The sequence below is a fragment of the Mediterraneibacter sp. 210702-DFI.3.120 genome, assembly GCF_020561005.1.
GTDB classification, from domain to species: Bacteria; Bacillota; Clostridia; order Lachnospirales; family Lachnospiraceae; genus Mediterraneibacter; species Mediterraneibacter faecis.
Map to the genome: position 1 here is coordinate 1 of NZ_JAJCNG010000006.1, position 57,671 is coordinate 57,671.

General features: G+C 42.3%; 51 protein-coding genes and 1 pseudogene (1 of these 52 running past the window's edge). 43 read left to right on the forward strand and 9 right to left on the reverse strand.

Translation table 11 applies throughout. The annotated features are described in order from the left end of the window. Nucleotides 1–188, forward strand: a pseudogene (locus LI162_RS04630) (Rpn family recombination-promoting nuclease/putative transposase); the annotation flags it as partial. Nucleotides 189–566: 378 nt separating this feature from the next. On the opposite strand, the gene LI162_RS04635 reads toward LI162_RS04630, so the two are convergent. Further along, nucleotides 567–2,216 carry a flavodoxin family protein gene (locus LI162_RS04635; protein WP_226875785.1) on the reverse strand — a complete coding sequence of 550 codons (1,650 nt, stop codon included), beginning with the start codon at nt 2,214–2,216 and terminating at the stop codon, nt 567–569. 319 nt (nt 2,217–2,535) lie between these two features. On the opposite strand from LI162_RS04635, the gene LI162_RS04640 reads away from it, so the two are divergent. From LI162_RS04640 to glmS, 3 genes are all read left to right on the forward strand, one after another. Beyond that, nucleotides 2,536–2,889 (forward strand): hypothetical protein, encoded by a 354-nt coding sequence (locus LI162_RS04640; protein WP_227155871.1) that lies wholly within the window; start codon nt 2,536–2,538, stop codon nt 2,887–2,889. After that, a complete protein-coding gene (locus LI162_RS04645) occupies nt 2,886–3,602 on the forward strand; it encodes a tRNA 2-thiocytidine biosynthesis TtcA family protein (RefSeq protein WP_227155873.1) in 717 nt (238 codons plus the stop codon). Before LI162_RS04640 ends, LI162_RS04645 begins: the two co-directional genes overlap by 4 nt. 195 nt (nt 3,603–3,797) lie before the next feature. Further along, on the forward strand, nt 3,798–5,666 hold the full coding sequence (gene glmS, locus LI162_RS04650; RefSeq protein ID WP_227155874.1) for a glutamine--fructose-6-phosphate transaminase (isomerizing): 1,869 nt from the start codon (nt 3,798–3,800) through the stop codon (nt 5,664–5,666). Between the two features lie 116 nt (nt 5,667–5,782). Here the strand turns inward: glmS and LI162_RS04655 are convergent, their stop codons facing one another. The 3 genes from LI162_RS04655 to glgX form a co-directional block, all read right to left on the reverse strand. Next, a complete protein-coding gene (locus LI162_RS04655) occupies nt 5,783–7,519 on the reverse strand; it encodes a [FeFe] hydrogenase, group A (protein WP_226875787.1) in 1,737 nt (578 codons plus the stop codon). Further along, entirely contained in the window at nt 7,513–9,345 is a 1,833-nt protein-coding gene (locus LI162_RS04660) for an NAD(P)-binding protein (RefSeq protein WP_196021562.1), read from the reverse strand. Before LI162_RS04660 ends, LI162_RS04655 begins: the two co-directional genes overlap by 7 nt. A gap of 241 nt (nt 9,346–9,586) precedes the next feature. Beyond that, nucleotides 9,587–11,674: a glycogen debranching protein GlgX gene (gene glgX / locus LI162_RS04665; protein ID WP_155204768.1), complete on the reverse strand. Its 2,088-nt coding sequence runs from the start codon at nt 11,672–11,674 to the stop codon at nt 9,587–9,589. 174 nt (nt 11,675–11,848) lie between these two features. Here glgX and LI162_RS04670 point away from each other — a divergent pair, with 174 nt between their 5' ends. From LI162_RS04670 to LI162_RS04680, 3 genes are all read left to right on the forward strand, one after another. Then, the gene (locus LI162_RS04670) at nt 11,849–12,679 is read left to right on the forward strand and encodes an Mrp/NBP35 family ATP-binding protein (protein ID WP_117499222.1); all 831 of its coding nucleotides are present in this window, start codon (nt 11,849–11,851) and stop codon (nt 12,677–12,679) included. Nucleotides 12,680–12,832: 153 nt separating this feature from the next. Then, nucleotides 12,833–13,843 carry an alpha/beta hydrolase gene (locus LI162_RS04675; RefSeq protein WP_020436199.1) on the forward strand — a complete coding sequence of 337 codons (1,011 nt, stop codon included), beginning with the start codon at nt 12,833–12,835 and terminating at the stop codon, nt 13,841–13,843. After that, nucleotides 13,840–14,613, forward strand: a complete 774-nt coding sequence (locus LI162_RS04680) for a histidine phosphatase family protein (RefSeq protein ID WP_020436198.1) — start codon at nt 13,840–13,842, stop codon at nt 14,611–14,613. Before LI162_RS04675 ends, LI162_RS04680 begins: the two co-directional genes overlap by 4 nt. A gap of 42 nt (nt 14,614–14,655) precedes the next feature. On the opposite strand, the gene LI162_RS04685 is transcribed toward LI162_RS04680, so the two are convergent. Beyond that, a complete protein-coding gene (locus tag LI162_RS04685; protein WP_020436197.1) occupies nt 14,656–15,141 on the reverse strand; it encodes a hypothetical protein in 486 nt (161 codons plus the stop codon). Between the two features lie 413 nt (nt 15,142–15,554). On the opposite strand from LI162_RS04685, the gene pflB reads away from it, so the two are divergent. Then, nucleotides 15,555–17,807: a formate C-acetyltransferase gene (pflB, locus tag LI162_RS04690; RefSeq protein ID WP_020436195.1), complete on the forward strand. Its 2,253-nt coding sequence runs from the start codon at nt 15,555–15,557 to the stop codon at nt 17,805–17,807. 179 nt (nt 17,808–17,986) lie between these two features. Then, nucleotides 17,987–18,733, forward strand: coding sequence for a pyruvate formate-lyase-activating protein (gene pflA / locus LI162_RS04695; protein ID WP_020436194.1), 747 nt, complete (start codon nt 17,987–17,989; stop codon nt 18,731–18,733). Nucleotides 18,734–18,810: 77 nt separating this feature from the next. Here pflA and LI162_RS04700 read toward each other — a convergent pair whose 3' ends face one another. Further along, on the reverse strand, nt 18,811–20,133 hold the full coding sequence (locus tag LI162_RS04700) for an MATE family efflux transporter (RefSeq protein WP_155204765.1): 1,323 nt from the start codon (nt 20,131–20,133) through the stop codon (nt 18,811–18,813). Between the two features lie 182 nt (nt 20,134–20,315). On the opposite strand from LI162_RS04700, the gene LI162_RS04705 reads away from it, so the two are divergent. Then, nucleotides 20,316–21,530 (forward strand): DUF4317 domain-containing protein, encoded by a 1,215-nt coding sequence (locus LI162_RS04705; protein WP_155204763.1) that lies wholly within the window; start codon nt 20,316–20,318, stop codon nt 21,528–21,530. A 141-nt stretch (nt 21,531–21,671) separates the two neighbouring features. On the opposite strand, the gene LI162_RS04710 is transcribed toward LI162_RS04705, so the two are convergent. Then, on the reverse strand, nt 21,672–21,842 hold the full coding sequence (locus tag LI162_RS04710; protein WP_015528732.1) for a hypothetical protein: 171 nt from the start codon (nt 21,840–21,842) through the stop codon (nt 21,672–21,674). A gap of 251 nt (nt 21,843–22,093) precedes the next feature. Here LI162_RS04710 and LI162_RS04715 point away from each other — a divergent pair, with 251 nt between their 5' ends. The 10 genes from LI162_RS04715 to thiI all read left to right on the forward strand — a co-directional run bounded on the left by LI162_RS04715 (nt 22,094) and on the right by thiI (nt 31,405). Further along, nucleotides 22,094–23,323: a dicarboxylate/amino acid:cation symporter gene (locus LI162_RS04715; protein WP_055144921.1), complete on the forward strand. Its 1,230-nt coding sequence runs from the start codon at nt 22,094–22,096 to the stop codon at nt 23,321–23,323. 171 nt (nt 23,324–23,494) lie between these two features. Beyond that, nucleotides 23,495–23,998, forward strand: a complete 504-nt coding sequence (gene moaC, locus LI162_RS04720; protein WP_020436189.1) for a cyclic pyranopterin monophosphate synthase MoaC — start codon at nt 23,495–23,497, stop codon at nt 23,996–23,998. A gap of 1 nt (nt 23,999) precedes the next feature. Continuing rightward, nucleotides 24,000–24,524, forward strand: coding sequence for a MogA/MoaB family molybdenum cofactor biosynthesis protein (locus tag LI162_RS04725; RefSeq protein ID WP_325065468.1), 525 nt, complete (start codon nt 24,000–24,002; stop codon nt 24,522–24,524). Nucleotides 24,525–24,565: 41 nt separating this feature from the next. Further along, complete coding sequence (gene moaA, locus LI162_RS04730) at nt 24,566–25,555, forward strand: GTP 3',8-cyclase MoaA (protein ID WP_155204761.1); 990 nt, start codon at nt 24,566–24,568, stop codon at nt 25,553–25,555. A 246-nt stretch (nt 25,556–25,801) separates the two neighbouring features. Then, complete coding sequence (locus LI162_RS04735) at nt 25,802–26,242, forward strand: MOSC domain-containing protein (RefSeq protein ID WP_015528737.1); 441 nt, start codon at nt 25,802–25,804, stop codon at nt 26,240–26,242. A gap of 64 nt (nt 26,243–26,306) precedes the next feature. Further along, entirely contained in the window at nt 26,307–27,227 is a 921-nt protein-coding gene (locus LI162_RS04740; RefSeq protein WP_155204759.1) for a glycoside hydrolase family 25 protein, read from the forward strand. Beyond that, nucleotides 27,228–28,184: a 50S ribosomal protein L11 methyltransferase gene (prmA, locus tag LI162_RS04745; protein ID WP_055163995.1), complete on the forward strand. Its 957-nt coding sequence runs from the start codon at nt 27,228–27,230 to the stop codon at nt 28,182–28,184. It abuts the gene before it with no gap. 11 nt (nt 28,185–28,195) lie between these two features. Beyond that, the gene (locus LI162_RS04750; RefSeq protein ID WP_015528740.1) at nt 28,196–28,963 is read left to right on the forward strand and encodes a 16S rRNA (uracil(1498)-N(3))-methyltransferase; all 768 of its coding nucleotides are present in this window, start codon (nt 28,196–28,198) and stop codon (nt 28,961–28,963) included. 64 nt (nt 28,964–29,027) lie between these two features. Continuing rightward, the gene (locus LI162_RS04755; protein WP_055164001.1) at nt 29,028–30,185 is read left to right on the forward strand and encodes a cysteine desulfurase family protein; all 1,158 of its coding nucleotides are present in this window, start codon (nt 29,028–29,030) and stop codon (nt 30,183–30,185) included. Between the two features lie 29 nt (nt 30,186–30,214). Beyond that, nucleotides 30,215–31,405, forward strand: coding sequence for a tRNA uracil 4-sulfurtransferase ThiI (thiI, locus tag LI162_RS04760; protein WP_015528742.1), 1,191 nt, complete (start codon nt 30,215–30,217; stop codon nt 31,403–31,405). Between the two features lie 104 nt (nt 31,406–31,509). Here thiI and LI162_RS04765 read toward each other — a convergent pair whose 3' ends face one another. Beyond that, nucleotides 31,510–31,743, reverse strand: a complete 234-nt coding sequence (locus LI162_RS04765) for an HPr family phosphocarrier protein (RefSeq protein WP_054752513.1) — start codon at nt 31,741–31,743, stop codon at nt 31,510–31,512. Nucleotides 31,744–31,863: 120 nt separating this feature from the next. Here LI162_RS04765 and mtaB point away from each other — a divergent pair, with 120 nt between their 5' ends. From mtaB to LI162_RS04805, 8 genes are all read left to right on the forward strand, one after another. Next, nucleotides 31,864–33,216, forward strand: a complete 1,353-nt coding sequence (gene mtaB / locus LI162_RS04770; protein WP_015528744.1) for a tRNA (N(6)-L-threonylcarbamoyladenosine(37)-C(2))-methylthiotransferase MtaB — start codon at nt 31,864–31,866, stop codon at nt 33,214–33,216. A gap of 134 nt (nt 33,217–33,350) precedes the next feature. Continuing rightward, on the forward strand, nt 33,351–33,614 hold the full coding sequence (locus LI162_RS04775) for an IreB family regulatory phosphoprotein (RefSeq protein ID WP_015528745.1): 264 nt from the start codon (nt 33,351–33,353) through the stop codon (nt 33,612–33,614). A gap of 7 nt (nt 33,615–33,621) precedes the next feature. Continuing rightward, a complete protein-coding gene (gene ruvX / locus LI162_RS04780; protein WP_015528746.1) occupies nt 33,622–34,059 on the forward strand; it encodes a Holliday junction resolvase RuvX in 438 nt (145 codons plus the stop codon). 11 nt (nt 34,060–34,070) lie between these two features. Continuing rightward, on the forward strand, nt 34,071–34,331 hold the full coding sequence (locus LI162_RS04785; RefSeq protein ID WP_015528747.1) for a DUF1292 domain-containing protein: 261 nt from the start codon (nt 34,071–34,073) through the stop codon (nt 34,329–34,331). 119 nt (nt 34,332–34,450) lie between these two features. Next, complete coding sequence (locus tag LI162_RS04790) at nt 34,451–34,912, forward strand: Fur family transcriptional regulator (protein WP_055156421.1); 462 nt, start codon at nt 34,451–34,453, stop codon at nt 34,910–34,912. A 16-nt stretch (nt 34,913–34,928) separates the two neighbouring features. Next, nucleotides 34,929–36,599: a ribonuclease J gene (locus LI162_RS04795; protein ID WP_020436179.1), complete on the forward strand. Its 1,671-nt coding sequence runs from the start codon at nt 34,929–34,931 to the stop codon at nt 36,597–36,599. Between the two features lie 3 nt (nt 36,600–36,602). Next, complete coding sequence (locus LI162_RS04800; protein ID WP_015528749.1) at nt 36,603–37,256, forward strand: O-methyltransferase; 654 nt, start codon at nt 36,603–36,605, stop codon at nt 37,254–37,256. Next, on the forward strand, nt 37,253–38,497 hold the full coding sequence (locus LI162_RS04805; RefSeq protein WP_015528750.1) for a peptidase U32 family protein: 1,245 nt from the start codon (nt 37,253–37,255) through the stop codon (nt 38,495–38,497). Before LI162_RS04800 ends, LI162_RS04805 begins: the two co-directional genes overlap by 4 nt. A 16-nt stretch (nt 38,498–38,513) precedes the next feature. Here the strand turns inward: LI162_RS04805 and sigK are convergent, their stop codons facing one another. After that, nucleotides 38,514–39,131 (reverse strand): RNA polymerase sporulation sigma factor SigK, encoded by a 618-nt coding sequence (gene sigK, locus LI162_RS04810; RefSeq protein WP_054752519.1) that lies wholly within the window; start codon nt 39,129–39,131, stop codon nt 38,514–38,516. A gap of 242 nt (nt 39,132–39,373) precedes the next feature. On the opposite strand from sigK, the gene LI162_RS04815 reads away from it, so the two are divergent. The 15 genes from LI162_RS04815 to LI162_RS04885 form a co-directional block, all read left to right on the forward strand. Then, a complete protein-coding gene (locus LI162_RS04815; RefSeq protein ID WP_227155876.1) occupies nt 39,374–40,942 on the forward strand; it encodes a YifB family Mg chelatase-like AAA ATPase in 1,569 nt (522 codons plus the stop codon). Then, complete coding sequence (dprA, locus tag LI162_RS04820; protein ID WP_227155903.1) at nt 40,942–42,054, forward strand: DNA-processing protein DprA; 1,113 nt, start codon at nt 40,942–40,944, stop codon at nt 42,052–42,054. Before LI162_RS04815 ends, dprA begins: the two co-directional genes overlap by 1 nt. Before the next feature lie 13 nt (nt 42,055–42,067). Continuing rightward, nucleotides 42,068–44,143 (forward strand): type I DNA topoisomerase, encoded by a 2,076-nt coding sequence (topA, locus tag LI162_RS04825; RefSeq protein WP_196021706.1) that lies wholly within the window; start codon nt 42,068–42,070, stop codon nt 44,141–44,143. A gap of 161 nt (nt 44,144–44,304) precedes the next feature. Continuing rightward, nucleotides 44,305–45,084: a GTP-sensing pleiotropic transcriptional regulator CodY gene (gene codY, locus LI162_RS04830; protein ID WP_015528754.1), complete on the forward strand. Its 780-nt coding sequence runs from the start codon at nt 44,305–44,307 to the stop codon at nt 45,082–45,084. Between the two features lie 18 nt (nt 45,085–45,102). Beyond that, entirely contained in the window at nt 45,103–45,414 is a 312-nt protein-coding gene (locus LI162_RS04835) for a hypothetical protein (RefSeq protein WP_015528755.1), read from the forward strand. Nucleotides 45,415–45,582: 168 nt separating this feature from the next. Then, nucleotides 45,583–45,867, forward strand: coding sequence for a co-chaperone GroES (locus tag LI162_RS04840; protein WP_015528756.1), 285 nt, complete (start codon nt 45,583–45,585; stop codon nt 45,865–45,867). 33 nt (nt 45,868–45,900) lie between these two features. After that, nucleotides 45,901–47,526 (forward strand): chaperonin GroEL, encoded by a 1,626-nt coding sequence (gene groL, locus LI162_RS04845; protein ID WP_015528757.1) that lies wholly within the window; start codon nt 45,901–45,903, stop codon nt 47,524–47,526. A 369-nt stretch (nt 47,527–47,895) separates the two neighbouring features. Next, nucleotides 47,896–49,350, forward strand: a complete 1,455-nt coding sequence (gene guaB / locus LI162_RS04850; RefSeq protein WP_155204755.1) for an IMP dehydrogenase — start codon at nt 47,896–47,898, stop codon at nt 49,348–49,350. A gap of 303 nt (nt 49,351–49,653) precedes the next feature. Further along, entirely contained in the window at nt 49,654–50,337 is a 684-nt protein-coding gene (locus tag LI162_RS04855) for a peptidoglycan recognition protein family protein (RefSeq protein ID WP_227155878.1), read from the forward strand. A gap of 88 nt (nt 50,338–50,425) precedes the next feature. Continuing rightward, nucleotides 50,426–50,944 carry a YqeG family HAD IIIA-type phosphatase gene (locus LI162_RS04860; RefSeq protein WP_055144888.1) on the forward strand — a complete coding sequence of 173 codons (519 nt, stop codon included), beginning with the start codon at nt 50,426–50,428 and terminating at the stop codon, nt 50,942–50,944. A gap of 77 nt (nt 50,945–51,021) precedes the next feature. Beyond that, a complete protein-coding gene (gene efp, locus LI162_RS04865) occupies nt 51,022–51,579 on the forward strand; it encodes an elongation factor P (RefSeq protein ID WP_015528761.1) in 558 nt (185 codons plus the stop codon). Between the two features lie 314 nt (nt 51,580–51,893). Then, nucleotides 51,894–52,868, forward strand: coding sequence for a DUF5688 family protein (locus LI162_RS04870; RefSeq protein ID WP_227155880.1), 975 nt, complete (start codon nt 51,894–51,896; stop codon nt 52,866–52,868). Continuing rightward, a complete protein-coding gene (locus LI162_RS04875; protein ID WP_227155882.1) occupies nt 52,865–55,276 on the forward strand; it encodes a SpaA isopeptide-forming pilin-related protein in 2,412 nt (803 codons plus the stop codon). Before LI162_RS04870 ends, LI162_RS04875 begins: the two co-directional genes overlap by 4 nt. A gap of 32 nt (nt 55,277–55,308) precedes the next feature. Next, nucleotides 55,309–57,174, forward strand: a complete 1,866-nt coding sequence (locus LI162_RS04880; RefSeq protein ID WP_226900899.1) for an isopeptide-forming domain-containing fimbrial protein — start codon at nt 55,309–55,311, stop codon at nt 57,172–57,174. After that, on the forward strand, nt 57,155–57,671 hold the 5' portion of the coding sequence (locus LI162_RS04885) for a class C sortase (RefSeq protein WP_227155884.1). 539 nt of this gene lie beyond the right edge of the window; the window shows 517 of its 1,056 coding nt (coding positions 1–517); it begins with the start codon at nt 57,155–57,157; the stop codon falls past the right edge of the window. Before LI162_RS04880 ends, LI162_RS04885 begins: the two co-directional genes overlap by 20 nt.

Consider the following 57,671-nt stretch of genomic DNA (forward strand, 5'->3'; position numbering starts at 1 on the left):
TCAGAGATTACAATATAGGAATGTTAACCGCAGAAAGACGAGGAATTGAAGCTGGCCGAGAAGAAGGAGAAAACAGAATCAACCAGTTAAATATTGAATTGTCAAAGCGTGGGCGTACAGAAGATATATTGAAAGCGGCAGTTGACAAGGAATATCAGGAAAAGCTGTTGAAAGAGTTTGAGTTATAAATATTAATGGAGCAAAGCATACTGAGGCAGAGCAGTATTGTAATAGTGCCAGGAATATAAATAGTGCAAGAGATATCAATAATATGTAACGGAAGTGCAGGAGAGATATGATCACAGGAGAATATAGTAACCGTTTACAAATTAATTGCCAAGGGAACAATAGAAGAGAATATTGTAAAATTGCAGGAAAAGAAAATGGCTCTTGCTGACCAGATTATTAGCGGAGAAGAAATGGGAAGTGGAAGTTTCAGTAAGGAAGAATTGTTGAAAGAGTTGTATATTTAAACATGGAGATGTTATCTTAGAATTGTCAAAGATTGGGCGTACAGAAGACATATTGAAAGCGGTAGTAAAGAATCATAAGAGGCAAGAGAATTATTATTTTCTCTTGCCTCTTGCCATCCGTGCAGGATACCATTTTTCAAACCATGCTGTGAAAAGCCCCATCAATATAGGAATCAGATTATTCACAAGAATAAGTACATTTCCAAACCCGGCTTTCTTAAATAGAAAGGTCCAGATTGCTGTCAGTACATATAGTGTGCCCCATGCCGCGGCAAGAATATAATTTGTCTTCATAAAGAGAGGGTTCTGATGCGCATTTTCACCCCCATAATTATATTTTACATATGCAGCGCATAAAGGTTCTTTTGTCAGGCATGAAAGCAGCCAGAAGAGTCCAAATACAAGATATCCGATGTTTGTTGGAAGAACTCCGTTTCCGGTTATATTTGCCGCTGCAGAAAGTATAGCAACAGCTGCCATAGAGAGCTGATCCCAGATGACAAATTTATGTTTTCTCATAATAAACGGTACTGTTGCGACCACAAGTAGCGTTATCATAGCTCCGACTTTCGGATGAATAGAAACAGCGATCCAGAACGTAATCCATGGTATCAGCATTGTCGTCATGGAAGGCTTTTTCTGTTCAATTGTATTTTGAGGCGTTTTCTCTGTTTTTTTGACCACAGATGCGCTTCCGAAGATTTTATCCCAATCAATCATCAAGGAAAAGTCGCCGGATACCGTATACATCTGTTTCCCCAATGCTTCTGCGCCACCGATTTCTCCACGGGAAATAGCTGACCATACAGTAAAAGGCGTATCTATGCGAGTAGTTGGAGAAAGACGTCCATCAGTAAATACTTCGCTTCCTGTCTTGCTAAGCTGAATCTGGTAGGTGTGATCCAAATCGGTAAAGTGAATCTCAAGCACGCGGTCTTTTCCATCGTAGACATCTTTATTATAAAGAGCGGCCATTTGCCGGGTAAATATAAGATCATCCGGTTCTTTTTCTCCGGTTGTTTTACTGATGCCCCAGCTGGCATCTGCCATTTTTTCAAACACATCTCTGGAATATAAAAGCGTGTGGAGTATTGCATCTGTTTCTTCAGAGATTGTTCCGGTCATTGCATATTCTGAGCCGGCACATTTTACAGTGGAAAGATATTCATCTGTTCTTGCAGACAATTCTTTTACACGGAATAATTCTCCCTGACCACAAAAGATGGTCGTATAATTTCCTTTGCCGAGAAAATGATCAAACATCCGCAATACACTGTCATAGTTTCCAACAGCAGAATAAAAGCCACAGGTGGAAATCAGAACATGTCTTTTACCTTCCATATCATATCTGGAGTCATGACTTCCGCTTCCGTATCCGTTCTGTTTTGAACTCATAAAAGGAAGGCTCATAGGAAGCTGACGGTCGATCAAATTCTTTAAGATACCTGGGACATTAAAATAGTACAGTGGAAAAGACCACAGAATAAGATCAGCATCAATCAGTTTTTCAATAACCTTTTGCATATCATCCTTGATACAGCATATGCCAGGCGTTTTCTGCCAGCACGCAAAGCATCCTTTACACGCAGCTATATTCATTGAAGCTACATGGAGTTCATCGATGGAGATGCTTTCTTCATCATCCGTACATCCATTTTTAAATCCTTCAATAAAACTGTATGCAAGCTTTAATGAATTACTTCTTTTACCTTTAGGACTCCCATTGATCAGAAGTATCTTCATGCTTTCATCCCTCCACATTCATACATAAGATGTTGGGGTCAAAAGGTATTTTGACCCCTATGATACACGGATTGCTTCGCATTTCATGCTCTCGCAATCCTAAAACACCTCAAATCCGCTCATTTTTCTACGAAAAATGGCTACTTTTCGGTGTTTTGCGGGTCAATAAGTCATGCTTTTTCATGCAAGCAAGAAACGCATGACCTTTTGACCCTTGTATCATACATAATAATAAAGTATAAGAGGTGCTTACAAAATCCGCAACCTGAATTTCGCAAAATTGTTGTAAAGTATTATGGAAAAGTGATATTATGATCTAATGAGGAAACAGCAGGAAAAATTAAGTGAGGAGCATTTATGGGATATGATCCTCAGTTATCAAAACATAACGTTTAAAACATATTCCGGTTTGTCGTTCACCTATGAAGTGCGAAAAGGAAGAAATGGTGAATATGCAAAAGAACTTTGGATTGACCGCAGGGAAAAAAGTAAAAGTCTGGCCTGGAGTTCGGTGAGGCTGGCATTTCATAATATAAAGCAGACAGGAGAAATAGTTGAAAGGCCAAAGGCTCTTGGAGATATCAGGGGCGTCACCTACATTTATGGAATGTTTTATCGATTTGGACTGATTGATGTACCGGATAAAGTGAAAGAAAAAATGAAGGAAGTATGAAACAACAGAAATTATTAAGTCTGATCCGTCAGGCGATACAAGATTACAACATGATAGAAGACGGAGACAGGATCGCGGTAGGTGTTTCCGGCGGCAAGGATTCCCTGACTCTGCTTTATGCGATGAAGCTGCTGCAGGGATTTTACCCGAAGAGGTTCGAATTATCTGCGATTACCTGCAATGTAGGATTTGAAGGGATGGATTTTACGGGCGTAGCAGAGTTTTGTAAGCACCTGGAGATTCCTTATGAGCAGGTTGATACAGAGATTGCCCGGATCGTATTTCAGGAGAATAAGGATATAAGACCGTGTTCTTTGTGTGCAAAGCTTCGGAAGGGTGCGATGTATCAACGGCTGGGAGAGCTTGGAATCAATAAGATGGCATATGCACATAATAAGGATGATTTTATAGAGACAGCATTGATGTCATTGATCTATGAAGGCCGGTTCTATGCGTTTCCACCGGTGACAAAATTGCCGGAAGCGGGAGTGACGGTGATCCGTCCGATGATGTATGTTCCGGAGCGAGGTGTAGCGCACTTTGTTGCAGACCAGGGAATCCGTGTGGTTAAGAATACGTGCCCGGTAGATGGTTCAACAAAAAGAGCGTATGCAAAACAGTTGATGGAGCAGATCAACAGGGAGACGCCAGGGGCGAAGGACAGGATCATGCATGCAATCGTGAACGGAAGGTTCCCTGACTGGCCACTGTAGTGACGGGAAAGTGATTAAGAAAATGCATTTTTTACTTCCCTATTTCGCCTATCTGTGTTACACTAACGAATGAGTTATTTAACTTTTTTGTAACAATTACGAAAGTGATAGGCTCATTGAAAAGGGAAAACAACATGGAAATGTATATAACTATTTGTAGAGAGGGATGCAGATAGTTAATAGGAGGAATTATTTATGTGTGGAATCGTAGGATTTACAGGAAATCATCAGGCAGCTCCGATTCTGTTGGACGGATTGTCTAAGCTGGAATACAGAGGATATGATTCAGCAGGTCTTGCAGTGCGTGACGGAGAGCATCTTGCACAGGTTGTTAAGGCGAAGGGACGTCTGAGTAATCTTTCAGAGAAGACAGACAGTGGTAAGGCACTCAAGGGAACTTGCGGTATCGGTCATACACGCTGGGCGACTCATGGGGAGCCAAGTCAGATCAATGCACATCCGCATGTATCCGGAAACTGTGAGAGAAGTGGATCCGGTACAGTTGAGTCTGAGGTTGTCGGAGTACATAACGGTATTATCGAAAACTATACCGAGTTGAAAGAGAAGCTGTTAAAGCATGGTTATACATTCTACAGTGATACAGATACAGAAGTAGTGATCAAACTGGTTGACTACTATTATAAGAAATATAATTTAGGACCGATTGATGCGATTGCCAAGACTATGGTTCGTGTACGTGGTTCTTATGCACTTGAGCTGATGTTCAAGGATTATCCGGGAGAGATCTGGGTTGCCAGAAAAGACAGCCCGATGATCATCGGTATTGCAGATGGCGAGACTTATGTTGCGTCTGATGTACCGGCAATCCTGAAATACACAAGAAATGTATACTATATCGGAAACCTTGAGTTTGCAAAGCTTGTTCCGGGAGAGGCTCATTTCTATGATCTTAATGGTGACGAGATCGAGAAAGAGACAACAGAGATCAAATGGGATGCAGAGGCAGCAGAGAAGGCCGGTTTCGAGCATTTCATGATGAAAGAGATCTATGAGCAGCCGAAAGCAATCCGTGATACTCTGAATTCTGTTGTGAAAGACGGAGTGATCGACTTTACGGATATTGATATTACAGAGGAAGAGATTAAGAAATACAGCCAGATTTACATTGTTGCGTGCGGTTCTGCATGGCATGTAGGAGTTGAGGCTCAGTATGTGATCGAGGAGATGGCTCAGATTCCGGTTCGAGTAGAGCTTGCATCTGAGTTCCGTTACCGTGAGATGCCGCTTGTGAAGGATGGTCTGGTTATCGTGATCAGCCAGTCCGGAGAGACCGCAGATACATTGGCAGCTATGCGTATGGCGAAAGATAAAGGACTTGCTACACTTGCAGTTGTAAATGTAATCGGAAGCAGTATTGCCCGTGAGGCAGATAAGGTGTTCTATACACTGGCAGGACCGGAGATTTCGGTTGCTACAACAAAGGGATACAGCGCACAGCTTGTAGCTCTTGATTGTATTGCAGTTCAGTTCGCGAAGGTGAAAGGGCTGATCACAGACGAGCGGTACAGCTATTACATTTCCGAGCTTCAGACAATTCCGGAGAAGATTGAGAAGATTCTTCAGGATAAGGAGAGAATCCAGTGGTTTGCAGCTAAATATGCGAATGCACATGATGTCTTCTTTGTAGGCCGTGGAGTGGACTATGCAGTGTGTCTGGAAGGAAGTCTGAAACTGAAAGAGATTTCTTATATTCATTCTGAGGCTTATGCGGCAGGTGAGTTAAAGCATGGAACAATCAGTCTGATCGAGGACAATATTCTCGTAATCGGAGTTCTGACACAGAGCAAGCTGTATGAGAAGACAGTCAGCAATATGATGGAATGTAAGAGCCGTGGCGCATATCTGATGGGTGTGACAAACTATGGAAATTATGAGATGGAAGACAAGGTAGACTTTACAGTCTATGTTCCGAAAGTGGATGAGCACTTTATGGGAAGCCTCGCAGTGATTCCGCTGCAGTTACTTGGATATTATGTAAGTGTTGCAAAGGGACTTGATGTAGATAAGCCGAGAAACCTTGCAAAGAGTGTAACAGTAGAATAAGAATATGATGAATCAGGCAGGTCGGGAAAATGAATCCGTCCTGCCTGATTTTGGCAAGAGCCAGAAACAGCACCGCATCTTCCCACTGTTCTGGCTCTTGTTTTATATAGGAATTATTATCTAGGCATATCCCACTTTGTATGATCTGTATGAAGCAGCATATGTGATTTGTGTGACAATGGTTTCTCAAGGAAATCGTTGTACAATTTCATAACATCCTGGTTCTCATGGGAGAAACGGATCTTTGCGTTCTTGTCAAGGAAGTAGAGGTTTGCACCGCGTGTGTGTGCAAGTTCTTCGCCGTCGTGGATCGGCTGGCCGCCTCCACCGACGCATCCGCCCGGACAGGCCATAACTTCCACAAAGTCGTAGTGTACTTCACCGTGTTCAATTGCTTCAAGCAGTTTGCGTACATTTCCAAGACCACTGACAACAGCAGCGCGGATCGTAGCATCACCGATCTGGACTTCAGCTTCTACAACACCCGTCTCAAAGGATGGACTGCGGACGATCTTAAATGCATCCGGATCCGGGTTACGTCCTGTTACAAGATAGTGTGCGGAACGAAGTGCAGCTTCCATAACACCGCCGGTAGCACCGAAGATAACACCGGCACCGGACCACTCTTTCATAAGCGGATCACATTCGCGGTCTTTCAGGATTTTTGGATCAATATGCGCAGCACGGATCATTCTTGTCAGTTCTCTTGTAGTGAGAACTGTGTCAATGTCATGTCCGGCATACTCGCCGTAGAAAAGTTCCATGTTGCGTTCACCTTTTTTCGCTACGCAAGGCATGACAGATACGGTGTAAATGTCTTCCGGAGCGACACCGATGGACTGTGCAAAATAAGTCTTCATAACAGCACCGAACATCTGCTGTGGTGACTTGGCTGTGGACAGCTGTGGCACCAGATGTGGGTACTGTGATTTGATGAAACGGATCCAGCCAGGGCAGCAGGAAGTGAACATCGGACGCAGCTTTAATTCTCCTTTGGTGAAGCGCTGCAGGAATTCATTTCCTTCTTCCATGATCGTAAGGTCAGCAGAGAAAGAAGTATCGAAGACGTAGTCTACGCCGATCTTTTTCAAGGCGTCCATGATCTTTCCGATTGTTGCTTCTTCTCTGGACAGGCCGAGAGCTTCTCCCCATGCGGCACGGACTGCCGGAGCAACCTGTGCAACCACCACTTTCTTCTTGTCAGCAATCGCACTCCATACATCCTCTGTATCATCACGTTCACGAAGTGCGCCGACAGGACAATGAGTGATACACTGTCCGCAGAGAGAACAGGAGACTTCATTGATCTTTTTATTTCCGTTTACATTGATCGTTGTTCTTGAACCTGTACTTGTAACATCCCAGATGTTCAGCCCCTGGATCTTGTCACAAATCTGGATACAGCGCATACATTTGATACATTTGCGTGAATCACGGATGAGTGGGAATGTCTTGTCCCAAGGTGTATCTTCAAAGCGTTCTTTGAACGGAAGATCGATCAGGTTCAGATCATTTGCAACCTGCTGAAGTGTACAGTTCCCGCTTCTGACACAGGTTGCACATTTGCAGTCATGCTGGGAAAGGATAAGCTGTACAGTCTGTCTTCTTGCAATGCGTACCTTCGGGCTGTTCGTGTAAATCACCATGCCTTCGGTTACAACGTTATTACAGGATGTGACCAGACGATCTTTCCCTTCAATTTCAACAACACAGACACGGCATGCCGCAATCTCGTTGATATCTTTTAAATAACATAATTTCGGAATCGGAGTTCCAAGTTTTGCCGCAGCTTCCATGATAGTAGTTCCGGAAGGTACGGATATTTTCTGATTATCAATTGTAATATTTACCATTTTTCTTTCCGCCCTCCTTTGAAAATACCATAACCGAAATGATCGCAGCGCAGGCATCTGTGGGATTCCTGTTTTGCTTCGGCTTCTGTCATACAGTTTTCAACGCCTTCAAAGTCACAGACACGGCTACATGCTTCGCGTTCTGTCAGTTCAACTCTTCCGCAAGGTTCGCGGTCGCTTAAGCGAGGTTCCGGAATCTCAACATCACAGCTGATGATATGGTGGAAACCAAGATATTCATCGATATTGGCAGCAACAACCTTTGCAGCGGCAATTGCCTTGATTACGGAAGCAGGACCGGATGCACAGTCTCCACCGGCGAATACGCCAGGGATATTGTCGAAACCGCCATAACGCTCTGTCATGATCTTACCGCGGGAAACCGGAACACCGGCTTCTGCGAAATGTTCGGATTCGATATCCTGACCGATTGCAACGATGAGTGTCTGGCAAGGGATAAGGAAATCTTCTTCACCTGTCGGACAGACACTTGCACGACCGTCCTTGATCTTGCTGATCATCTGTGGTGTGACGTATATACCTGAAACGTGTCCGTTCTCATCAGTCTCGATTCTGGATGGTGCTTTCAGTGTGAGTACTTCAATTCCCTCTGCAACTGCACCTTCGATCTCAGCCGGAAGAGCAGTCATATCTGCAGTACGGCGTCTGTAAACGATACTTACTTTTTTAGCACCGAGACGTTTTGCTGTGCGGACGGCGTCCATGGAAACGTTACCGCCACCGATGACAGCAACTTCCTGTCCGGTAAGATCAGGGCTCTTGTTTTCTCCAACATCACGAAGGAAGGACACAGCAGAAATCACGCCTTCTGCATGTTCGCCTTCGATACCAAGCTTCTTATCAGTGCTTGCACCGATGGAAATAAGAACAGCATCATATTCCTGGCGGAGACTCTGAATTGTGATATCTTTACCAATACGTTTTCCAAATTCTACCTGAACTCCTGTCTCAAGGATTGCCTGAATGTCTTCGTCAAGACGATCTTTCGGAAGTCTGTAGTTCGGGATTCCATAGCGGAGCATTCCGCCGAGTTTTGGAAGCATCTCGAATACGGTTGTCTGATGTCCCATCAACTGCAGGTAGTAAGCAGCGCTGAGTCCACCAGGTCCACCGCCTACGACAGCGATACGCTTTCCGGTGGAAGGTGCGCATTCCGGTGGTGGAACCTTGCCTGCATAATCAGCGGCCATTCGTTTCAGTCCACGGATATTGATGGCATCATCTACGATATTTCTACGGCAGCGAGCCTCACAAGGATGCTCACAAATAAAACCGCAGGTTGTCGGGAACGGATTATCCTTACGGATCAGACGGATTGCGTCAGCGTAACGGCCCTCTCCGGTCAGTGCGATATATCCAGGAATATCAACATGTGCAGGACAGAGAGAAACGCAAGGTACAGGCTGTGTATAGTGGCAGGTACAGCGTCCCTGACGGACATGTTCTTCATAATCTTCGCGACAGTCTCTTAAGCTCTTATGTACCATGGCACCGGCTTCATATCCGATCGGACAGTCAGATCCTTCGCGGATGGATTCAGACAATGTGTCAATCAGATCAAGTGTCTCCATTGTAGCAGTACCGTTCATAACATCTGTCAGAAGGTTCTTCAACTGCCACAGCCCAACGCGGCACGGGGTACATTTTCCACAGGATTGTGTCTGACACATCTCGATAAATGCACGAGTCATGTCAACCGGACATAATCCCGGAGGGCTGGATTCAATTCTGCGTTCCAGATCTTTGTACAGCTCTTCAACAACGAGCTGGCCTTTGTCTGGACCTGGGATTTCAAGTCTACTCATTTTAAACCTCTCCTTTTACCATAACGTTCATTACTGACTGATTTTAAAATAGGAAATGTATTTGAAAAAACCTATCTTCAAACCAGTAAAGTTTTGTTTAGTAATATTCTATAAATAAATCTCAAAATTATCAAGAAAAGTTTAAAAAATGACAAGCCTGTTATTTGTTATACAAACAACAAGCTTGTCAAAATAAACAAAAATATTCTAAAAAATATTGAGAAACAGCTAAAAAATTAATTCATATAGCGGTAGCAACGAAAATAATAACAGAGCGTTCACCTAAAAATATTTTAGATTCTACCGTAGGCATTGAATTTTTGTGAAAAAACTGACATTTAGGATCGCCGGTGTTGACCGCAACTTTCCATTTGTAATGTTCAGGAAGTTCCGGCAGAGTGAGTGTAACCGGAAACCATCCGGAATTTACAGCCAGATAAACAAGGTCTTCTTTTTGGGTTGCTTCATTATAGCCTGCGAATCGTACACAGACAACATGGCTGTCACCGGAGAAATTTGTCTCATCCGGAGTGAGCCCATGCGTGCTCATTGCCGGAACACCAAGATAGCTTGGCTCGAGATCCTTACGGATGACAGGGTGATTTTTGCGGAACTGGATCATATATTGAAAGAAATCGAACAGATCCTTATTTTTTTTGAGGAGACTCCAGTCCAGCCAGGAGATCAGGTTATCCTGGCAATAAGGGTTATTATTTCCATAACGTGTGTCTGCGAATTCATCACCGGAGAGGAACATTGGAGTTCCGCGGCTGCAAAGCAGAATGGCACAGGCATTTTTCATCAGTCGTTTACGAAGTGCCAGAATGGCAGGATCATCTGTTTCGCCTTCTACGCCACAGTTCCAGCTGTTATTGTCGTCAGCTCCGTCAGTGTTCCCCCAACCGTTGGCTTCATTATGCTTCTGGTTATAACTGTACAGATCATAAAGCGTGAATCCATCATGACAGGTGAGAAAGTTGATGGAAGCATTTCCACCTCGGTAAGCAGGATCGTACAGATCAGGAGAACCTGTGATTCTTGCTGCAGCAGTCTGGGCAAGGAAGTCATCTCCTTTTAAAAAGCGGCGCATATCATCACGGTAGCGCCCATTCCATTCAGCCCAGCGCTTCCAGGAAGGGAAAGAACCGACCTGATAAAGTCCGCCGGCATCCCATGCTTCAGCGATCAGTTTTACATTTCCAAGGATCGAGTCGAATGCAAGGCTTCGCAGAAGCGGTGGTTGGCTTAGAGGGGTTCCGTCATCATTTCGCCCAAGAATGGAAGCAAGATCAAAACGGAATCCGTCTACACGGTATTCGATGACCCAGTAACGCAGACATTCCAAAATCATGTCTCGTACAACAGGGTGATTGCAGTTTAATGTATTTCCACATCCGCTGAAATTATAATAATGTCCGTCCGGAGTCAGCATATAGTAAATGTTATTGTCAAAGCCTTTGAAAGAAAAGCACGGACCGAATTCATTTCCCTCAGCAGTGTGGTTGAAGACGACATCGAGGATTACTTCTATACCATTGTCATGGAGATCTTTGATCAGTGTCTTGAGTTCTAGTCCTTCGCGGTTATATTCCATAGAAGAACAGTAGCTTGTATTTGGTGCAAAGAAACTGACTGGATTATATCCCCAGAAATCAATAAGTTCATTTTCATCAATCAATCGTACATCACGCATCTCATCAAATTCGAAGATTGGCATTAGTTCAACAGCATTGACTCCAAGTTCTTTCAAATAAGAAATCTTTTCGCGCAGGCCTTCGAATGTACCGTGGTGCTTAACACCGGAACTTTCATCCATGGTAAATCCGCGGACGTGTAGCTCGTAGATGATCAAGTCTTCCATAGGAATAGAATGGTGACGCTGGTCACCCCAGTCAAAGTTGGATTGTACCACACGGGCACGATAACCATGCTGGGCGTTATTTACATGCCCCCACTGGCTCTGTCCGGTGACGGCGCGCGCATAAGGATCCAGCAGGATTTTGTTTTTATCAAAACGGAGTCCTTTCTTTTCATCATAAGGACCATCCAATCGATAGGCGTACTCAAATTCTTCGATATCCAGATCAAAGACGATCATAGAATAGCAGAATCCGATCCTGTAACTTTCCGGAAATGGAATCACGGCGTAAGGTTCTTCGGCTTTGCGGTGAAACAGCAGAAGCTCGCAGGAGGTAGCACCGTGTGTATGAATTGTAAAGTTGACACCACCCGGGATAGCGACTGCACCAAATTCACGGAAAAAGCCGGGACGGATCTGGAATCCATTGACAGTGTCAATCGGCTTAAGTTGTTCGGATATTACTGGCATATAGGAAAACTCCTTTCTAATTGTATTCAAGTTAGAATGAATTAAGAATTAACATAACAATTGACATAAGTATAACACTTAGAAAAATAAAAGCATAGGTTCAGCCTATCATTCTGTGAGAAAATGTGCTACAATGATACCACTATTTATTTGTAGAAAAGAGGTTATGGTATTATGGCAGAAGAGCAGAAAACAGCAGGATGTTCAGAGGAATCCTGCGCCAGCTGTGCCAGTGCAGGAACATGCACAAGTAAGAAAGTTGATATGCATGAACCGATGAACATGTATTCATCTATTAAAAAAGTGATCGGCGTTGTCAGTGGAAAGGGCGGTGTTGGTAAGTCACTCGTGACAGCATCCCTTGCAAGAATGATGAGAGCAAAAGGATATAATGTTGGTATCATGGATGCAGATATTACAGGTCCATCTATCCCAAAGATGTATGGACTTCATGAGATGGCAGTAGGAACTGAGCAGGGAATTCTTCCATGTGAAGCAGCAGATGGAACAAAGATCATGTCTGTCAATCTTCTTTTGGAAGACGAGGAAGCACCGGTTATTTGGAGGGGACCAGTGATCGCAGGTGTTGTAAAGCAGTTCTGGACAGATGTTATGTGGGGAGATCTTGATTATCTCTTCGTTGATATGCCACCTGGAACAGGTGATGTTCCGTTGACAGTATTCCAGTCTCTTCCGGTTGACGGCGTTGTGATTGTTACATCTCCGCAGGATCTTGTACAGATGATCGTGAAGAAGGCATATGGAATGGCGAAGCAGATGAATATTCCGGTTCTTGGAATTGTTGAGAACTACAGCTATGTGAAGTGTCCGGATTGTGGCAAAGAGATTAAAGTATTTGGAGAAAGCCACATTGATGAGATTGCAGAAGATCTTAATGTTCCGGTTCTCGGAAAGATGCCACTTGACCCGGCAATCGCGCAGATGGTTGAGGAAGAGAAGTTTTCTGAGGCAGAGAATCCATATCTGGAAGGATTCGAACTGTAAAGCAAGTTGAGTGTATGTAATGGGAGTCATGGAAGACAAGGTTGGGGGATCTTGTCTTTCGTGGCTTTTTTACGCGAGCAACGAGCAAAGTCCGTGCTCCTAAAAGAATAACAGAAAAGCACAAATTATAAATCATACAGGAGAAATTAACACATGATAGGCGAAAGAATAGAATTATGGCACAAAGAAGAATATCATTACCCGGCGGCGCATGGGTTTATCCCGATTATGGTCAGCTATATTCATGAGGATGAGCTGATGCATCCGGCGATGCTGGTTGTTCCGGGAGGCGGTTACAGACTTGTATCGCCTTCGGAAGCACATCTGGTTGCTATGGAATTTTATCAGGCTGGTTATAATGTGTTCGTCCTTGAATATACAGTGAATCCACTGGATGAAGCACCATTAAAGCTTCAGCCGCTGAAAGATATTTCCAGAGCAATGCGAATCATCCGTTTTCGTTCGGAGCAGTTACATATTTTGTCAGATCAGATCGTGGTCTGTGGATTTTCAGCCGGAGGACATCTGTGTGCGAGTCTGTGTGTGCATGGAGCGGATATCGAGGATCCGGATGAAAAATATCAGAAGTTTTCAAACAAACCGGATGCTGCTGTGCTGTCTTATCCGGTAATCACTACAGGAAAGTACACACATAAAGATTCTTTTGTAGCATTATATGGAAAGAATCCTACAAGAAAAGAGCTAGAATATATGTCAATTGAAAAGCATGTAACAAAAGAAATGCCACCATGCTTTATCTGGCAGACAGCAACAGATGGAACAGTTCCGGTGCAGAATAGTTATCTTTTAGCACAGAAATGTCTGGAAGAAGGAGTTCCATTCGCACATCATGTATTTTCAGAAGGCGTGCATGGTATGTCTGTTGCAACAGAGGACTGGCTGGAACGCAGAGGGAGAGAACCTTATACACAGGAGCAACTCCGTATGCTGGCAGAAGCAATCCTTGCGGGAGAAACTTCATTTCCAAAGGAAATGGGAGAAGAACTGCTTGTGAAAAATGGAATTGGAAGAACACAGCCACCGAAATGGACAGTAGAGCAGAAAGAAGAAATCCGAAAGACTCTGAAAGAAGTACAGATCTGGCCCAAACTGGCAGAGGAATGGCTGGAGAAAATAATTGATTACAAAGGAGAAGCAAGATGAGAATTCTATTGATCCGTCACGGAGATCCGGATTATGTAAATGACACATTAACAGAAAAAGGAAGACGTGAAGCGGCACTGCTTGCAAAACGTGCAGTATCTATGAATATGGGGGAATGCTATAAGTCTCCACTTGGAAGAGCGAAGGATACGGCGACTCCATGTCTTGAGGTAACTGGAAAAACAGCAGAAATATTGGATTGGCTGCAAGAGTTCCCGGCGCAGGTTGATTTGAATAAAAATCCGGAACTTGAAAAAGCATATCCCGATGTGAAAAAAGAAGGTGAGCATTTCCTGCCTAGAATTGCATGGGATATGGTTCCGGGGTATTGGACAGAACATGAAGCTTATATGGATAAAAATGCATGGCGTGAAACAGAAGTGGCGAAAAATTCTGATCTTGTAGAAGTATACGATCATGTGATTGAAGAATTTGATCGCTTTCTCGCAGAGCATGGATATGTAAGAGAAGGGGCGCATTATCGTGTGGAGAAAGAAAGTGATGAGACAGTGACATTTTTCTGCCATTTCGGAATCAGCTGTGTGCTGTTGTCCCATTTATGGAATGTATCACCATTCGTGCTTTGGCATTGCCTTGCGCTTGCACCGACTTCTGTGACAGAAGTAGTAACAGAAGAGAGAGAACAGGGAACGGCATATTTCCGAGGATTGAAAGTAGGAGATATCTCACATCTCTATGCAGGTGGAGAAGAACCGTCCTTCGCAGCAAGATTCTGTGAGACATATAGCAACAAGGAGCAGAGACATTAAAATCAAATGTCTCTGCTCCTTGCTTTATGGATTTTGGTATTATTAAACCACTTTCTGATAAGCAATTCGTTCTGTTCCATCCTCAACATATACGATTCCGCAATATTTGAATCCATTCTTATCTAACAGATGCTGCATTACGATATTGTCCCGGTGTGTATCAATACGGATATTGCCGCATTGTTCCAAAGCCCAGTTCAGGCAGAAGGAAGCAGCACCTTTTACATTTCCGGTGGAAGTGATGCGGTGAACAACTCCGTAACGGGAGTCGTTGATCCATTCACCTTCGTAGATGCGCATGTAAGTCGGATCAGCCCCTTCTTTATAATAGAAAGTAGCAACTATCTGGTCCTTTTCTGTGCAGACATAACTGTTCCCCTCAGTGATGTCATCCAGAATTAACTGTGGAGAAGGATAATTGTTTTCCCATTGAGAAGCATTTCCGTGAGTTGCCATGAATCTGCGTGCATGTTCGTACATCTTAAGAAGTACTTCAAGCTCTTCTGGTTTTGTCTTTCTGATTTCCATAATATTCCTCTTTCATAAACTAAATATAGATACGCTAATGCACTATTATATCAAAAAACAGAACGTAACTCCATTGACAAAAATATAGAGAAAACATGAAACGAAATCGTTATCATAGAGGAAAAGTACCTAGAGTGAATTTTGAAAGAAAAAGAGGCTGTTTATTTGTCTGTAAATCAGACCGTACACATGGGGAAAATGTTCTTTTTACAGTACATTTTTACTGTATTAAAGTTCGTACAATTCCCCGTAAAATGGGCGTTTTTTCGTATATTTTGTACTAAATCGAATACAAAGCGATTTCCGATATTTATTCTCGATTTTACGCTTGTCATTTATTTAACACGGTGTTATACTATGCCCGTAAAACAATTACAAAACTATTTTAGGAAAGAATATAGGAGGATTTTTCAATGGCTAATTTTGAGCAGTGGGCTGGCTTCAAGGGAAGAAAATGGACACACTCTGTAGACGTGCGTGATTTCATCCAGGAGAACTACACACCATATGAAGGTGATGAGTCATTCCTTGAGGGACCAACAGAAGCAACAGACAAATTATGGGGAAGACTGCAGGAACTTCAGAAAGAAGAAAGAGCTAAGGGCGGAGTTCTCGACATGGAGACAGAAGTTGTTTCCGGTCTGACAGCATACGGCCCGGGATATATCGATGAGAGCATGAAAGATCTTGAGCAGATTGTTGGTTTGCAGACAGACAAACCGCTGAAGAGAGCATTCATGCCTTATGGTGGAATCAAGATGGCAGAGCAGGCTTGTACAACATACGGATACCAGCCAAGCGAGAAACTGCATGAGATCTTCACAAAATATCATAAAACACACAACCAGGGAGTATTCGACATCTACACACCAGAGATGAAGAAAGCTCGTCATAACAAGATTATTACAGGACTTCCGGATACATACGGACGTGGACGTATCGTAGGTGACTACCGTCGTGTTGCACTGTATGGTATCGACTTCCTGATCGAGAGAAAACAGTATGACTTCGAGCGTTATGCAAGACACGGCATGAAGGGTGAGGATTTCCGTCTTCGTGAAGAGCTTGCAGATCAGATCAAAGCTCTGAAAGAAATGAAAGAAATGGCTGCAGCTTACGGATTTGATATTTCACAGCCGGCTAAGGATGCTCATGAAGCAGCTCAGTGGCTGTACTTCGGATATCTTGCAGCAATCAAGACTCAGAATGGTGCAGCTATGTCTGTAGGACGTATCTCTACATTCCTTGATATCTATATCGAGAGAGACCTGAAGGCTGGAAAGATCACAGAGAAGGAAGCTCAGGAGATCATCGACCACATGGTAATGAAATTCCGTATGGTTAAGTTCGCAAGAATCCCATCTTACAACCAGCTGTTCTCAGGAGACCCGACATGGGCAACACTTGAGGTTGGTGGACTTGGACAGGACGGACGTTCTATGGTAACAAAGAACGACTATCGTTTCCTCCACACACTGAACAACATGGGACCTTCACCAGAGCCGAACCTGACAGTTCTTTATTCTTCAAGACTGCCAGAGAACTTCAAGAAGTTCGCTTCCCTGATTTCTGTAACAACAAGTTCTATCCAGTATGAGAACGATGATGTTATGCGTCCGGTATGGGGCGATGACTACAGCATCTGCTGCTGTGTATCTGCTACAGAGACAGGTAAAGAGATGCAGTTCTTCGGAGCTCGTGCAAACCTTGCTAAGTGTCTTCTTTACGCTATCAACGGTGGTATCGATGAGAAGAACAAAGTACAGGTAGGACCGGCTTACCAGCCAATTACTTCCGAGTACCTTGATTACGATGAAGTAATGGAGAAATATGACCAGATGATGGAGTGGCTGTCCAAGCTGTATGTTGATACACTGAACATGATCCACTACATGCATGATAAATACTACTATGAGGCAGCTCAGATGTCCCTGATCGACACAGACGTTAAACGTTCTTTCGCAACAGGTATTGCTGGATTCTCACATGTAGTTGACTCCCTGAGCGCTATCAAATACGCTAAGGTTAAAGTTGTCCGTGACGAAGATGGTCTTGCAACAGACTTCGAGATTGAGGGAGACTTCCCAAGATACGGTAACGATGATGACCGTGCAGATGAGATTGCTGTATGGCTTCTGAAGAAATTCATGCACAAACTGAACAAGTGCCACACATACAGACATTCTGTACCGACAACATCTATCCTTACAATTACATCTAACGTTGTATATGGTAAGGCTACAGGATCTCTTCCGGACGGAAGAAAGGCTGGAGAGCCACTTTCACCAGGAGCTAACCCGTCTTACGGTGCAGAGCAGAGCGGACTTCTTGCTTCTCTTAACTCTGTTGCTAAGCTTCCTTACGAGCTTGCACTTGATGGAATCTCTAATACACAGACAATCAACCCAGGTGCACTTGGACATTCTGATGAAGAGCGTAAAGAGAACCTTGCTCATGTACTTGACGGATACTTCGATCAGGGAGCACATCATCTGAACGTTAACGTATTTGGTGTTGACAAACTGAAAGATGCTATGGAGCACCCAGAGAAACCTGAGTACGCTAACTTCACAATCCGTGTATCAGGATACGCTGTTAAGTTTATCGACCTTACTCGTGAGCAGCAGCTTGACGTTATCGCAAGAACTTGCCATGACCACATGTAAATAATGTTGCGATTTGCGGATAAAAGATCATAAATAACAGATAATATATCAGGACGCAGTCATTTCACCATGCTGCGTCCTTTTTTCATAAGACCTGCAATTATAAAGAAATGTCAGAAGACAAATCTGAAGGTTGCAGAAGAATGGCAGGAAACTGCCGGAAAAAGAAGGAGAAATATATGTCAGAAGTAAAAGGATACATTCACTCAACAGAAAGCTTCGGTTCCGTTGACGGACCTGGCGTACGCTTTATCATTTTTGTAAGCGGATGTCCAATGCGCTGCCAGTTCTGCCACAACCCGGACACATGGAAGATGCAGGACGGCGAACTGAAGACAACAGATGAACTGCTTAAGACAGCACTTCGCTATAAAAGCTACTGGAAAGATAAAGGTGGTATCACAGTCAGCGGTGGAGAACCTCTGATGCAGATGGATTTCCTGATTGACCTTTTCAAGAAAGCGAAAGAACAGGGAGTTCATACCAATATTGATACAAGCGGAGCTGTATTTACAAAGGAAGAACCATTTTTCGGTAAACTGCAGGAGTTGCTGAAATACACAGATATGCTGATGCTTGACATTAAACACATTGATGATGAGCAGCATAAGATTCTCACAGGACAGAGCAACAAGAATATTCTTGAGTTTGCACGTTATCTGTCTGATATCAAGAAACCAATCTGGATCCGTCACGTACTCGTTCCGGAGCGCAGTGACAAGGATGAGTACCTGGAGAGACTCCATGATTTCATCGAGACACTGGATAATGTAGAGCGTGTTGAAGTTCTTCCATATCATACACTTGGTGCATACAAGTGGAAAGAACTTGGATATGATTACAAGTTAGAGGGAATCGATCCTCCGACACCGGAGAGAATTGAGAATGCAAACCGTATTCTTGAGACAGCGAAATATTTAAAATAAGATAAAAAAAGAACTCTGTTATGAGATGTATGAATCAATACATTCGTAACAGGGTTCTTCTTTTGTAAGTACTTTACTTAAAATTTTCTCAGAAAGAAGAAGGTCACGACACACACGATTGCCTCGGTAACAGGAAGGCAGAGCCAGATACCTGTCATTCCAAAAAGTGCGGCAAGCAGGAAAGCAATCGGCAAGATCAGTACAAGGCCGCGCAGGATAGAGATGATGAATCCCGGTACCGGCTGGTCGGAAGCACTTAAATAAGTGGCTGACACCATATTGATGCCTGAAAAGAACAGGCTTACAAAGTAAATGCGCATGCCTTCTGCTGCCATTGAAGTAAGCAACGGATCCTTGTCTTTATTAAATAAGTCAGCAATCGGAACTGCAAAGACAAAGACAACCAGATAGGCAATGAAAGCCATAAGTAATGCAGTGCTTAATGCATAACGTCTTACCTGGTTGCGTACAGGAGCTCCATTTTTACCAGGGTGGCTGCTGACAATCGGCTGGATGCCCTGCCCGATTCCGGTAAAGATCGCCACAAGTACGAGTGCGATATTAGCAAGGATACTGTATGCCGCAAGTCCGGTCGTTCCGCTGAATTTCAGAGTCAGCATGTTAAAGACAAGAATTACGATGCCGGAAGATAATTCAGCGACAAGAGAAGAAACTCCAAGCCGGCAGATATCTATAGCAGTTTTCAGATGTATCCTTGTTTTTACCAGATGAAACTGATTCTTCTTTTTCCAGAAATGCATGGACAGAATACTCATCCCAACCAGTGGAGCAGTTGCAGTAGCCAGTGCAGCTCCGGTCATGCCAAGCTGCATAGGATAGATGAAAATGTAATCCAGCACAATATTTGTCAGACTTCCAACGAGCATTGCAGTCATTGAAAGTCGCGGTTCTCCATCATTTCTGACAAAACAGTTCAACAGATTGTTGCACAAAAACAGCGGAGAGAACATAAGCAGGATGCGGATGTATGGAATCGCATGCGGCAATGTAGTTCCGTCGGCTCCGAGTAAGACACAAAGAGGTCTTGCAAAAAACAGTCCGATGCTGAAAAAGAACAGCATAGCTACAAATGCAAGCTGAAGTGCCTGGGTGAAGATCGTGCGGTGAATCTCACTGTCAGCTCTGCCGGAGGAAAGCGAGTATCGCGCAGCAGCACCCATACCGATCATCAGCCCCGTTCCGTTTAACAAGCTGAAAGCAGGAAGAACCAGATTAAGCGCGGCAATCGCATCAGAGCCGATTCCCCGGGCAACAAAAAATGTATCGGCAAGGATATAACAAGAATATCCGATCATGCCGAGTACATTTGCTGAGACATATTTAACAAAGAGTGGAAATACATGTTCCCGGGCAGTTGAAGTAATTGAGTTGGATGACATAATTACAAATTCCTTTCTGTATTTTCAGAATGCGTATAATACCATAGAATTTTGAGAAAATCAAATCTTTCTTTCTTATGAAAATAGAGGTAAAATAAAAATGTTATGTCTACGGTATTTACAATCCCCGAAAAGATGGTTTATTCATTATAACATAGAAAGAATGAAGAAAGGAAACATATATGAATAAAAAAGAAGTACTTGAGATCCGTAAGCAGTTCTCACCGAAAAACTGTGCGATTACGAAAATCTGTGGCTGCTATGTGGATTATGAGAAGAATAAAAAGATGGAGTCAAAAGACGCATTTCTCGCACTTCCGGAGGAAGAAGCATTTAAGTATTTTGATATTTTTAAGAAGACACTTTCCGGAAGTATCGGAAAGAATATGCTGAATATGGAGTTTCCACTGGATGCAGAGATGCCGGGCGGAACGCAGGAATTTCTGTTGAAGCTTCGTGACAGCCGTCTCGAAGACGATATGCTTCTGGAAGAATTCTATGACAAAGTTATTGCAACGTATGAGTATGCGGAGAATTATTACATTATTTTGATCCATGCAGCATACGATGTTCCTGGAAGAACATCCGATGATCTTGAGATGGATGATGCTTCAGATGAAGTATATCAGCATATACTGATGAGCATCTGTCCGGTCAGTCTGTCAAAGGCAGGGCTTAGCTATAACGCGGAAGAGAACTGTATTCAGGACAGAATCCGTGACTGGATCGTTGATAAGCCGGACAAAGGATTCCTCTTCCCGGCATTCAACGACAGAAGTACTGATCTTCACAGTGTGCTTTATTACACGAAGAAATCAGAAGATCTTCAGCCGGAGATGATCGACCAGCTTCTTGGTGCGAAGATGCCGATGTCTGCGGATACACAGAAAGAGACATTCCAGATGATTATTGAAGATACATTGGGAGAAGATGGTGATTACGAGACTGTCCGCAACATTCACGAGACATTGAATGATATGATCGAAGAACACAAAGAAGAACCGGATCCGCTGACATTGGATAAAACGGATGTGAAGAAGATTTTCGAGCAGAGCGGTGTGCCGAATGAGAAGATGGAGAACTTTGAGAAGAACTTCGAAGAAAATGCAGGTGAGAAAGCAACGCTTCTGGCAAGCAATATCGCAGAGACAAGAAAGTTCAATATCGAGACACCGGATGTTGTGATTAAAGTAAATCCGGACAGAATGGATCTTGTAGAGACAAGAATGATCGACGGAAGACAGTGCCTTGTGATTCCTGTGGATGACCACATTGAGGTCAATGGGATCAATGTCAGAACGATGAAGGTAAAAGGCGTTGCAGAACCGAAAGCAGGTGGTTCTGGTGAAGCTGTGGAAAATGCAGAGGATGATATTGTTCCGTTTGATGAAGATTAATTGACGGGGAAAGAAATAGAGAAAACGTACAAAGAGGATTCCTGCCTGAAAATATTTCCATTTATTTAAAATGAAATATTTTCAGGAGGGAATCCTCTTTGCAGTCTTCTTTGAATAAAAACAGGTAGAAGAATAGTAACCTTAGATGATCGTATACTGCATCAGTTCATAGTGCAGTTTACAACCTTCTACAATCTCAGCCGGGAGCAGTGCTCTGGCTACGAGTTTTAACTCTTCATCCGGAAGATCAACTCTTCTTAAGTGTGCATAATCTCCGTCGATCTGTTCTACGATATAATCACATACTAACATTTTAAAATCTCCTTTTAAACACGATATAGTATTAGAAATATTTTATCATGAATTATAAAAAAGTAAAGAATAAAGGTGAGTTTGTAAGCGAACGATGTGATGAGAAGATAAAAAGTGCCAAAAACAGACAGTTGTAGATTTATCCTTCGTGTATTATAATATTGCATACCGACTAAACAGGTCTGAGAAAGGTTGGGGATTACAGACATCTGTGAATTAGGACCGAAAAATAGTATTGGAGGATTCTTCCTATGAAAAAATCTAGTTTTTTCAAAAGCCTGCCATTTAAACTTCTGGTAGGTGTTGTGATTGGAATTCTTGCCGGACTTGCTCTTAATGCAAATGACGGGACAGGTTTGACAAATGCAATTCTGAACATTATTGTAACTTTGAAATATGTTCTGGGACAGATTATTTCATTCTGCGTTCCGCTGATCATCATTGGATTTATCGCACCGTCCATTACAAAGATGGGAAATAATGCATCGAGATTACTTCTGCTTGCAGTATGTATTGCATATGTATCTTCTGTTGGGGCTGCGTTATTCTCTACAGCAGCAGGATACGCGCTGATCCCGCATCTTTCTATTGTGACAGATGTAGATGGACTGAAAGAACTGCCGGAGATGGTGTTTGAACTTTCTATCCCACAGATCATGCCGGTTATGAGTGCACTTGTATTTTCTATTATGATCGGACTTGCAGCGGCATGGAATAAGGCAAAATTAATCACAGGAATGTTGGAAGAATTCCAGAAGATCGTGCTTTCCATCGTGTCAAGGATTTTGATCCCAATCCTTCCGTTATTTATTGGATTCACATTTTGTTCTCTGGCATATGAAGGATCCATCACAAAACAGCTTCCGGTATTCCTTAAGGTTATCATTATTGTTATGATCGGACATTATATCTGGATGGCACTTCTTTATACAATCGCCGGTGCTTATTCAGGAAAGAATCCACTGGAGGTTGTGAAGCATTACGGACCGGCATATCTGACAGCCGTTGGAACAATGTCTTCCGCAGCAACACTTGGAGTTGCTCTGCAGTGTGCAGGAAAGGCGAAACCATTAAGAAAAGATATGGTACAGTTTGGAATTCCGTTATTTGCTAATATCCATCTGTGTGGATCTGTACTCACAGAAGTGTTCTTCTGTATGACAATCTCACAGATTCTGTATGGAAAACTTCCGTCAATTCCAACAATGCTTCTGTTTTGTATACTTCTTGGAGTATTTGCAATCGGTGCACCGGGAGTTCCGGGAGGAACAGTTATGGCATCCCTTGGACTTATCACAGGAGTCCTTCTGTTTGATGATGCGGGAACAGCACTGATGCTTACAATTTTCGCACTTCAGGATAGTTTTGGAACAGCTTGTAATGTGACCGGGGACGGAGCACTTACGTTGATTCTTACAGGATATGCGGAAAGACATAAGATTCCGGAGAAGTCAGATGAGATGCTGAATATTGAATTTTAATAATTGATTTTAAGGGCAACTATTATAGTTGTCCTTTCTTTTTGCCAAAACATTGAATTTTAGTACTATTCTGTGGTACAATCGTTTGGTATAAAAAAAGTAATCGTCTGGTTGATATTTGCAAGGGGAATGTGGATATCAACAGCATTTTCAGATTGAGAGGTGAAAAAAATGGGATTTACACATTTTGATGAAAAAGGAAAGGCCATTATGGTGGATGTGACGGAGAAGCAGGACACAGTCCGGGAAGCAACCGCCACGGGAAAGATCACGGTGAATGAAGAAGTGTTCCGTGCTGTCAAAGAAGGAACTGCAGGCAAAGGGGATGTACTTGGAGTTGCGACAACAGCAGGGATTATGGGAGCAAAGAGGACATCGGATCTGATTCCGATGTGTCACATTCTTCCGATCACAAAGTGCAAGGTAGAGTTCGAGATGGTTGAGAGTGAACTTGCAATTTATTGTAATTGTACGGTACGTGTGACCGGGAAGACAGGCGTTGAGATGGAAGCTCTGACAGGAGCAAGTGTAGCACTTTTGACAGTTTACGATATGTGCAAAGCGATGGATAAAAAGATGGAAATTGGGGAAATCTATCTGGTCAGAAAGAGCGGCGGTAAGAGTGGGCTGATCAACAATGGATATAAGAAGGAAAGAAAAGAAGGCGAAAAGTAAAGTGGAAAAGAAAGAACAAAGATGGAAAGCAGCGGTAGTGACACTGAGTGATAAAGGATATGCAGGAGAGCGGGAGGATAAGAGTGGACCGCTTCTTTGCAGTATGTTAGAAGAAGCTGGATATGAAGTGACAGAAGTAAGACTTCTTCCGGACGAGCAGAAGATGATCGAACAGTGTCTCTGCGAACTTGCAGATGAGAAAAAAGTGGATCTGATCGCAACAACCGGAGGAACAGGTTTTGCACCGCGTGACTGCACACCGGAAGCAACATTTGCCGTGGCGACAAAGAATGCACCGGGAATCGCAGAGGCGATGAGACTGGCTTCACTTCAAGTGACACCAAGAGCTATGCTTAGCCGTGGCGCTTCTGTGATCCGTAATCAGACATTGATCATTAATTTTCCGGGAAGTCCGAAGGCTGTAAAAGAGAATCTAGAAGCAGTACTTCCATCTCTGGAACATGGTCTTGCAATTCTTACAGGAAATGCAAGTGAGTGTGGAAAACCAGTTTCTGAAGGAAAGTAAAACAGTAATGTAAGAGATAAATAATATGAGGTATGTAAGAGATGATCGATCAATATGGAAGAACGATAGAATATCTGCGCATCTCTGTGACGGATCGTTGTAATCTGCGCTGTGTCTACTGCATGCCGGAAGAGGGCATTGAGCAGCTGCCGCATGAGCAGATTCTGACTTTTGATGAAATCGAGAGGATTTGTAGAATCAGTACAGAGTTGGGGATTTCCAAGATCAAACTGACCGGTGGGGAACCGTTGGTGAGAAAAGGATTGCCGGACTTATTGGGGAAAATTAAGAGAATTTCGGGGATCGAACAGGTGACATTGACAACAAACGGAATTCTTCTTAAAAATCAGTTGGACGAGTTGATGCGTCAGGGGCTGGATGCAGTGAATATCAGTATTGATACATTGGATGAAACGTGTTACCATACAGTGACAAGATGTGGGGAATTAAATCAGGCACTGGAAGGACTGCAGGCAGCACTCGAATATCCGAATCTGCGTGTGAAGTTAAATTGTGTGCCGATGAATCAGTCAGAAGAAGAGTATATTCAGATGGCAGAGTATGCAAAGGAGCATCCGGTAGAGGTTCGTTTTATAGAAATGATGCCGATCGGGATGGGAAAAGCCTGTCAGGGAAAATCAAGAGATGAGCTTCTGGAACTTTTAGAGAAAGCATTAGGAAACGCTGAACCGTATGAAAAACATTTGGGGAATGGTCCGGCAGAGTATGTGAGCTTTTCGGGATTCCAGGGCAGAATTGGATTTATCAGTGCAGTGAGTCACAAGTTCTGTGATTCCTGTAACCGGATCCGGCTCACAGCGGAAGGATATCTGAAACTCTGTTTGCAGTATGAAAGTGGAATTGATTTAAGAAAACTTTTAAGAAGCGGTGCAACGGATGAAGAACTGAAAGAAGCAATGCGTCAGGCAATCTGGAAAAAACCGGCCTGTCACAATTTCTCGGATGAGCGAAGAGATGAAGAAGTTGGTCAGAAAAAAGAACATCGGGCCATGTACGGAATCGGTGGTTAGATCAGTAATGAAATAAAATCGTTACTGTTCACTCCCGTGTCAATCACTCCGCTGATTGACACGGAGGATGCGTGTTTTGACTTGAATGCATCTCGCCCCATCGCCAAAGGCGATTTAAAATGGCGAGATGCGTTGCTGGTCGCACATCGTGTGAACAGTAACATAAAATCAGTGACAGAAAAGTAACAGTGCAGATCATGCACAAAAATTATAAAAGTGAAAAAGTAATTTGAGAGGTATAGAAAAATGGGAAAAGTAATAGCAATTTGTACAAGTCCGGCAAAGGGAACACAGAAGACAAGAATCGAGGAAGGTACATTTATTGAAGATTTTGGTCTGGAAGGAGATGCACATGCAGGAAAATGGCATCGTCAGATCAGTCTTCTTTCTTATGACAAGATCGAGGCATTCCGTGCAAGAGGTGCAGAAGTAGAAGATGGCGCATTTGGAGAAAATGTGATCGTTCAGGGGATTGATTTCCGTAATCTTCCAGTTGGAACAAGATTAAAATGTAATGATGTTTTGTTAGAGATGACACAGATTGGAAAAGAATGTCATCATGGCTGTCAGATCTTCCAGAAAATGGGAGAATGTATCATGCCACGAGAAGGGGTATTTGCAAAAGTGCTTCATGGTGGTAAAATAAAAGCCGGAGATGAAATGATCGTGCTTGCAGCAGACGAATAAGGGGAAAATTACCTGGGAAATATTTCTGCAACGGTACGGAACAGATGCGATTGGAAGGAAATGAATGAGAAAGAAGCAATGGATGGCGGCGGCTCTTGTGGGGCTTGCAGTTATTCTTGTCGGCGTGGGTTCCGGCAACGTGAAGACAAGACAGACGAAGAAAGACAAGCAGGAAAACACGCAGATTGTTAGTGGAGTTCAGATTGTTACAGAAGACGGAAAGAAGTACTATGACTTCCAGGATGTGAAAGAGAATAATTACAGAGCAAGGCTTCTGGAACAAGTACCGAGGAATTCTTATGATTTTAGCAATCTGGCATTAGATGAAGAGACAGGATATCTTTCGTATAAAGATACGAAGGGAAAAGTGTCAGCGAAAAAAGGAATTGATGTTTCGGAGTTCCAGGGAGAGACAATCGACTGGCAGCAGGTGAAGGAAAGCGGAATCGAATTCGTGATCGTAAGACTTGGATACCGTGCATATGGAGAGAGCGGCGCGTTAGTTGAAGATGCCATGTTTGAACAGAATGTACAAGGCGCATTGGATGCCGGTCTGGAAGTCGGTGTCTATTTCTTTTCCCAGGCAATCTCAGCAACGGAGGCAGTCGAAGAGACTGACTTTGTTTTGGAACATATCCAGCCGTATCAGATTACAGGACCTGTTGTCTATGACACAGAAGAAATCAAAGATGATACAGCAAGAACAGACCAGAATACAAGGGAAGACTTTACGAATTTTTGTAAAGTCTTTTGTGACGGAGTGAAACAGGCTGGATATCAACCGATGATTTATGCTAATATGAAATGGATGGCATTTACCTTGAAGATGGAAGAGCTGACAGAATATGATTTCTGGTATGCGGATTATCATGAACTTCCGCAGTGTCCATATGATTATAAGATGTGGCAGTACAGTGAGGCCGGTACGGTTCCGGGAATTCGTGCAAGCGTAGATTTAGATTTGTGGTTTCAGGAGGAAAACTAGATGAAATGGAATAAATTCAGATTGAAGACAACAACAGAGGCAGAGGATATTGTAAGCAGTATGCTGGCAGATCTTGGGATTGAAGGTGTTGAGATCGAGGATAAGATCCCGCTGACAGAGTCTGATAAAGAGCAGATGTTTGTTGATATTTTACCGGAGATCGAGGCAGATGATGGTGTGGCTTACTTAAGTTTTTATCTGGAAGAGGATGAGGACAAAGAGAAAGTTCTGGCAAATGTGAAGAAAGAACTGGAGGAGATGTCTGCTTATGTAAATGTCGGAGCCTGCGAGATTGAAGAATCCCAGACAGAGGATGTAGACTGGGTGAATAACTGGAAAAAGTATTTTCATCAGTTCTATGTGGATGATATTCTGATTATTCCATCCTGGGAAGATGTAAAGCCTTCGGATGAAGATAAGATGGTGATTCATATTGATCCAGGTACAGCATTTGGTACAGGAATGCATGAGACAACACAACTTTGTATCCGTCAGATCAGAAAGTATACAACAGAGACGACAAAGATTCTTGACGTGGGATGCGGAAGCGGAATTCTTGGAATGCTTGCGCTGAAGTTCGGAGCAGAGTATTCTGTTGGAACAGATCTGGATCCGTGTGCAATCGATGCTACATATGAGAACATGGAGAACAACGGAATTTCCAAAGATAAATATGAAGTAATGATCGGAAATATTATCAATGACAAAGAAGTTCAGGATAAGGTTGGATATGAGTGTTACGATATTGTGGCAGCGAATATCCTTGCACCGGTTCTTGTAGAACTCACACCAGTGATCGTGAACCAGCTGAAACCAGGCGGAATCTATATCACAAGTGGAATTATCGATGATAAAGAAGAGATGGTGAAAGAAGCTGTTGCAAAAGCCGGGCTGGAACTTCTGGAGGTCACATATCAGGGTGAATGGGTATGTGTGACAGCGCGCAAGAACGCATAAGGAGAAATAAGATGCAACATTTTTTTGCAGATCCATCCTGCGTGGACGGAGAACAGATCCGTCTGGCAGGAAGTGATGTGAATCATATGAAGAATGTACTCCGCATGAAACCCGGTGAGGAAGTGTGGGTCAGTGATGGAGAAGGAATGGATTACTTCTGCAGTGTGGAAGGTTATGAGGAGAAGGAGGCAGTCCTTCGCGTTGTGAAAAAAGAAGTGTCTCAGACAGAACTGGCTTCCCGTCTGATCTTATTCCAGGGACTTCCGAAAGGGGATAAGATGGAATGGATCGTGCAGAAGGCAGTAGAGCTTGGAGCTTATCGTATTGTTCCGTTTGCGGCAAAGCGTTCGGTTGTAAAGCTGGATCAGAAGAAAGCCGGAAAGAAGAGAGAACGCTGGCAGGCAATCGCCAAGGGGGCTGCGGAACAATCGAAGAGAGGAATTGTGCCACAAGTGCAGGATGTGATGAGCTTTCAGGAAGCGATGAATTACGCGAAAGAACTGGATGTAGTGCTTGTTCCTTATGAACTGCAGGAAGGGATGAAAGCAACAGAAGCTGTCATAAGTAAGATTGAACCGGGACAGTCTGTCGGTATCTTTATCGGACCGGAAGGCGGGTTTGACGAGAGCGAAATCGAGCAGGCGAAAGAGGCCGGAGCGATCCCAATCACACTTGGAAAACGTATTTTAAGAACAGAGACAGCAGGACTTACAACATTGTCAATTCTGATGTATCATTTAGAATGCCGGGAACAGTTGGACGATAAAAACATAAGATAATAGAAAGACGTTGCCGGTTGCAGACGCCTGTGAATGGTAACAGAGTTAGAAAAGGGAAGACAAAATGGAAGCATATTTGGATAATTCAGCCACAACCAGAGCATATCCGGAAGTGGGAGATCTTGTATATAAAGTAATGTGTCAGGATTATGGCAATCCATCCTCCATGCACCGAAAAGGTGTAGATGCGGAGCATTATGTAAAGGAAGCCAAGGAAACGATCGCAAAGGTTCTTAAGGTAAATGCGAAAGATATTTACTTTACATCAGGAGGAACAGAGAGTGATAATCTTGCACTGATCGGATGTGCAAGAGCAAACAGAAGAGCGGGAAATCACCTGATCACAACTTCAATCGAGCATCCTGCAATCTTAAATACAATGCGTTATCTGGAAGAAGAGGAAGGGTTCCGTGTGACATATCTTCCGGTAGATGCGAGTGGAAGAGTGAATCTGGAAGCATTGGAAGAAGCACTTTGTCCGGAGACGATTCTCGTATCAGTTATGTATGTGAACAATGAGGTTGGAACACTTCAACCGATTGATGAAGCGGTAAAGATTGTAAAAGAGTATAATTCTTCTATTCTTTTCCATTCGGATGCAGTGCAGGGATTTGGAAAATATCACATTTATCCAAAACGTCAGAAGATCGACCTGTTAAGTGCGAGTGGACATAAGATTCATGGACCGAAGGGAACCGGATTCCTCTATGTGGGCGAAAAGGTGAAGATTAAACCGATTCTTTTCGGAGGAGGACAACAGAAGGATCTCCGTTCGGGTACAGAAAATGTTCCGGGAATTGCAGGGCTTGGGCTTGCAACAAAGATGATTTACAATGATCTGGATATGAAAGTAGCTCTGATGCGTGAACTGAAGGATTATTTTATTGAGCAGGCAGGAAAGATTGAGAATACAACAGTCCATGGTCTGAAAGATGAAGGAAGTGCACCACATATTATCAGTCTTGGAATTGCAGGAATCCGAAGTGAGGTTCTTCTTCATACACTGGAAGATAAGGGGATTTATGTCTCATCAGGATCTGCATGTGCATCGAATCATCCGGCAGTAAGCGGTGTTCTCAGAAGCATTGGGGCGGCACAGGAATATCTGGATGCGACGATTCGTTTCAGTATGTCAGAATTTACTACAAAAGAAGAAATTGACTACACGCTGGAAACACTATATAATTGTATACCGATGCTGAGAAAATATACGCGTCATTAATTGACGTCGATTCATAAAGGAGAAAAAGCATGAAATTTCATTCATTTCTGATAAAATACGGCGAGATCGGAATTAAGGGAAAGAACCGTTATATCTTTGAAGATGCACTGGTACGTCAGATTCGTTATGCTCTGCAGGGCGTAGACGGAGAATTTCTTGTACACAAATGTCACGGAAGAGTCTACGTGGATTGTGATGGAGATTATGATTTTGATGAGACAGTAGAAAGCCTTCAGAAGGTATTCGGTATTGTCGGAATCTGTCCGGTAGTCCGTGTACCGGTGGCTGAACTGGCACAGCTGAGAAAAGATGTTGTAGCTTATGTAGATGAAGCTTACGAAGAGAAGAACATGACATTTAAAGTTGATGCAAGAAGAGCAAAGAAGAGCTATCCTGCGAACTCTATGGAAATCAACTGTGAAGTCGGAGAAGCAATCCTGGAGGCATTTCCGGAAATGAAAGTAGATGTTCATAAGCCGGAACTTCGTATCAATGTGGAGATCCGTGAAGAAGTTTATATCTATTCCAGAATCATTCCGGGACCGGGAGGTATGCCAATTGGGACAAACGGAAGCGCAATGCTGCTTCTGTCAGGAGGAATTGACAGTCCGGTTGCCGGATATATGGTATCCAAGCGTGGTGTTGAACTCGAGGCAACTTATTTCCATGCACCACCGTACACAAGTGAAAGAGCGAAAGAGAAGGTAGTTGATCTTGCAAGACTCGTTTCTGCTTATTCAGGACCGATCAAGCTTCATGTTGTCAACTTTACAGATATTCAGCTTTATATCTATGAGAAGTGTCCACATGATGAACTGACGATCATTATGCGTCGCTACATGATGAAGATCGCAGAACATTTTGCAAAGAAAGACGGATGTCTTGGCCTGATCACAGGAGAGAGTATCGGTCAGGTAGCAAGCCAGACAATGCAGAGTCTTGCAGCGACGAATGCAGTATGTACACTTCCGGTTTATCGTCCGCTGATCGGATTTGATAAGAAGGATATTGTAGAAATTTCTGAGAAGATCAATACCTATGAAACTTCAATCCAGCCATTTGAGGATTGTTGTACAATTTTCGTTGCAAAACATCCGGTGACAAAGCCGAATATTGAACGAATTGAGAAGTCTGAGTTGAACCTTGCAGAAAAGATTGACGAACTGATGCAGACAGCAATTGATACTGTTGAGATCATTGAAGTGAAGCAGGGAGAATAATAGGAAAAAGAAAAGCTGCTCCAATGGAACAGCTTTTCTTTACTCTAAAAAATATGCGGACAAGCTACAAAAATAAAGTCCGCATGAGTTGTATTCAGATAGAATTATTTGATGATGTAAGCATCAAGTGCAGCAAGAATGTCATCAACATTGCTGTCAGCGTGGATGTTCAGGTCGATCGGTTTGGAAAGATCAAGGCTGAAAATACCCATGATTGATTTGGCATCTATAACATATCTTCCGGATACTAAATCGAAATCATTATCATATTTTGTGATAGTGTTAACGAATGATTTGACTTTGTCGATTGAGTTTAATGAAATCTGTACTGTTTTCATTTGAAATCCCTCCTTGAATTATACAATAAAGTTGGCTTCTAAGCCTAGGTATATTCTACGGGATGCAGTTTCAAAAGTCAAGAAATTAACGAGATAAAAGGAAAAAAGAGGTAGAAATAAATGAAGAAAGCAGCACTGCATAATTTGGGATGCAAAGTAAATGCCTATGAGACGGAAGCCATGCAGGAAATGCTTGAAAAAGCAGGGTATGAGATCGTTCCTTTCAAGGAAGGGGCAGACCTTTATGTAATCAATACATGTACTGTTACAAATATCGCGGACCGCAAGTCGAGACAGATGCTGCACCGGGCGAGAAAAATGAATCCGGATGCAGTTGTTGTCGCTGCAGGATGTTATGTCCAGGCGAAGGAAAAAGAGATTCAGGTGGATGATTGCATTGACATTGTGCTTGGTAATAATAAGAAGCAGAATCTGATCGAAGCATTGGAAGAGTATGAAAGAACACACAATGCAGATTGTAACGTAACAGAAAATGAAAAGAATGCAAAGAACCAGGAAAACGACAGAAAAGCAGAGATCAAGATGGAAGAGATCGGAAAAACAAAAGAGTACGAGAATCTTCACCTGACGAAGCCGGGAGATCATACAAGAGCTTATATTAAAGTTCAGGATGGATGTAATCAGTTCTGCACATATTGTATCATTCCATATGCCCGTGGAAGAGTCCGCAGCCGTTCCATGGAAGATGTGCTTGATGAAGTACGTACACTGGCAGATAACGGATATAAGGAGGTTGTACTGACAGGAATTCATCTGAGCTCATATGGAATTGATTTTGATAAAGAATATCACCTTCTGGAATTGATCCGGGCAGTCCATGAGATTGATGGAATTGAAAGAATCCGTCTTGGCTCTTTGGAACCGGGGATCATCACAGAAGAATTTGCAGAAGGGATTGCAAAGCTTCCGAAGATGTGTCCGCATTTCCACCTGTCTCTGCAGAGCGGATGTGATGCAACATTAAAGCGTATGAACCGTAGATATACAAGCAGTGAATATGCGGAAAAATGTGAACTTCTCAGAAAATACTTCCCAAATCCGGCATTGACAACCGATGTGATTGTGGGATTCCCAGGAGAGACAGAAGAAGAGTTCAAAGAGTCATATGATTTTGTAGACAGCATAGATTTCTATGAGACACATATTTTTAAATACTCCCGCCGTGAGGGGACAAAAGCAGCTGTGATGCCAGATCAGGTAGATGAACAGATCAAGGCGAAGAGAAGTGCACAATTAATTGAACTTGGTGAGAAAAAGCGTGCAGCATATGAACAGAGTTTCCAGGGAAAAGAAGTGGAAGTACTTGTAGAAGAGAATCTGGAACTGAATGGAAAAGAAGTACAGACAGGTCATACGAAGGAATATATGAAAATTGCACTAGAGACAAATGAAAATCTCAAGAATAGTATCGTAAAAGTTCAAATTGGGAAGGATTCGCAAATTATACATTGAATTTTGAATTCGGTTATATTAGAATTATAAGTAGGGTTTCTGGGTTTCCAGAGCGTTTTGCGCTGTTTGACAGAACAACAGCAAAGCCCTTCGGAAGAAGGAAATAGATACAAGAAAGAGAAGGAGGAAGAAAGATGAGTGATTTAAGTAGTACTCAGTTCTTTCAGGTAGAGCCGGGTCCGCAGATTTCTGCGAAGGATATTTTTGAGATCGTATACAAGGCTCTGAAAGAAAAAGGATACAATCCGGTGAATCAGATCGTTGGATATATCATGTCAGGAGATCCGACATACATTACAAGTTTTAACGGAGCAAGAAGCCTGATCATGAAGGTGGAACGTGATGAACTGGTAGAAGAACTGTTGAAAGCGTATATTGAGCATAATGCGTGGGAATAATCAGACAATGAGAGTAATGGGACTGGACTATGGGACGAAGACTGTAGGTGTTGCTATCAGCGACCCGCTCGGACTTACGGCCCAGGGAATTGAGACAATACAACGGAAAGAGGAGAACAAGCTGCGCCGTACCTGTGCGAGGATTGAAGAATTGATCAAAGAATATCAGGTAGAGAAGATCGTGCTTGGATTTCCAAAACATATGAATAATGATATCGGGGAGCGTGCACAGAAGTCATTGGAATTTCGTGACATGCTGGTTCGTCGTACAGGACTGGAAGTGATCATGTGGGACGAGAGACTTACGACAGTAGCGGCAGAGCAGACACTGATCGAGAGTGGTGTGAGAAGAGAAAACAGAAAGCAATATGTCGATAAGATTGCTGCTGTGTTCATTCTCCAGGGATATTTAGATTCGATTTATATGCAGAAAACAGCAGAATAGAGGAAAATCATATGGAAAAGGCAAAGTTTACTTTCAGTGATGGAAGTGGAGCAGATGAGTTCTTTGTACTTGAAGAGACAAAGATCAATGGTTCCGCGTATATTCTTGTAGTTGATTCAGAAGAAGATGACGCAGAATGCCTGATTCTCAGAGAAGTTGAAGAATCAAAAGACGCAGAGAAGACGTATGAGATCGTGGAAGACGATACAGAGCTGATGGCAGTTTCCAAAGTATTTGAGGAATTGTTGGAAGACGTCGATATTGAGATGTAATTACATGAAAGAAATACGAATGTAAGAGAAACTGCAGACAGGAATACTTTTCTCACTTTTGCAGAAGTGTCAGAAAAAAGTCTGGAGTTCTTTTTACAATATAGATAGGAGGCAGACAGATGGAAGCAGATAAGACACAGAAGCTTCTGAAAGAGAGGTTAAAGGAAAAGGGGCTGAAGGTGACTCACCAGAGACTGCTTGTTCTGTCCGTACTTGAAGAGAACAGTGGGAGTCATATGACAGCGGAAGATATCTATGATCTGGTATCAGAGGATTATCCGGAGATTGGGCTTGCCACAGTATACAGAACATTACAGCTTTTGTGGGATATGCAGCTGGTAGACAGGATTAATTTTGGGGATGGATGTGTGCGCTATGAGATCGGACATTTACTGAATGGGGAGACAAAGCACAATCATCATCACCTGATTTGTAAGAGATGTAACAAGGTAATGCCGTTTGATGATGACCTTCTGGAGAGTCTGGAAGATCATATCGAGAAGGCAACCGGCTTCCATGTCCTGGACCACGAACTGAAATTCTACGGACTGTGTAAAGACTGTATGAAGAAACAGAGATAGTGGAGGTGTATATTTTTTGAAAAAACAGAATAATGGAAAATTGCGTATCATACCGCTTGGAGGTCTGGAACAGATCGGTATGAACATTACTGCGTTTGAGTATGAAGACAGTATTGTTGTTGTAGACTGTGGTCTTGCGTTCCCGGAAGATGATATGCTTGGAATCGACCTTGTAATTCCGGATGTAACCTACCTGAAAGATAATATTTCCAAGGTAAAGGGATTTGTTATCACGCACGGTCATGAGGACCATATCGGTGCATTGCCGTATGTACTCAAAGAGATCAACATTCCGATTTATACAACCAAGCTTACAATGGGAATCATTGAGAACAAGCTGAAGGAGCATAATCTGCTTCGTGGAACGAAGAGAAAGGTTGTACGTCACGGTCAGTCAATCAATCTTGGAAAGTTCCGGATTGAATTTATCAAGACGAACCACAGTATCCAGGATGCGTCCGCACTGGCAATCTATTCACCGGCAGGTGTTGTTGTCCACACAGGAGACTTCAAGGTTGATTATACTCCGGTATTTGGAGATGCGATCGACCTGCAGCGTTTTGCTGAGATCGGTAAGAAAGGCGTGCTGGCACTGATGTCTGACAGTACGAATGCAGAGCGAAAAGGATTTACGCAGTCAGAACGTACAGTAGGTATCACATTTGATCACATTTTTGCAGAGCATCAGAATACAAGACTGATCATTGCGACATTTGCTTCGAATGTTGACCGTGTACAGCAGATCATCAACTCTGCTTATAAGTATGGCAGAAAGGTTGTTGTAGAAGGTCGTAGTATGGTGAATATCATTTCTACAGCATCAGAATTAGGATATCTGAATGTACCGGATAATACATTGATTGAGATTGATCAGATGAAGAATTATCCACCGGAGAAGATGGTGCTGATCACAACAGGAAGCCAGGGAGAATCTATGGCTGCACTGTCAAGAATGGCAGCTGACGTACACCGCAAGGTTACAATTCAGCCGAATGATACGATCATTTTCAGCTCCAACCCGATTCCTGGAAACGAGAAATCGGTTTCACGTGTGATCAATGAACTCTCTGCAAAGGGAGCAGAAGTTATTTTCCAGGATGCCCATGTATCAGGACATGCCTGTCAGGAAGAATTGAAGTTGATCTATTCTCTCGTAAAACCGAAATATGCGATTCCGGTGCATGGTGAATACCGCCATCTGAAAGCAAACGCAGGTGTTGCGAAGAGCCTTGGAATTCCGAAGGAGAATGTATTTATTATGCAGTCTGGTGAAGTACTTGAACTGTGTGATGATTACGCTAAAGTTGTAGATAAGGTTCATACAGGAGCAATCCTGGTAGACGGACTTGGTGTTGGAGATGTTGGAAATATCGTTCTTCGAGACAGACAGCATCTTGCAGAAGATGGTATCATTATTGTGGTTCTTACATTAGAGAGAAGAACGAACCGCCTGCTTGCAGGACCGGATATCGTATCAAGAGGATTTGTCTATGTCAGAGAGTCAGAGGAGCTGATGGATGATGCAAGAAAGGCTGTTTCAGAAGCACTTGAGAAATGCCTGAAAGGAAGACATACAGACTGGAATAAGATCAAGCTTGTGATCCGTGATGCAATGAATGACTATATCTGGAAGAAGACAAAGAGAAGACCAATGGTGATCCCGATCATCATGGATGTGGATGTGTAAGATATGATAGTAGATGAACGTATTATTACATTCATCAATTCTATGGATACAGAGAACAGTGAAATACTGGAGACAATTGAACAGGAAGCTCTGGCGGCGGATGTACCGATCATCCGACGAGAGATGCAGAGCTTCCTGGAGGTTCTCCTTTTGATGAAAAAACCTATGCGCGTTCTGGAAGTCGGAACTGCCGTAGGTTTCTCTGCGTTATTGATGAGTGATTACCTGCCGGAAGGTGGACATATAACAACAATAGAGAATTATGAGAAGAGAATCCCGATTGCGAGGGAGAATTTCCGCAGAGCGGGAAAGGAAGATAAGATTACTCTGATTGAAGGAGATGCGACAGAAGTACTTGCGGAAATGGAAGGAACTTTTGATTTTATCTTTATGGATGCCGCGAAAGGGCAATATATTCATTATCTTCCGAATGTGTTGCGACTGCTTTCGGATGGAGGCTGTCTTGTGTCAGACAATGTGATGCAGGATGGGGATATCATAGAATCCCGATTTGCGGTAGAACGCAGAAATCGTACAATACATGCGAGAATGCGGGAATATCTGTATGAATTGAAACACAGAGAGGATCTGGTCACATCTATTATTCCGCTTGGAGATGGTGTGGCAGTGAGCATAAAACAAGGAGTAGAAAAATGAGTAGACCGATCGAACTATTGATCCCGGCGAGCAGCCTGGAAGTGTTAAAAACAGCTGTAATTTTCGGTGCTGATGCAGTATATATCGGAGGAGAAGCATTTGGGTTGCGTGCGAAAGCAAAAAATTTCTCTATGGAAGAAATGAAAGAGGGAATAGAATTCGCACATGCACATGATGTAAAAGTGTATGTTACAGCAAATATTCTTGCCCACAACGATGATCTTGAAGGGGTAAGAGAATATTTTGAAGAGTTGAGAGAGATTAAACCTGATGCACTGATCATTGCAGATCCGGGGGTGTTTGAGATTGCAAAAGAGGTATGTCCTGAGATTGAGCGTCATATCAGTACACAGGCGAATAACACAAATTATGCGACTTATAACTTTTGGTATCGCCAGGGTGCAAGTCGTGTGGTTTCAGCAAGAGAATTGTCTCTGAAAGAGATTAAGGAGATCAGAGAAAGAATTCCGGAAGATCTTGAAATTGAGACATTTGTCCATGGAGCAATGTGTATCTCTTATTCCGGACGCTGCCTTCTGAGTAATTATTTTACAGGAAGGGACGCAAACCAGGGTGCATGTACACACCCATGCCGTTGGAAGTATGCAGTAGTCGAGGAAAAGAGACCGGGAGAATATCTGCCGGTCTATGAGAATGAACGCGGAACTTACATCTTTAATTCAAAAGATCTTTGTATGATCGAGCATATTCCGGAATTGATTGATGCGGGAATTGACAGTTTTAAGATCGAAGGACGAATGAAAACAGCACTTTATGTTGCGACAGTGGCGAGAACTTACCGTAAAGCAATTGATGATTATCAGAAAGATCCAGAGCTTTATAAGAAGAATATGCCGTGGTATTTAGATCAGATTTCCAATTGTACTTATCGTCAATTTACAACAGGATTTTTCTTTGGAAAACCAGATCATGAGACACAGATTTATGACAATAACACATATATCCGAGAGTATACTTATCTTGGAATTGTCGGGGCTGTTGAGAATGGGCTTGCAAGAATTGAACAGCGCAATAAGTTTTCTGTAGGTGAGACAATTGAGATCATGAAGCCGGACGGAAGTAATGTTGAGGCAAAGGTTCTTCGGATCCTGAATGAGGATGGAGAGGAACAGGAAAGTGCACCGCATTCAAAGCAGGTTCTTCATGTAGAACTGAGCGAGACACCAGCTCAGTACGATCTTCTCAGAAGACAGGAAGAGGATAAAGAAGTTAATTCATAGAAGAGTCTTAGAAAGTTCAAAAATATTGTCGGAGTTTTCCGATAGCACTTTTTTCGATACGGGATACATAGGAGCGGGAGATGCCCAGTTGTGCGGCAATCTCCCGCTGCGTGTATTCTTCTCCCTGATACAGTCCGTATCGCATTTTCAGTACAAGTTTTTCTCTTGGAGAAAGTTCATTTTCCAGTTTTTCATAAAGCTTTTGAATATTGTCCTTCAGATGAATCCGCTCTGGAATATCTGTTTCTGTAGATTCGATGATATCGTAGAGGTTGACTTCATTTCCTTCCCGATCTGTGCCAATCGGTTCATAAAGAGAGATTTCATGGCTGCATTTTTTTCTGGCGCGCAGATACATCAGGACTTCATTTTCTACACAGCGGGAGGCATAGGCAGCCAGACGATTTCCCTTTTCAGGATCGAACGTAATTACAGCTTTGATCAGGCCAATCGTGCCGATGGAAATCAGATCTTCCGGATCTTCACTGGTATTTTGGTATTTCCGTATAACATGGGCAACGAGACGGAGATTGCGTTCAATTAAAATATGCTTGGCTTCCAGATCGCCCTCGGTGTATCTCTGAATGTATTTTTTCTCTTCCGCCGGTGTGAGGGGATTAGGAAATGCTTTCAAGACAGCACCTCTGGATGCATTTAATATAGTTTATGAAAAAATGTGGAAATTGTGCTTTTCCATATGCTCAAGTTCTCGGAAACTGATTGACAAATCGATATTCGGAAGTTATGATATCTATACATTCTCGGAATGTCAGTTCCGAAAATCAAATCCGGCTGATTCAGCCAGAATTTCAGCAGCTTACAATGGGGTGTAAGAAGAACAGGTGCGCTTGTGACTGGGAAAAGGAAGGAGCGCATATGAGTTTTAGTACAGTAAAATCCGCAGCAATGGAAGGGCTTGCGGTAGAAATGGTCTATGTGGAGGCGGATGTCAGCAATGGACTTCCGATTTTTCACATGGTGGGATATCTGTCATCAGAGGTGAAAGAAGCAGCAGAACGCGTACGGTCTGCAGTCCGGAATTCAGGTCTTGAATTTCCGGCGAAACGTGTGGTGATCAATCTTTCGCCGGCAACTATGAGGAAAAGAGGAGCGTCATTTGATCTTCCAATCGCAGTGTCGATTCTGACGTCACTTGGCGTTTTACAACAGAATAGAAGAATGAAAGACTGTATGATCATCGGAGAACTGGGATTGGATGGACAAGTTAGAAAAGTTCCCGGGATTCTTTCTATGGTATCAGAGGCAAAGGCACAAAAAGTTACAAGCTGTATTGTTCCGAGAGAAAATAAAAAGGAGGCAGAACTTGTAGAAGGGGTTCGGATCATTGCAGTTGGAAGTCTCAGGGAATGTATCAGTTATTTGGAAGATGGAGACAGAACAGGTGGAGAACAGAGATATCTTGGTGAAAAAGAGGCTGATAAAATAGAAGACAGAGGAAAAGTGGGAGAAGAAGTACCTGATTTCGCAGACTTATATGGTCAGGAGAATGTTCGTCGGGCAGCGGAAATTGCTGTGGCGGGAGGGCATAATCTGCTTATGGTCGGACCACCCGGAAGCGGGAAGACAATGACCGCAAAATGTATGGCAGGAATTCTGCCGCCGATGAATTATGAAGAAAGTATGGAGCTTACAAAGCTTTATAGTGTTATGGGAATGCTGGATGGAAAGGAACCACTGATTTCCAGAAGACCTTTTCGAGAGGTACATCATACTGCAACGAGAGCAGCGCTGATTGGTGGTGGGATTGTTCCAAGACCAGGAGAGATCAGCCTGGCGCATAGTGGTATTCTATTTTTGGATGAACTTCCTGAATTTAAGAGAAGTGTTCTTGAAGTGCTCAGGCAGCCACTGGAACAACGCAGCATACAGATCACAAGAACCAGCGGAAATTATATCTTTCCGGCTGATTTTATGCTTGTATCTGCCATGAATACGTGTCCATGTGGAAAATTTCCATCGACAGCCTGTACATGTACGCCGGCACAGATTCAGGCATATTTAAGTAAGATCAGTCAACCGTTTCTCGATCGGATTGACCTTAGTGTTGAAGCTTCTAAAGTGGAATATCGGGATCTGGTGAAAGAGTCTGTTTCCTGTCCGGAGTCTTCGGCGGTGATTAAAGCGCGGGTATGTGAAGCAAGAAAGAGACAGAAGATTCGCTACCAAAACGCGAAGATTCGGTGTAACGCAATGCTTCATGGTGCAGAATTGAGTAAGTATTGCAGATTAAACGGAGAAGAAATGCGACTGATGGGGCAGGCTTATGATGTACTGAATCTGACGGCGAGGTCTTATCACCGAATCTTAAAGGTTGCGAGAACGATTGCAGATTTAGATTACAGTGAGGAGATAAAACTGGAACATTTACAGGAGGCGATCGGTTATCGGACATTGGACAGGAAATATTGGGGGAGGTATGTATGATGTGTGAAGAGATGATTTTTGAATACTGGTTTTCTACGATTCGAAAACTATCTGCAAGAAAAAAGTATCTGCTCCGAGAACTCATAGGAAGTGGAAAGAAGATATATTATATAGAAGAAACTGAAATTACAGGAATTGAATTCCTTACAGAGGAAGAAAAAGAGGGATTAAAAAAAGCCCGGAAAGAGAAAACGAAAGAACAATTAAAAGAAGAGTTTTACAAAATGCAGGAACATGGAATCGAATTTATTCCATTTTTTTCAAAAGAATATCCTCCGGGGCTGGCTGAGATACCAGATCCACCGTTTGCTCTTTTTGTGAAAGGAACGTGTCCGGGAGCCAAGAAGAGGGCAGCAATTGTCGGAGCAAGGGGTTGTAGTGGATATGGAGAACATTATACAAGAGAATTTGCGGAAGTACTGGCGGCAGCAGGTGTTGATATCATCAGTGGCATGGCGAAAGGAATCGATGGAACAGGACAAAGGGCAGCATTGAATGCAGGGGGAAAATCGTATGCTGTTTTAGGGAGTGGAGTAGATGTCTGTTATCCAAGGGATCATATCGGTTTATATATGGATATCATAGAACACGGAGGTGGAATCCTTTCGGAATTTCCACCGGGAACCCCTCCGCTTGCAATGAATTTTCCAATGAGGAACCGGATCATCAGCGGCCTGTCAGATGCGGTTCTGGTAATGGAGGCCCGGATAAGAAGTGGCTCTTTGATTACAGCAGATATGGCACTGGAGCAGGGAAAGGATGTTTATGCCCTTCCGGGACCGCTGGACAGTCCTTTGAGTGCCGGGTGTAATCACCTGATCCAACAGGGTGCCGGAATCCTTCTGAATCCTAAAAATCTGCTGGAAGAATGGGGGATTGAAACAAATGTTTTGTGCAGAAACACGGAGATAAAAAACGAGAAAAATAAAAAAGTGCTTGAAAGTACAGATGATTTGGTGTATAGTTGTGTCGGTTTGTATCCTAAGAATGTGGATCAGATTGCGCAGGAATCTCGGGTGGAGATCAGAAAATTGATGAGCATTCTTGTTACACTGGAACTGCAGGGATACATTCGTGAAATAACAAAGAATTATTATATCAGAATAAAATAGGAGTATAGTTTTTATGGCACATTATCTTGTAATCGTGGAGTCTCCTGCAAAGGTGAAGACGATTAAAAAGTTTCTAGGAAGCAATTATACAGTTGTAGCGTCACAGGGACACGTCAGGGATCTGCCGAAAAGTCAGCTTGGAATTGACGTGGAGAATGATTACGAACCAAAATATATTACCATTCGTGGAAAAGGAGAGATTCTTGCAACGCTCAGAAAAGAGGCGAAGAAATCAGACAAAGTTTATCTTGCAACCGACCCTGACCGTGAAGGAGAGGCTATTTCCTGGCATCTTGCTGCTGCCTTGAAGCTGGACGAGAAGAAAATGCGCCGTATTACATTTAATGAGATTACAAAGAATGCTGTGAAAGCATCTTTGAAAGCACCACGCGATATTGACATGGATCTTGTAGATGCACAGCAGGCAAGAAGAGAGCTTGACCGTATGGTTGGATATAAGATCAGTCCATTGCTTTGGGCAAAGGTAAAGCGTGGGTTGAGTGCCGGACGTGTACAGTCAGTCGCACTTCGTATTGTTGCAGACAGGGAAGCAGAGATTGATGCATTTATTCCGGAAGAGTACTGGTCATTGGATGCACAACTGAAAGTAAAAGGTGAGAAACGTCCTCTGACAGCGAAGTTCTACGGAACAGAGAAGAAAAAGATGACGATCCATTCAAAAGAAGAGATGGACGAGATCTTAAAGAAATTAGAGAACGAAGAGTTCCAGATTACAGATATCAAGAACAGTGAGAGGACGCGTAAAGCACCACTCCCATTTACGACAAGTACGCTGCAGCAGGAAGCTGCCAAGGCATTGAACTTTGGTACACAGAAGACAATGCGTATTGCACAGCAGCTGTATGAAGGTGTGGACATTAAAGGGAATGGAACAGTCGGTGTGATTACTTATCTTCGTACGGATTCTACACGTATTTCAGAGGAAGCTGATGCAGCAGCAAGAAGCTATATTGCTGAGACTTACGGGGAAGCATATGTAGCAGAAGGAACAAAAACAAAGTCTGCAGATAAGAAGATTCAGGATGCGCATGAGGCGATCCGCCCGACAGATATTACACGCACACCGGCAGCAATCAAGGATTCATTAAGCAGAGATCAGTTCCGTCTGTATCAGCTGATCTGGAAACGCTTCACAGCAAGCCGCATGCAGCCGGCGAAGTATGAGACAACAGCAGTCAAGATCGGAGCCGGTGAGTACTGCTTTACTGTATCAACAGCAAGGGTTGCATTTGATGGATTTCGCTCTGTGTATGTAGAGGCAGAGGAAGAGAAGGAAGAGAGCAATGTACTGGTCGGACATCTTAGCATGGATTCTGTTCTTACAAAAGAAGAATTTGATCCAAAGCAACATTTTACGCAGCCGCCGGCACATTATACAGAGGCGAGTCTTGTAAAGACAATGGAAGAGCTTGGGATCGGACGTCCAAGTACCTATGCCCCAACCATTTCTCTGATCCTTGGAAGAAGATATATTACAAAAGAAGGCAAGAATCTTTATCTGACAGAGATTGGTGAAGTTGTTAATAATATTATGAAACAGTCATTCCCAAGTATTGTAGATGTTCATTTTACAGCGAATATGGAAGGTCTTCTTGATATGGTTGAAGAAGGAAAGGTTCCGTGGAAGGAAGTAATCCGTAATTTCTATCCGGATCTTGAGGAAGCTGTTGAAATTGCAGAGAAAGAGCTTGAGGAAGTTAAGATTGAAGATGAAGTAACAGATGTGATCTGTGAAGAGTGCGGTCGTAACATGGTGATCAAATACGGTCCGCATGGTAAATTCCTTGCATGCCCGGGATTCCCGGAATGCAGAAATACAAAACCATATCTGGAAAAGATCGGAGTTCCGTGTCCTGTGTGTGGAAAAGAAGTTGTTATCCGCAAAACGAAAAAGGGAAGAAAGTATTATGGATGTGAGGATAATCCGGAATGCGAATTTATGTCCTGGCAGAAGCCATCCAGTAAGAAATGTCCTGAATGTGGTGGATACATGGTAGAAAAAGGCAATAAATTAGTTTGTGCTGATGAAAAGTGCGGATATGTGGAAACAATTAAGAAAGAAGATTAAATATTTCAAAAAACAGAAAAACACAACGTTGCTATTTTCTGAATTGTATGATAATATAAGCTAGTAAGGAATTTGAAATTTGATTTGTGTATACAACTTGGGAAATAATAGTTACTGTTTGCTAGAAGTAGTGAATAAGAGCAAATCATGTGGAGGAGACAATGAGCGTACAATTATTGGATAAGACCAGAAAGATTAATAAGTTGCTGCATAATAATAACTCCAGCAAAGTTGTGTTTAATGATATCTGTGCGGTACTGACAGAGATTTTGGACTCAAATGTGCTGGTAGTCAGCAAGAAGGGAAAGATTCTTGGAGTCAGCAAAAGCAATAAGGTGAGAGAAATCAGTGAACTGATCACAGAATCTGTAGGATCTCATATTGATAATATGCTTAATGAAAGATTGCTGAGTGTTCTGTCTACAAAAGAGAATGTTAATCTGGAGACACTTGGTTTTTCTTCAGATGCTGTGGAAGGATGTCAGGCAATCATCACACCGATCGATATTGCCGGGGAGCGTCTCGGAACATTGTTTATCTACAAACAGGATGCAACGTATTCTATTGATGATATTATTCTCAGTGAATATGGTACTGCTGTAGTAGGACTTGAGATGCTTCGTTCAGTGAATGAAGAAAGTGCGGAAGAGACAAGAAAAGAACATGTCGTTCAGGCAGCAATCAGCACACTTTCTTTCTCAGAGCTGGAAGCAATCATTCATATCTTTAAAGAACTTGATGGTACAGAGGGAATCCTGGTTGCCAGCAAGGTAGCGGATCGTGTGGGAATTACAAGATCGGTTATCGTGAATGCACTTCGCAAGTTTGAAAGTGCAGGAGTAATTGAATCACGTTCTTCAGGAATGAAAGGAACTTATATTAAAGTTCTGAATGATTATGTATTTACAGAGCTCGAGAGGATTGAGAAAGAGCGGATGTAAGCAGAAGGAGAAGACAAGATGTACGAGGGAAATCCGGTTGATCTGCAGATGGAAAAAGTGATTTCAGCAGATGCTATTTTTGATGATACAACAAGAGTCTGTAAGGTGGATCATTATGATACAGAAGAAGATTACATTTATCTTGAAGTGATGGAAGATCCTCTGACAACGATTCTGCTGGATGCAAAATACAGATGTTATATTTCAACGGGGACAGAGCTGTTGTGTTGCTCCGGTGTTGTGAAAGAGAGATACCAGTCGGAAGACAGGAATCTACTGAAGTTTAAAATTGAGAACGGATTCTATGAGATGAACGAAAGAAGATCATAGAGAAGTTTTAGAGACGAAAGAAAAGCTGTGAGGCAGAGAAAGCCCCATGGCTTTTCTTTTATAAAAAATATGTAAACTGTGTTGACAAATGAAATGGGGAGTGCTATTTTATATTCATGGGTTAGCACTCAAGAGAAATGAGTGCTAATAAAGTAAGGAGGAATTACAATGAAATTAGTACCATTAGGTGACAAGATCGTTTTAAAACAGTTAGAAGCAGAAGAGACAACAAAGTCCGGAATCGTATTACCGGGACAGGCAAAAGAGAAACCACAGGAAGCAGAAGTAATCGCAGTCGGACCTGGCGGAGTTGTGGATGGAAAAGAAGTTGTAATGCAGGTTAAGGTTGGAGATAAAGTAATTTATTCCAAATATGCCGGAACAGATGTAGAGCTTGAAGGAGAGAAATACATCATTGTAAAGCAGAATGATATTCTTGCAATTGTAGAGTAATACCCAGACAAATATAAAGGAGATGCAGTTAAAATGGCAAAGGAAATCAAATACGGATCAGAAGCAAGAGCAGCACTTGAAAGAGGTGTGAATCAGTTAGCTGATACAGTTAAAGTAACATTAGGACCAAAAGGAAGAAACGTAGTACTTGATAAATCATTCGGTGCTCCGCTTATTACAAATGATGGTGTAACAATCGCGAAAGAGATTGAACTGGAAGATGGATTTGAGAACATGGGTGCACAGCTGATCAGAGAAGTTGCAGCTAAGACAAATGATGTTGCCGGAGATGGTACAACAACAGCTACAGTTCTTGCACAGGCAATGGTTCACGAAGGAATGAAGAACCTTGAGGCAGGAGCAAACCCGATCGTTCTGAGAAAAGGAATGAAGAAAGCTACAGATAAAGCAGTAGAAGCAATCCGTGAGATGAGCAGCAAAGTCAACGGAAAAGAGCAGATCGCAAGAGTTGCTGCAGTTTCTTCAGGAGATGATGAAGTTGGACAGATGGTTGCAGATGCAATGGAAAAAGTATCCAACGACGGAGTTATCACAATCGAAGAGTCTAAGACAATGCAGACAGAGCTTGACCTTGTAGAAGGTATGCAGTTTGACCGTGGATACATTTCCGCATATATGGCAACAGATATGGAGAAGATGGAAGCAGTTCTGGATGATCCATATATTCTGATCACAGATAAGAAGATTTCCAATATCCAGGAGATTCTTCCGGTTCTTGAGCAGATCGTTCAGTCTGGAGCAAGACTTCTTATTATCGCTGAAGATATCGAGGGTGAGGCACTCACAACTCTGATCGTGAATAAACTGCGTGGAACATTCAACGTTGTAGCAGTAAAAGCACCTGGATATGGTGACAGAAGAAAAGAGATGCTTCAGGATATCGCAATTCTGACAGGTGGACAGGTGATTTCTGAAGAACTCGGATTCGACCTTAAAGAAACTACAATGGATCAGCTTGGACGTGCAAAATCTGTTAAGGTTCAGAAAGAGAATACAGTTATCGTTGACGGATGTGGAGACAAGAACGCAATCGCAGATCGTGTTGGACAGATCAAGAAAGCAATCGAAGAGACAACATCTGATTTCGACAGAGAGAAACTTCAGGAGAGACTTGCAAAACTTGCAGGCGGAGTTGCTGTTATCCGTGTAGGTGCAGCTACAGAGACAGAGATGAAAGAAGCTAAACTTCGTATGGAAGATGCTCTGAATGCTACAAAAGCAGCAGTTGAAGAAGGAATCATCGGTGGTGGTGGATCCGCATACATCCATGTTTCTAAGAAGGTAAAAGAATTCGCAGAGACTCTTGAGGGAGATGAGAAGACAGGTGCCAAGATTATCCTGAAAGCACTGGAAGCTCCGCTGGCTCAGATCGCGAAGAATGCAGGACTTGAGGGAGCAGTTATTGTAAACAAAGTAAGAGAGTCTGAAGTAGGAACAGGATTCGATGCTTACAATGAGACATATGTAGATATGGTTGAGAAGGGAATCCTTGATCCGGCGAAGGTTACAAGAAGTGCTCTTCAGAACGCAACAAGTGTTGCTTCTACACTTCTTACAACAGAGTCTGTTGTATCTACAATTAAAGAGGATACACCGGCTATGCCAGCAGGCGGAGCAGGTGGAATGGGAATGATGTAATCTATCCATCAGGAAGATTTGCAGAATTTCTATAAGAATATAATAAAAGAGCTGTTACATAGAGATCTGTAGCAGCAGGAACAGAGGGTTCTATCACATTTTCGTAATGTCAGATAGAACCTTTTGTTTGTTCTAAAAAAGGCTCAGTTTGTCGCATAGATAATAAATAAAGGAGTACTTATAAGTAAAACTTAATAATAGAGGTTAAAATAAATCAATACAAATTATGAGCACATCAGGGAAAATACTCTTGACATCCTTCGGGAATTTCTGTAGTATATCAGTTAATAATTACAAAAGATTTTTAGATACATTAACTGCCATTTCAAAGCAGTTTCATGGGTTCTTAAGAAAGAGAGGTAAAGTATAATGGGTAAGATTATAGGGGAAGGTATTACATTTGATGATGTTCTTCTTGTACCGGCTTATTCAGAAGTAATTCCGAATCAGGTAGATCTGTCAACACATCTGACAAAGAAAATCGTATTGAATATTCCGATGATGAGTGCAGGAATGGATACTGTTACAGAACATAGAATGGCAATCGCTATGGCTCGCCAGGGTGGAATCGGAATCATCCATAAGAATATGTCTATTGAAGCACAGGCAGAGGAAGTTGATAAGGTGAAACGTTCTGAGAATGGTGTTATTACAGATCCTTTCTTTCTTTCACCGGAGCATACACTTGAAGATGCAAATGACCTGATGGCAAAATACCGTATTTCAGGTGTGCCGATTACAGAGGGACGTAAACTTGTCGGAATCATCACAAACCGTGACCTGAAGTTCGAGACAGATTTCTCTAAGAAAATCAAAGAATCCATGACTTCAGAAGGACTTGTTACAGCAAAAGAAGGAATTACATTAGAGGAAGCAAAAAGGATTCTTGCCAAAGCAAGAAAAGAGAAACTTCCGATCGTAGATGATGAGGGTAATCTGAAAGGACTTATCACGATCAAAGATATTGAGAAACAGATCAAGTACCCACTGTCAGCAAAGGATGAGCAGGGAAGACTTCTCTGTGGAGCAGCTGTTGGTATCACAGCAAACTGTCTGGAGCGTGTAGAAGCACTTGTGAAATCTCATGTAGATGTTGTTGTTATGGACTCAGCACATGGTCATTCAGCGAATGTTATCCGCACAGTGAAGATGGTTAAGGATGCATTCCCGGATCTTCAGGTGATCGCTGGAAATGTGGCTACAGGAGAGGCTACAAGAGCACTGATCGAAGCTGGTGTAGATGCAGTTAAAGTTGGTATCGGACCTGGATCTATCTGTACAACACGTATCGTTGCAGGTATTGGTGTACCTCAGGTTTCAGCTGTTATGGATTGTTACGAAGTTGCTAAAGAGTATGGTATTCCGATCATTGCAGATGGTGGTATCAAGTACTCAGGAGATATGACAAAGGCAATCGCAGCAGGTGCGAATGTATGTATGATGGGAAGCATCTTTGCAGGATGTGATGAAAGCCCGGGAACATTCGAACTGTACCAGGGAAGAAAATATAAAGTATATCGTGGAATGGGATCCATCGCAGCGATGGAGAACGGAAGTAAAGACCGTTATTTCCAGGAGAATGCAAAGAAACTTGTTCCGGAAGGAGTAGAAGGACGTGTAGCTTACAAGGGATCTGTAGAAGATACGGTATTCCAGCTCATGGGTGGACTTCGTTCAGGAATGGGATATTGCGGAACACACACAATCGAAGAACTCAAAGAGAACGGAAGATTTGTGAAGATCTCTGCGGCATCATTGAAAGAAAGTCATCCACATGACATTCATATTACAAAAGAAGCTCCGAACTACAGTGTAGACGAGTAATTGGGAAGTTTGCAGATTTTATGCAGACTGATAATTTGGAAGTACTGCGGATATTCCGCATTACCTGACGGGATGAAAAATCACATCCCTGATATAATAAAATAATATATAGGAACGCCTTGAGGAATTCCCGGAGGTTCAGTGAGAGCTGGATCTGCCGGGAATTTCTCTTTTATACGAATATAAAACAGTTAAGACAAAATTCATAAATGGTTAAGAAACATATGGTATAATAGCTGAAATAAGAAGATGTTTGTTTTAAACGATGGAAATGAGAGAATTAAAAATCAGGAGAAATACCGAATGAGTACGTCAAGACGAAATCAGCTGGCAGGGCGGAAAACATTGCCGAAGAATACACGAAGGAAGAAAAAGCGAGGCAGGAAAATGCTGCGGATCATAATGATCCCATTAATGATTTTACTGCTTTTTCTTCTTTTTAAATCCTGTATACAAAAGAAAAATCAATATGCTGATGTGGATGCTACGCAGCCGGAGATGGATGTACAGTTATTAGATGTAAATCCGTATTCCAGACCAGGGACAACAATTGACCATGTGAATGGGATTGTTGTCCATTACACAGCGAATCCGGGGAGTACAGCGCAGGATAACAGAGATTATTTTAATGGTCTCAAAGATAGCCATGAGACTTCGGCAAGCAGTAATTTTGTGATAGGATTGGAAGGAGAGATTATTCAGTGTATTCCGACCTGGGAGATGTCATATGCTTCAAATGACCGCAATGCGGATACGATTTCGATTGAATGTTGTCATCCGGATGAGAATGGAAAGTTTACTGATGCAACATACCGCTCACTTGTACAACTTACAGCATGGCTTTGTGCAAAATATGATCTGACAGCAGATCAGGTGATCCGTCACTATGATGTAACCGGAAAAATCTGTCCGAAATATTTTGTAGAGGATGAGGACGCATGGGTAGAATTCAGGAGAAATGTGCAGGATGCGTTGGAAAAACAGTAGACATCATTTCACTGAATTGTTATAATGAAATCAATTCTTGGGATCATAGAAGAATTGATTTCAAAGCTTACGGAGTTAGATGAAAATAATGTTTGAAAAATTTTTTCCAGATGAATATTTGGGATCGACTTATAAGATCCCTTTTGAAAAACTATATGAGCAAGGATACCGGGGGGTAATCTTTGATATTGATAATACATTAGTTCCTCACGGTGCACCGGCAGATGAACGTGCAAAGAGACTGTTTCAGAGACTGAGAGAGATTGGTTTTGAAAGCTGTCTGTTGTCCAACAATCAGAAAAAACGTGTAGAGATGTTTAATCAGGAGATCCAGACACATTATATTTATAATGCGCTGAAGCCTGCAAGAAAGAATTATCTTCATGCGATGGAGATCATGGGAACAGATCAGACGAACACGCTGTTTGTCGGCGATCAGCTTTTTACAGACGTATGGGGCGCAAAGAGGGTCGGAATACACAACATTTTAGTGCATCCGATCAATCCAAAAGAAGAGATTCAGATCGTTTTAAAGCGGTATTTAGAGAAGATTGTGCTTCATTTCTATAAGAAGAGCAAAAAAAGATTGAAAAAAGTCGCAAATTAGTATAGAATGGTAGAAGCAAAAAGTCTGTAACGAACAGTTACATTGTCTGAACGAAATGCAATTAAGGAGGATTATACATGGTTTCAGCAGGAGATTTTAAGAATGGTTTAACAATTGAGATTGAGGGAAATATTTTCCAGATTTTGGAATTCCAGCACGTTAAACCTGGTAAAGGTGCAGCGTTCGTAAGAACAAAACTGAAAAACATCATCAGTGGTGGTGTAGTAGAGAAGACATTCCGTCCGACAGAGAAGTTCGAGAATGCACACATTGAGAGAAAGGAAATGCAGTATCTGTATCAGGATGGAGATCTGTATAACTTCATGGATGTAGAGACATATGATCAGATCGCTCTCAACGCTGATGTAGTTGGAGACGCTCTGAAATTTGTAAAAGAGAATGAGAATGTTAAGATCTGTTCCCATAAGGGTAACGTATTCTCAGTTGAGCCGCCGCTGTTCGTAGAACTGGCAATCACAGAGACAGAACCGGGATTCAAGGGTGACACAGCTCAGGGAGCTACAAAGCCTGCAATCGTTGAGACAGGAGCTACTGTTATGGTACCGCTGTTTGTTGAGACAGGTGATGTTCTTAAGATCGATACACGTACAGGCGAGTATCTGTCAAGAGTTTAATTACGAATTTAGTACAGTTTAAGCTGTATTTCAAAAAGGAATCTGTATTATGCAGGTTCCTTTTTTCTTTGACAAAATCAGATGAAATTCTCTGTTTTCACTAAAAAAATCAATTCGGATTTATGCAAAATTCTGGCTTGCTTTTTAAGGAAGGCCTGTCTATAATAAAGAACACATAATATTTGTTCTAAATTTTAAGAAATTCTATTTGGAGAGATTCTGAACTCTCCGGGAAATTCTAACTCAATTGAAATAGTACATTTCGTACTGGTTTCTCATTTTAATTTTATGAACCGCAATCAGGAAGGAGAAGAGTGAATTATACAGAATTTGTAAATGCGGTAAAGGAAAAACTGACTCAGGAGTTAAATGGAGGTGTCAGGGTAAACGTCTATACGACGAAAAAAAATAATGCAACAGAGCGTACAGGACTAATCCTGGAGACGCCGGGTGTTAATATATCGCCGACAATCTATCTGGAAGAATTTTTTGAACTATATGAAAAAGGGAAACAGATGGATTGGATCATTGAAGATCTGGTGGGGCTATATGAAGAAATCCGACAGGAAAAATCATGGGATTATGAGAGAATGCTTTCTTTCGAAGGGGTAAAAGACAGAATCATCTTTCGACTGATCAACACAGAGAAAAACAAGGAATTACTTCTGGATGTTCCACATAGAGAATTTTTGGATCTGTCACTTGTGTTTGCAGTACTTGTAGAAGCGGACAATGATGGGACGGCAGTGATGCTGATCAAAGATCTACATATGAGACAATGGAAGGTGACAAAAGAACAGCTTTGGAATGTGGCAAAAGAAAATACAAAGCGTCTGCTTCCGGCAGAATGTTTCGGAATGAATTTTGCAGTGTATGAACTGCTCAGCAGATCAACTCCGGGGGAACATGATCGGGAGAATTTGTTAAGAAGAACCTGGCATATTCATGAAGAACTGGAACTTCCGGAAAAAGATAAAATGTATGTTTTGTCTAATAAACTGAAAAATTATGGGGCGGCCTGTATTGCATACCCTTATATTCTGGACATGCTTGCAGGAGTCTTAAAGGAAAATTTCTATGTTCTTCCAAGCAGTGTCCATGAAGTGATCATCGTACCGGAATCCTCTCAGATCCGTCAGTCAGAATTAGAAAGAATGGTGCGGGAAATCAATGAAACGCAGGTGCCTGAGGAAGAAATCTTAAGCAATCATGCTTATTTTTATTATGCACAGGAAGGGAAACTTCAGCTGGGGAAAGAGATGTGTATCGACAGGGAGGACAATGAATGAAAGGACGCGGAGAGATTATAACAATCCTCTGCATGTCAGTCTTTTTGATCTGTATTCTCTATGCAATGACATATGGAGGAATTGTCAAGGCCGAAGAACTTGAAAAACAGCCTGAAGAGGCCGGAGAAAAAACGGAGGTTGATATTGAAGAAGAACTGCGCTGGGCAGAAGAAGTAAAAAAAATCCTGAAAGATATCGGTGTGGGATTTTGCGATGAAACGGAGGGTAAACAGGAGGAAGACAAGGAAGAAACTTTTGATCAGACAGATGAAAAGAAGATACAAAGCATAGGCGTATATGCAGCGGCAAGGGCAGGAGAAACTGTTTATACAAAGGCGATCGAAAGGGGAATCGGTGCAATCTATGTAGTTGACTATAATGACCCAAACTGGCCTGTGCTACAACATTGGAATGAAGGAAGACTTGGTACGAAATCAGGAGAAAGTCTGTATTGCACCAATCCAACATTAAAGTTTCAGGAGGGCAACAAAACAGCAGTAGATGCTTCAAAACGTTATAACAAACAGACCATTCAGATGATTGCGGCAATGTTCTATTACTACGATAAGAATAAATGCAACGGTGTGAGTTCGAATTACGATTATCTCTTAAAACAATGCGCAGTATGGTGGATCATGAATGAAGTACATCACTGGTATGGAGATATGGTTCAGATAGAAACAGGAAATAATGTAGCCTGTGGGAATGGTCATTGGATTTCAGCACACAAATCTGAGTATTATCAAAAAGGGATTGCATGGGCGAAAGAGAATTATAAATATTTTCCGGATGCATATGGGGTTATTTATGAAGGCAATGGCCAGCCGCTCAGTAAATGGGGCGGAACATACCAGCCGACCGGAACAGGCAGATTAAAGAAGGTGTCAGCGAATACTTCTGTGACAGAAAAGAACAGTTGCTATTCTTTGGAGGGAGCAGAGTATGGTGTTTATAGCAGTCCTACTCTTTCGGGCGCATCAAGAGCAGGAACGTTTAGAACGGATGCGGCAGGAAATTCGTCATCAGTTGCGCTGAACGCAGGAACTTATTACGTAAAGGAACTAAAAGCTCCTAAAGGTTATGCACTTGTAGATGAAGTGAAAACGGTTACAGTAAAATCCGGGCAGGAAGCGACAGTGACATTTTCAGACCCGCCGCAGATGAATCCTGTGGAACTTTTGTTAAAGAAAACAGGTATGGAACAGGAATATGTTGATCCGTCGGGAACAGCAGCGTATCAAGGAGCACAGTTTTTAGTGAAATTCTATGCAGAACTTCTGGATCCGGGAAAAAATCCGGAAAAAGCAGGGAAAAAGCCAGTCAGAAGCTGGGTCTTTCAAACAGATGCAAAAGCAGTTTGCCGTTATCAGGAGAAGTATAAGGTAAAAGGTGATGCATTGTATAAAGCGACAGACGGAACAGAAGCACTTCCGCTGGGAACTGTAACAATTCAGGAGATAAAACCGCCAAAAGGGTATTTCCTGAATGAGGAAGTCTTTGTTTGCCAGATAAAACCAGAAGGTACGGGAGAAAAAATAAATGTATATCAGAACCCTACGATACCGGACAGGGTTTTTCAGATCCATTTGGTGAAAAAAGCAACAGAGACAGGACATCCTCTTTCGGGAGCGCAATTTAAGCATATCAGACCGGATGGAAGTGAAAAGATTCTCACAACGGATGAAAAAGGGACTCTGAAAGTAATGCCATTATCTCAGGGAACGCACAAATTAAAAGAAGTAAAAGCACCGGACGGGTATCGGACAAATAATAATGAACTGATTTTTCAAGTTGATGAGAGCGGGAAAACAGAATTTTTATCTGAGGTAAATACAGAAGAAGGAGAGGTTATTATCGAATATACAGAGGATGGAATTGCGGTAGTGACGATAGAAGATAAGCCGGCCTGTTACAAGATTGAGCTGAAAAAGGAAAATGAAAAAGGTGTTGCACTTGCAGGAGCTGAGTTTACTTTATATGAAGACCAGGCATGCCAGAAAGAAATTGACCGGGTGTTGACGGATGGGAATGGAATTGCAATGTTCGAAAATCTGGAAGTAAAGAAAAAATACTATATGAAAGAAACAAAAGCGCCGACAGGTTACAGAATTCCGAAAACATTAGATGATGCAGATATTGTATATGAAATCTGTCTGGAAAGTAATCCGGAAGAAGGGAAGTGTCTGTTGGTTGTGAATGGAAAAGAATACAGAAGCAAAGATACTGCAGACAGCAAGATAAGTATTGAAGGTTCAATTAAGGAGTGGAATGTGAAAATGAAGATCATAAATCAGACAGGAAAGAAGCTTCCAGATACTGGATCGGCAGGAAAACCTGTGTTACTTACAGGAATTTTAGCTGTAGGAATCATGGCAATGATTTACAGAAAAAAAGAGCAAAAAAGATAGTAGTAAAACGGTGAAAATGAGGAGATGACAAAATGAAAAAAAGAATGATGAAAATTTGTTATATGATGACTTTAGCTGCGGTACTCTGTACTTCTGGAACAACAGGTGTGAATGGAATCAAATCTGTATATGCAGCGGAAAATGAAGTACAGGAAAGATCAGCAACTACAAATGGGGTTTTAAATCTTAATAATGGACCGGCAAGTATTACGATCAAAGGAAATGACGGACAGAGCCTGAAAGGAAAAAGATTTCTGGTATATCAGTTGTTTCAGGCAGAAAATGCGAAAGGAATGGAATCCATTAATTACACATTTAATCCGGAATACAAGAAATTTGTTTGTTATATCGTGGGACAGCGGATTCATAAGGATGAGAGAAATGTAACAGAGTATGAGGTGATCGACTATATTCAGTCTTTGAATACGCATCAGACAGAAGGTGCGCAGACCGCTCAGGAAAAGGAAGGAGCATACAGTGAATATCGTGTTTTTGTAGAAGAATTAAGAACCCATCTACAGAGAAATGGAAAAACAGGTCAATCTGTTGAAGTGACAAGTACAAAAGCAGACAATTCATTTGAAATTAAGGGATTGCCGTATGGATATTATATTATTGATGAAGTGACAGAGGTAAAAGGAACGAATTCGGCAGCCTCTTTGTGTATGGTAAGTACAGCTAATCCGGAAATGAATCTCAACATAAAATCAGACTATCCGGTTGTGACAAAAAAGATCCGGGAAGATGATGATCAGGACAAAGTTGGAAATCAGGGATGGAATGATTTGGCTGATTTTGAAATCGGGCAGACTGTTCCGTATCGGTATGAGTCAAATATGCCTGATGTTAACGGATACAACACCTATTATTACGCATGGCATGATGTGATGAGTGAAGCACTTACTTTCAAAAAGGATTCTGTAGCCATCCGGATTTATGAAAGTTCAAATGCAAGAAATTATTATGAATTGAAAGAGGGTGAATTTGAAGTAAAGGAAGCTCCGGGAGGAGGAGATACGTTTCAGGTCATTGTTTCTGATATGAAAAAAATCATAGACAGAGAGTTTAATCGTAAAAATGAAGCAGGAGAAAATAAATATGGACAGAAAATAGTGCTTACCTATCAGGCAACATTGAATGAAAAGGCAGCGAAAAATACAGGACGTCCAGGATTTGAAAACGATGTTCGGCTGGAATTTTCAAATGATCCGGATTCAGCGGTGAGAGGAAGTACAGGATATACACCGTGGGATACAGTTGTTTGTTTCACTTATAAAATCAATGCATTGAAATCAAATAACCATGGACAAAGTCTGGAAAATGCCAGGTTCAGACTTTATTCTGACGCTGGATTAAAAAATGAAGTATATGTAAAACAGGGAGAAGGTGGGTACATTGTAATTAACCGGGACAGTCTTGGAGGAAACGACCATACAGGTGGAAAGCAGCCGGAAAATGCGGTGGAGATGAAATCCGGTCAGGATGGAACATTTGTGATCTATGGATTAGATAGTGGCACCTATTATCTGAAAGAAACAGAGGCACCGGCAGGATACCGTCTGCTGACAGAGCCGATTGTGGTAAATATAAAAGCAAGTTTTCCAAATGATAGAAACGCATATGTAAAAGGAGACGGAAAAACAGACAAAGGATTGAAAAAACTGGAGACATCTGCGCAGATCAAAGAATTTATTAACGGAAACTGGAAAGAATCAGAAGTCAGTCTGACAACAAATGAAGGCGAAGGATCTGCTAATCTGACAGTAATTAATACAGTTGGAAAAAAACTGCCGGTAACAGGTTCTTCAGCAGCTGTTATCTGTATTACAACCGGAAGTGTTCTTGTTCTTGCAGGAGCAATGAGAAGAAACAGAAAAAATGCAAAGGAAAAACAATAGATTACAGTCAGATCTTTTACTATGGATAGGAGTTCTTTTGTGTAGTATACCTCTTTTGACTGGCTGGTATAGTCAGAAGAAAACACAAAATGTGTTGGCAACATATGAACAGGTTGTAGAACAGACAACAGGAGATGAAATTGAACAATTAAGGAATCAGGCTGATGAATATAATAAAAAGCTTTGGGCAGAATCGAAAGGAGTCAGGGAACAAAGCGAGTCTGACCAGGTGGAAGAGTATGAAGGTTTGTTAAATGCCGAAAAAATACAGACAGGAATGATGTGTGTACTGGAAATTCCGTCAATAGATCTCAGGCTTCCGGTTTATCATGGAACCAGCGAGGCAGTACTTAAGGAAGGTGTAGGGCATTTGATGGACAGTAGTCTTCCGATAGGGGGAGAAAATACGCATTGTGTGATGACGGGACACCGTGGGCTTGCAAGTGCGAGACTTTTCACTCGTCTGGATGAATTAAAGGAAGGCGATGAGTTCTTTC

What these genes read in the sequence shown, in the direction of transcription:
- LI162_RS04670 (WP_117499222.1), top strand. Translation starts at nt 11,849, where the DNA reads ATGGCAGAAGAGCAGAAAACAGCAGGATGTTCAGAGGAATCCTGCGCC.
- LI162_RS04655 (WP_226875787.1), bottom strand. Translation starts at nt 7,519, where the DNA reads ATGGTAAATATTACAATTGATAATCAGAAAATATCCGTACCTTCCGGA.
- LI162_RS04875 (WP_227155882.1), top strand. Translation starts at nt 52,865, where the DNA reads ATGAAAGGACGCGGAGAGATTATAACAATCCTCTGCATGTCAGTCTTT.
- LI162_RS04855 (WP_227155878.1), top strand. Translation starts at nt 49,654, where the DNA reads ATGAGTACGTCAAGACGAAATCAGCTGGCAGGGCGGAAAACATTGCCG.
- topA (WP_196021706.1), top strand. Translation starts at nt 42,068, where the DNA reads ATGGCACATTATCTTGTAATCGTGGAGTCTCCTGCAAAGGTGAAGACG.
- LI162_RS04765 (WP_054752513.1), bottom strand. Translation starts at nt 31,743, where the DNA reads ATGAAAACAGTACAGATTTCATTAAACTCAATCGACAAAGTCAAATCA.
- prmA (WP_055163995.1), top strand. Translation starts at nt 27,228, where the DNA reads ATGAAATGGAATAAATTCAGATTGAAGACAACAACAGAGGCAGAGGAT.
- LI162_RS04660 (WP_196021562.1), bottom strand. Translation starts at nt 9,345, where the DNA reads ATGAGTAGACTTGAAATCCCAGGTCCAGACAAAGGCCAGCTCGTTGTT.
- LI162_RS04880 (WP_226900899.1), top strand. Translation starts at nt 55,309, where the DNA reads ATGAAAAAAAGAATGATGAAAATTTGTTATATGATGACTTTAGCTGCG.
- LI162_RS04685 (WP_020436197.1), bottom strand. Translation starts at nt 15,141, where the DNA reads ATGGAAATCAGAAAGACAAAACCAGAAGAGCTTGAAGTACTTCTTAAG.
- LI162_RS04750 (WP_015528740.1), top strand. Translation starts at nt 28,196, where the DNA reads ATGCAACATTTTTTTGCAGATCCATCCTGCGTGGACGGAGAACAGATC.
- pflB (WP_020436195.1), top strand. Translation starts at nt 15,555, where the DNA reads ATGGCTAATTTTGAGCAGTGGGCTGGCTTCAAGGGAAGAAAATGGACA.
- LI162_RS04635 (WP_226875785.1), bottom strand. Translation starts at nt 2,216, where the DNA reads ATGAAGATACTTCTGATCAATGGGAGTCCTAAAGGTAAAAGAAGTAAT.
- ruvX (WP_015528746.1), top strand. Translation starts at nt 33,622, where the DNA reads ATGAGAGTAATGGGACTGGACTATGGGACGAAGACTGTAGGTGTTGCT.
- LI162_RS04710 (WP_015528732.1), bottom strand. Translation starts at nt 21,842, where the DNA reads ATGTTAGTATGTGATTATATCGTAGAACAGATCGACGGAGATTATGCA.
- LI162_RS04705 (WP_155204763.1), top strand. Translation starts at nt 20,316, where the DNA reads ATGAATAAAAAAGAAGTACTTGAGATCCGTAAGCAGTTCTCACCGAAA.
- LI162_RS04735 (WP_015528737.1), top strand. Translation starts at nt 25,802, where the DNA reads ATGGGAAAAGTAATAGCAATTTGTACAAGTCCGGCAAAGGGAACACAG.
- LI162_RS04805 (WP_015528750.1), top strand. Translation starts at nt 37,253, where the DNA reads ATGAGTAGACCGATCGAACTATTGATCCCGGCGAGCAGCCTGGAAGTG.
- LI162_RS04700 (WP_155204765.1), bottom strand. Translation starts at nt 20,133, where the DNA reads ATGTCATCCAACTCAATTACTTCAACTGCCCGGGAACATGTATTTCCA.
- LI162_RS04755 (WP_055164001.1), top strand. Translation starts at nt 29,028, where the DNA reads ATGGAAGCATATTTGGATAATTCAGCCACAACCAGAGCATATCCGGAA.
- pflA (WP_020436194.1), top strand. Translation starts at nt 17,987, where the DNA reads ATGTCAGAAGTAAAAGGATACATTCACTCAACAGAAAGCTTCGGTTCC.
- dprA (WP_227155903.1), top strand. Translation starts at nt 40,942, where the DNA reads ATGTGTGAAGAGATGATTTTTGAATACTGGTTTTCTACGATTCGAAAA.
- mtaB (WP_015528744.1), top strand. Translation starts at nt 31,864, where the DNA reads ATGAAGAAAGCAGCACTGCATAATTTGGGATGCAAAGTAAATGCCTAT.
- thiI (WP_015528742.1), top strand. Translation starts at nt 30,215, where the DNA reads ATGAAATTTCATTCATTTCTGATAAAATACGGCGAGATCGGAATTAAG.
- LI162_RS04715 (WP_055144921.1), top strand. Translation starts at nt 22,094, where the DNA reads ATGAAAAAATCTAGTTTTTTCAAAAGCCTGCCATTTAAACTTCTGGTA.
- moaC (WP_020436189.1), top strand. Translation starts at nt 23,495, where the DNA reads ATGGGATTTACACATTTTGATGAAAAAGGAAAGGCCATTATGGTGGAT.
- LI162_RS04785 (WP_015528747.1), top strand. Translation starts at nt 34,071, where the DNA reads ATGGAAAAGGCAAAGTTTACTTTCAGTGATGGAAGTGGAGCAGATGAG.
- glgX (WP_155204768.1), bottom strand. Translation starts at nt 11,674, where the DNA reads ATGCCAGTAATATCCGAACAACTTAAGCCGATTGACACTGTCAATGGA.
- codY (WP_015528754.1), top strand. Translation starts at nt 44,305, where the DNA reads ATGAGCGTACAATTATTGGATAAGACCAGAAAGATTAATAAGTTGCTG.
- LI162_RS04675 (WP_020436199.1), top strand. Translation starts at nt 12,833, where the DNA reads ATGATAGGCGAAAGAATAGAATTATGGCACAAAGAAGAATATCATTAC.
- efp (WP_015528761.1), top strand. Translation starts at nt 51,022, where the DNA reads ATGGTTTCAGCAGGAGATTTTAAGAATGGTTTAACAATTGAGATTGAG.
- LI162_RS04645 (WP_227155873.1), top strand. Translation starts at nt 2,886, where the DNA reads ATGAAACAACAGAAATTATTAAGTCTGATCCGTCAGGCGATACAAGAT.
- LI162_RS04815 (WP_227155876.1), top strand. Translation starts at nt 39,374, where the DNA reads ATGAGTTTTAGTACAGTAAAATCCGCAGCAATGGAAGGGCTTGCGGTA.
- guaB (WP_155204755.1), top strand. Translation starts at nt 47,896, where the DNA reads ATGGGTAAGATTATAGGGGAAGGTATTACATTTGATGATGTTCTTCTT.
- glmS (WP_227155874.1), top strand. Translation starts at nt 3,798, where the DNA reads ATGTGTGGAATCGTAGGATTTACAGGAAATCATCAGGCAGCTCCGATT.
- groL (WP_015528757.1), top strand. Translation starts at nt 45,901, where the DNA reads ATGGCAAAGGAAATCAAATACGGATCAGAAGCAAGAGCAGCACTTGAA.
- LI162_RS04800 (WP_015528749.1), top strand. Translation starts at nt 36,603, where the DNA reads ATGATAGTAGATGAACGTATTATTACATTCATCAATTCTATGGATACA.
- LI162_RS04775 (WP_015528745.1), top strand. Translation starts at nt 33,351, where the DNA reads ATGAGTGATTTAAGTAGTACTCAGTTCTTTCAGGTAGAGCCGGGTCCG.
- moaA (WP_155204761.1), top strand. Translation starts at nt 24,566, where the DNA reads ATGATCGATCAATATGGAAGAACGATAGAATATCTGCGCATCTCTGTG.
- LI162_RS04835 (WP_015528755.1), top strand. Translation starts at nt 45,103, where the DNA reads ATGTACGAGGGAAATCCGGTTGATCTGCAGATGGAAAAAGTGATTTCA.
- LI162_RS04740 (WP_155204759.1), top strand. Translation starts at nt 26,307, where the DNA reads ATGAGAAAGAAGCAATGGATGGCGGCGGCTCTTGTGGGGCTTGCAGTT.
- LI162_RS04680 (WP_020436198.1), top strand. Translation starts at nt 13,840, where the DNA reads ATGAGAATTCTATTGATCCGTCACGGAGATCCGGATTATGTAAATGAC.
- LI162_RS04840 (WP_015528756.1), top strand. Translation starts at nt 45,583, where the DNA reads ATGAAATTAGTACCATTAGGTGACAAGATCGTTTTAAAACAGTTAGAA.
- LI162_RS04790 (WP_055156421.1), top strand. Translation starts at nt 34,451, where the DNA reads ATGGAAGCAGATAAGACACAGAAGCTTCTGAAAGAGAGGTTAAAGGAA.
- LI162_RS04640 (WP_227155871.1), top strand. Translation starts at nt 2,536, where the DNA reads ATGAGGAAACAGCAGGAAAAATTAAGTGAGGAGCATTTATGGGATATG.
- LI162_RS04860 (WP_055144888.1), top strand. Translation starts at nt 50,426, where the DNA reads ATGTTTGAAAAATTTTTTCCAGATGAATATTTGGGATCGACTTATAAG.